The organism is Pseudomonas sp. S36, from assembly GCF_016647875.1.
Taxonomy (GTDB): Bacteria; Pseudomonadota; Gammaproteobacteria; order Pseudomonadales; family Pseudomonadaceae; genus Aquipseudomonas; species Aquipseudomonas parafulva.
The window spans coordinates 1-44,856 of record NZ_JACVVG010000039.1; the positions used below are offsets into that span (position 1 = coordinate 1).

The 44,856-nt window shown below is 62.4% G+C and carries 43 protein-coding genes, 1 tRNA gene and 1 pseudogene; 31 read left to right on the plus strand and 14 right to left on the minus strand.

What is annotated here, in order from left to right; all coding sequences use genetic code 11:
• Positions 1 to 146, plus strand: a pseudogene (locus IAE36_RS18660) (phosphonate ABC transporter, permease protein PhnE); the annotation flags it as partial.
• A 49-nt stretch (positions 147 to 195) separates the two neighbouring features.
• On the opposite strand, the gene IAE36_RS18665 reads toward IAE36_RS18660, so the two are convergent.
• Positions 196 to 1,089: a bestrophin family protein gene (locus IAE36_RS18665; RefSeq protein WP_060482259.1), complete on the minus strand. Its 894-nt coding sequence runs from the start codon at positions 1,087 to 1,089 to the stop codon at positions 196 to 198.
• 245 nt (positions 1,090 to 1,334) lie between these two features.
• Here IAE36_RS18665 and IAE36_RS18670 point away from each other — a divergent pair, with 245 nt between their 5' ends.
• On the plus strand, positions 1,335 to 2,390 hold the full coding sequence (locus IAE36_RS18670; RefSeq protein ID WP_201213973.1) for a diguanylate cyclase: 1,056 nt from the start codon (positions 1,335 to 1,337) through the stop codon (positions 2,388 to 2,390).
• On the opposite strand, the gene IAE36_RS18675 is transcribed toward IAE36_RS18670, so the two are convergent.
• On the minus strand, positions 2,391 to 3,038 hold the full coding sequence (locus IAE36_RS18675; protein ID WP_201213998.1) for a trypsin-like peptidase domain-containing protein: 648 nt from the start codon (positions 3,036 to 3,038) through the stop codon (positions 2,391 to 2,393).
• A 274-nt stretch (positions 3,039 to 3,312) separates the two neighbouring features.
• Positions 3,313 to 3,397: transfer RNA gene (locus IAE36_RS18680), tRNA-Leu, on the minus strand.
• A 105-nt stretch (positions 3,398 to 3,502) separates the two neighbouring features.
• Between IAE36_RS18680 and queA the strand changes: the two genes are divergently transcribed.
• From queA to IAE36_RS18710, 6 genes are all read left to right on the plus strand, one after another.
• Positions 3,503 to 4,552: a tRNA preQ1(34) S-adenosylmethionine ribosyltransferase-isomerase QueA gene (queA, locus tag IAE36_RS18685; protein ID WP_201213974.1), complete on the plus strand. Its 1,050-nt coding sequence runs from the start codon at positions 3,503 to 3,505 to the stop codon at positions 4,550 to 4,552.
• A gap of 14 nt (positions 4,553 to 4,566) precedes the next feature.
• Positions 4,567 to 5,682: a tRNA guanosine(34) transglycosylase Tgt gene (tgt, locus tag IAE36_RS18690; protein WP_161629574.1), complete on the plus strand. Its 1,116-nt coding sequence runs from the start codon at positions 4,567 to 4,569 to the stop codon at positions 5,680 to 5,682.
• A gap of 42 nt (positions 5,683 to 5,724) precedes the next feature.
• On the plus strand, positions 5,725 to 6,060 hold the full coding sequence (yajC, locus tag IAE36_RS18695) for a preprotein translocase subunit YajC (protein WP_016484964.1): 336 nt from the start codon (positions 5,725 to 5,727) through the stop codon (positions 6,058 to 6,060).
• A 64-nt stretch (positions 6,061 to 6,124) separates the two neighbouring features.
• Positions 6,125 to 7,987 (plus strand): protein translocase subunit SecD, encoded by a 1,863-nt coding sequence (gene secD, locus IAE36_RS18700; RefSeq protein WP_201213975.1) that lies wholly within the window; start codon positions 6,125 to 6,127, stop codon positions 7,985 to 7,987.
• A gap of 10 nt (positions 7,988 to 7,997) precedes the next feature.
• Positions 7,998 to 8,906 carry a protein translocase subunit SecF gene (gene secF, locus IAE36_RS18705; RefSeq protein ID WP_201213976.1) on the plus strand — a complete coding sequence of 303 codons (909 nt, stop codon included), beginning with the start codon at positions 7,998 to 8,000 and terminating at the stop codon, positions 8,904 to 8,906.
• Between the two features lie 119 nt (positions 8,907 to 9,025).
• Entirely contained in the window at positions 9,026 to 9,568 is a 543-nt protein-coding gene (locus tag IAE36_RS18710) for a glycine zipper 2TM domain-containing protein (RefSeq protein ID WP_028631598.1), read from the plus strand.
• A gap of 148 nt (positions 9,569 to 9,716) precedes the next feature.
• On the opposite strand, the gene suhB is transcribed toward IAE36_RS18710, so the two are convergent.
• Positions 9,717 to 10,535 carry a type III secretion system regulator SuhB gene (gene suhB / locus IAE36_RS18715; RefSeq protein ID WP_028631597.1) on the minus strand — a complete coding sequence of 273 codons (819 nt, stop codon included), beginning with the start codon at positions 10,533 to 10,535 and terminating at the stop codon, positions 9,717 to 9,719.
• A 151-nt stretch (positions 10,536 to 10,686) separates the two neighbouring features.
• On the opposite strand from suhB, the gene trmJ reads away from it, so the two are divergent.
• The 21 genes from trmJ (at position 10,687) to IAE36_RS18820 (ending at position 29,293) form a co-directional block, all read left to right on the plus strand.
• On the plus strand, positions 10,687 to 11,442 hold the full coding sequence (gene trmJ / locus IAE36_RS18720; RefSeq protein WP_201213978.1) for a tRNA (cytosine(32)/uridine(32)-2'-O)-methyltransferase TrmJ: 756 nt from the start codon (positions 10,687 to 10,689) through the stop codon (positions 11,440 to 11,442).
• Positions 11,443 to 11,445: 3 nt separating this feature from the next.
• Positions 11,446 to 12,231 (plus strand): serine O-acetyltransferase, encoded by a 786-nt coding sequence (cysE, locus tag IAE36_RS18725; RefSeq protein WP_201161909.1) that lies wholly within the window; start codon positions 11,446 to 11,448, stop codon positions 12,229 to 12,231.
• A 181-nt stretch (positions 12,232 to 12,412) separates the two neighbouring features.
• Positions 12,413 to 12,904, plus strand: a complete 492-nt coding sequence (gene iscR / locus IAE36_RS18730; RefSeq protein WP_028631594.1) for a Fe-S cluster assembly transcriptional regulator IscR — start codon at positions 12,413 to 12,415, stop codon at positions 12,902 to 12,904.
• Positions 12,905 to 12,950: 46 nt separating this feature from the next.
• A complete protein-coding gene (locus tag IAE36_RS18735) occupies positions 12,951 to 14,165 on the plus strand; it encodes an IscS subfamily cysteine desulfurase (RefSeq protein WP_201213979.1) in 1,215 nt (404 codons plus the stop codon).
• A gap of 46 nt (positions 14,166 to 14,211) precedes the next feature.
• On the plus strand, positions 14,212 to 14,598 hold the full coding sequence (gene iscU, locus IAE36_RS18740) for a Fe-S cluster assembly scaffold IscU (protein WP_003248539.1): 387 nt from the start codon (positions 14,212 to 14,214) through the stop codon (positions 14,596 to 14,598).
• Between the two features lie 28 nt (positions 14,599 to 14,626).
• Positions 14,627 to 14,950 (plus strand): iron-sulfur cluster assembly protein IscA, encoded by a 324-nt coding sequence (iscA, locus tag IAE36_RS18745; RefSeq protein ID WP_028631592.1) that lies wholly within the window; start codon positions 14,627 to 14,629, stop codon positions 14,948 to 14,950.
• An 8-nt stretch (positions 14,951 to 14,958) separates the two neighbouring features.
• Positions 14,959 to 15,480, plus strand: a complete 522-nt coding sequence (gene hscB / locus IAE36_RS18750; RefSeq protein ID WP_201213980.1) for a co-chaperone HscB — start codon at positions 14,959 to 14,961, stop codon at positions 15,478 to 15,480.
• Positions 15,481 to 15,522: 42 nt separating this feature from the next.
• Positions 15,523 to 17,385 carry a Fe-S protein assembly chaperone HscA gene (hscA, locus tag IAE36_RS18755; RefSeq protein ID WP_201213981.1) on the plus strand — a complete coding sequence of 621 codons (1,863 nt, stop codon included), beginning with the start codon at positions 15,523 to 15,525 and terminating at the stop codon, positions 17,383 to 17,385.
• A gap of 3 nt (positions 17,386 to 17,388) precedes the next feature.
• Positions 17,389 to 17,730, plus strand: coding sequence for an ISC system 2Fe-2S type ferredoxin (gene fdx / locus IAE36_RS18760; RefSeq protein ID WP_028631589.1), 342 nt, complete (start codon positions 17,389 to 17,391; stop codon positions 17,728 to 17,730).
• Between the two features lie 10 nt (positions 17,731 to 17,740).
• Positions 17,741 to 17,941: a Fe-S cluster assembly protein IscX gene (iscX, locus tag IAE36_RS18765; RefSeq protein WP_201213982.1), complete on the plus strand. Its 201-nt coding sequence runs from the start codon at positions 17,741 to 17,743 to the stop codon at positions 17,939 to 17,941.
• An 88-nt stretch (positions 17,942 to 18,029) separates the two neighbouring features.
• Positions 18,030 to 18,455: a nucleoside-diphosphate kinase gene (gene ndk / locus IAE36_RS18770; RefSeq protein WP_028631587.1), complete on the plus strand. Its 426-nt coding sequence runs from the start codon at positions 18,030 to 18,032 to the stop codon at positions 18,453 to 18,455.
• A gap of 28 nt (positions 18,456 to 18,483) precedes the next feature.
• The gene (gene rlmN / locus IAE36_RS18775) at positions 18,484 to 19,629 is read left to right on the plus strand and encodes a 23S rRNA (adenine(2503)-C(2))-methyltransferase RlmN (RefSeq protein ID WP_060482251.1); all 1,146 of its coding nucleotides are present in this window, start codon (positions 18,484 to 18,486) and stop codon (positions 19,627 to 19,629) included.
• Positions 19,630 to 19,643: 14 nt separating this feature from the next.
• Entirely contained in the window at positions 19,644 to 20,405 is a 762-nt protein-coding gene (gene pilW / locus IAE36_RS18780) for a type IV pilus biogenesis/stability protein PilW (RefSeq protein ID WP_201213983.1), read from the plus strand.
• Positions 20,402 to 21,403 (plus strand): RodZ domain-containing protein, encoded by a 1,002-nt coding sequence (locus IAE36_RS18785; RefSeq protein ID WP_028631584.1) that lies wholly within the window; start codon positions 20,402 to 20,404, stop codon positions 21,401 to 21,403. Before pilW ends, IAE36_RS18785 begins: the two co-directional genes overlap by 4 nt.
• Before the next feature lie 3 nt (positions 21,404 to 21,406).
• Complete coding sequence (gene ispG / locus IAE36_RS18790; protein WP_201213984.1) at positions 21,407 to 22,516, plus strand: flavodoxin-dependent (E)-4-hydroxy-3-methylbut-2-enyl-diphosphate synthase; 1,110 nt, start codon at positions 21,407 to 21,409, stop codon at positions 22,514 to 22,516.
• Between the two features lie 25 nt (positions 22,517 to 22,541).
• Entirely contained in the window at positions 22,542 to 23,831 is a 1,290-nt protein-coding gene (gene hisS, locus IAE36_RS18795; protein ID WP_201161913.1) for a histidine--tRNA ligase, read from the plus strand.
• A gap of 39 nt (positions 23,832 to 23,870) precedes the next feature.
• Positions 23,871 to 24,509 carry a tetratricopeptide repeat protein gene (locus IAE36_RS18800; RefSeq protein ID WP_060482248.1) on the plus strand — a complete coding sequence of 213 codons (639 nt, stop codon included), beginning with the start codon at positions 23,871 to 23,873 and terminating at the stop codon, positions 24,507 to 24,509.
• The gene (bamB, locus tag IAE36_RS18805) at positions 24,510 to 25,652 is read left to right on the plus strand and encodes an outer membrane protein assembly factor BamB (RefSeq protein ID WP_201213986.1); all 1,143 of its coding nucleotides are present in this window, start codon (positions 24,510 to 24,512) and stop codon (positions 25,650 to 25,652) included.
• 117 nt (positions 25,653 to 25,769) lie between these two features.
• Entirely contained in the window at positions 25,770 to 27,233 is a 1,464-nt protein-coding gene (gene der, locus IAE36_RS18810; RefSeq protein WP_060482246.1) for a ribosome biogenesis GTPase Der, read from the plus strand.
• A 132-nt stretch (positions 27,234 to 27,365) separates the two neighbouring features.
• Entirely contained in the window at positions 27,366 to 28,514 is a 1,149-nt protein-coding gene (locus IAE36_RS18815; protein ID WP_201213988.1) for a pyridoxal phosphate-dependent aminotransferase, read from the plus strand.
• Positions 28,502 to 29,293 (plus strand): amidohydrolase, encoded by a 792-nt coding sequence (locus IAE36_RS18820; RefSeq protein WP_201213990.1) that lies wholly within the window; start codon positions 28,502 to 28,504, stop codon positions 29,291 to 29,293. The genes IAE36_RS18815 and IAE36_RS18820 overlap by 13 nt, the downstream gene beginning before the upstream one ends.
• Before the next feature lie 33 nt (positions 29,294 to 29,326).
• On the opposite strand, the gene IAE36_RS18825 is transcribed toward IAE36_RS18820, so the two are convergent.
• From IAE36_RS18825 to IAE36_RS18850, 6 genes are all read right to left on the minus strand, one after another.
• Positions 29,327 to 31,882 (minus strand): PepSY domain-containing protein, encoded by a 2,556-nt coding sequence (locus tag IAE36_RS18825; RefSeq protein WP_201213999.1) that lies wholly within the window; start codon positions 31,880 to 31,882, stop codon positions 29,327 to 29,329.
• A gap of 198 nt (positions 31,883 to 32,080) precedes the next feature.
• A complete protein-coding gene (locus tag IAE36_RS18830; RefSeq protein ID WP_028631575.1) occupies positions 32,081 to 33,244 on the minus strand; it encodes a type III PLP-dependent enzyme in 1,164 nt (387 codons plus the stop codon).
• A 469-nt stretch (positions 33,245 to 33,713) separates the two neighbouring features.
• Positions 33,714 to 34,871, minus strand: a complete 1,158-nt coding sequence (locus IAE36_RS18835) for an osmoprotectant ABC transporter ATP-binding protein OsmV (protein WP_201213992.1) — start codon at positions 34,869 to 34,871, stop codon at positions 33,714 to 33,716.
• On the minus strand, positions 34,868 to 35,521 hold the full coding sequence (locus IAE36_RS18840; protein ID WP_028631573.1) for an ABC transporter permease: 654 nt from the start codon (positions 35,519 to 35,521) through the stop codon (positions 34,868 to 34,870). Before IAE36_RS18840 ends, IAE36_RS18835 begins: the two co-directional genes overlap by 4 nt.
• Positions 35,518 to 36,429 (minus strand): glycine betaine ABC transporter substrate-binding protein, encoded by a 912-nt coding sequence (locus IAE36_RS18845; protein WP_201213993.1) that lies wholly within the window; start codon positions 36,427 to 36,429, stop codon positions 35,518 to 35,520. Before IAE36_RS18845 ends, IAE36_RS18840 begins: the two co-directional genes overlap by 4 nt.
• 16 nt (positions 36,430 to 36,445) lie before the next feature.
• Positions 36,446 to 37,156: an ABC transporter permease gene (locus IAE36_RS18850; protein ID WP_028631571.1), complete on the minus strand. Its 711-nt coding sequence runs from the start codon at positions 37,154 to 37,156 to the stop codon at positions 36,446 to 36,448.
• A 509-nt stretch (positions 37,157 to 37,665) separates the two neighbouring features.
• On the opposite strand from IAE36_RS18850, the gene IAE36_RS18855 reads away from it, so the two are divergent.
• The gene (locus IAE36_RS18855; RefSeq protein WP_028631570.1) at positions 37,666 to 39,249 is read left to right on the plus strand and encodes a peptide chain release factor 3; all 1,584 of its coding nucleotides are present in this window, start codon (positions 37,666 to 37,668) and stop codon (positions 39,247 to 39,249) included.
• Between the two features lie 131 nt (positions 39,250 to 39,380).
• Here the strand turns inward: IAE36_RS18855 and IAE36_RS18860 are convergent, their stop codons facing one another.
• From IAE36_RS18860 to IAE36_RS18870, 3 genes are all read right to left on the minus strand, one after another.
• Complete coding sequence (locus IAE36_RS18860) at positions 39,381 to 40,460, minus strand: polyamine ABC transporter substrate-binding protein (protein WP_201213994.1); 1,080 nt, start codon at positions 40,458 to 40,460, stop codon at positions 39,381 to 39,383.
• Between the two features lie 364 nt (positions 40,461 to 40,824).
• Entirely contained in the window at positions 40,825 to 42,231 is a 1,407-nt protein-coding gene (locus IAE36_RS18865; protein WP_201213995.1) for an NAD(P)/FAD-dependent oxidoreductase, read from the minus strand.
• 63 nt (positions 42,232 to 42,294) lie between these two features.
• A complete protein-coding gene (locus IAE36_RS18870; protein ID WP_201213996.1) occupies positions 42,295 to 43,095 on the minus strand; it encodes an AraC family transcriptional regulator in 801 nt (266 codons plus the stop codon).
• Between the two features lie 212 nt (positions 43,096 to 43,307).
• Here IAE36_RS18870 and IAE36_RS18875 point away from each other — a divergent pair, with 212 nt between their 5' ends.
• Entirely contained in the window at positions 43,308 to 44,207 is a 900-nt protein-coding gene (locus tag IAE36_RS18875) for a hypothetical protein (protein WP_028631565.1), read from the plus strand.
• A gap of 162 nt (positions 44,208 to 44,369) precedes the next feature.
• Here the strand turns inward: IAE36_RS18875 and IAE36_RS18880 are convergent.
• A partial coding sequence (locus tag IAE36_RS18880; RefSeq protein ID WP_201213997.1) for an IS3 family transposase occupies positions 44,370 to 44,856 on the minus strand: 487 nt, incomplete at its 5' end.

Genomic DNA, 44,856 nt, shown 5'->3' on the forward strand with positions numbered 1-44,856 from the left:
GGTTGGGGCAGATGCTGTACACCACCCTCAGCCTGTTCCAGGAGGCGCAGGCCAGCACGGTGATCCTGGGCATGCTGGTGCTGGTGTTTCTGGTGGATGCCTTGAGCGATGTGTTGCGCCAGCGTTATGTGCGTGGCGACAGGTGAGCGGGGGTTGCCCGGCTCGCCCTGCGCCACCCCGGTTGTGCAAAAAGTATCAGGCAGTCACTGCCTCAGCGGACTGCGCGCCGCGCTGCATCGACTCCAGGTTCCGCTCGATGGTCTCGCAGATGGTGTCCATCTGGATCTGATGCTCGCTGAAGCGGAACGGGCTCTGCAGGTCGGTGCCGATGCGCTCGATGGCCAGCAGCATGAAGCCCACCACAGTAGACGCCAGCGGCGTGAACCATTCCAGCGACTCTACCAACCCCACCGGCACAATCAGGCAGAACAGGGTAATGAACAGCCGTGGAAAGTACACGTAGGGGTAGGGCAGGGGCGTATTGGCGATACGTTCCATGCCGCCCTGGGCATTGGACAAGTCCACCAGTGTCGACTCCAGGCGCGCCAGGCGGATGCTGTCCAGGCGCCCAGCCTGGTATTCACGTGCCAATAGGGCAGCGGAGCCACTGACGATGTCGTTGGCGAAGTTGTTGGAGCGCGTGCGCCGCTCGAACTCCGCCTCGGGGATGAATGCGCCCAGTTCGTCCGCGCATTTTTCGCCCCTCAGCTGGGCCGCCAGGCAGTTCACATAGGCAATGTGTCGGCGCAGCAGGGTAGCCTTGACCGGGTTGAGGCCGTCTTCGGGGTCGTCGATCAAGGTCAGCGTCTGCCGGGCGAAGCTGCGCGAGCTGTTCACCAGGGCGCCCCACAGTGTCCGGGCTTCCCACCAGCGGTTGTAGGCACTGCTGTTGCGAAAGCTCACCAGCACCACCAGGGCCGAGCCTAGCAGGGTCAGCGGGATCAGCGGCAAGGTGAACTTGCTGTTGAAGAACAGCATGAAATCAATGGTGACCAGCACGTCCCAGATCAGCAGCCAGAACAGTGACCAACCGATGTAGCCGATGGTCTTCACTGCCAGGCGATACTTGCGGATGATGACGTCTTTCAAATGGCGCACCTCAAACGTTTCAGTGTGCTGGATGGGACGTCGGGCAGTGGCGAAGGTTCGCACGCTGGGTGTTGCAAACCATGTTCGCGTCACACCCCCCCAATACCTGCGTCGCATTTCGTCCAACAGGTTTGCCCGTATCGGCTCGATAGTGGCACAATGCCTTGTATCGAATGGCTGCCCATGCACACGCCGCGTGGCCCGTCCGATGCTTCTCCAGGGCAGCATTCTTTCGGTACCCCGCCATGAACCAGCGCACAGGCAAAGGCCTTTCTTTCGCCAGACGCATGTATGCCCCCCGCGCCATCGGTACCGGTCTCGGTTTTTTTTGTGTGCTGATCGGCATCTTCCCCCTGCAGCCTGCCGGCTGGGTGTGGGCACTGCTGTTTGCCCACGGGTTTGTCTGGCCGCACCTGGCGTATCAGCTAGCCCGCCGCTCCGGCGAACCGTTCCGCACCGAGCAACGCAACCTGGTCTTCGATGGCTTTGCCGGCGGCTGCTGGGCGGGCGTGATGGGGCTCAACCCACTGCCCAGCGTCATCATCCTGTCGATGATCGCCATGGACAAGATCGCTGCAGGCGGCTGGCACATGCTGTTCAAAACCTTGGCAGCCCAGGCAGCCGGCATCGCGTTGGGGCTGTGGCTGTATGGGCCGCCACTGTTCCCAGCCACCACCCAGGCGCAGATGCTGGCGTGCCTGCCAATACTGCTGATCTACCCCATGGCCATTGGCCTGATCTGTTATCAGGTGACCGTTCAGCTTGGCAAGCACAAGCGCGCCCTGGCCCGCCTCAGCCAGACCGATGCGCTGACCGGCCTGAGCAACCACGGTGCGTGGAAGGCATTGCTGCTGAGCGAATTCGAGCGTTGCCAGGCCGGGGGCGGTGGCAATTGCCTGGCGCTGATCGACGTCGACCATTTCAAGCAGGTCAATGACCGGTATGGCCACCTGGTTGGCGACAAGATCCTGCGGGTCATCAGTGCCACCTTGTCGCTGCACCTGCGCAAGCGCGACCCGGCAGCGCGCTATGGCGGTGACGAGTTCTGCGTGATGCTGCCCGAAACTACCCCCGCCCAGGCGCGTGAAGTACTGGAGCGCCTGCGCCTGGCGGTGGAAGCCTTCCGCGACCCGGCGCTGCCAGAGCTGGCGTTGAGCCTGAGCATTGGCGTGGCACCATATGAGCCGCATATGGACAATGCCGAAGCCTGGCTGCATGCGGCGGACATGGCCCTTTACGGCGCCAAGCATGCCGGGCGCAATTGCATCATGTTGGCGCCCGCCACCCTGCAGCCGGCCTGATCAGGACTTGGCCGCGACGGCCACGTAGCCTTTCACCGACCCCGGTGCCCCGGGCTTGGCCTTGTGTGCCAGCAGGTACTGGTAGCGGCGCCATTCCTTGTCGATTTCGCTGAACGACATGAACACGCTGACCCGGTCCTTGCCGGCCAGGTCCGGCCGCTTGGCCGCGTCGATCTCGCGGGTGGGGATGATCGCGACGTTGATGCCAACCACATTGCCGTCATCGGCGAACACTGGCCCGCCAGACATACCCTTGGTGATCGGGCCATCGTGCACCGAATAAAACACGCTGCCGGGCGTGCCATCCAGGCGCACCAGCGACGAAAGCGCATGGCCCTTGCCTTGCACCGGCATCATCAGGCTGTTGAAACCCACTGCCGTAACGGCTTCGCCTGGCACGTACTGGCGCCAATGCGGCACTGCGCTGGCCTTGTGCTTGAAGAACACCACATCCCCTAGGCCCTCGTGCACCACGTTGCGCAGGAAGGGGGTGTGCTTGGCAGTGACGGCGTAATCGTCGTTCCACTGTATGGCGCTGGCCATCAGCAACATGGGCAGCGGCGCACCGGAGGTGACCACGAAGGCTTGGCTGTAGACAGGGTCTGAAACGTAGGACGTTGGCATTCCATTGCACCCACTGAGCAGCATCATTGCCGCCATGCAGGGCGCGATTGTCTTCATGGTTCACACGGAAGTGAGAGGGAAGGGTGCCGCAATATGGCTAAATGCCATTACCGAAGCAATACATTCGGCATATATCCGACGAATGTAAGCTTATGGACTGGTGTGGCCACTGGCCAATAGGCTTCCTGCATGGTTGTGCGGGGGGAAAATCAATAGCCTGGCGCCAGAGGCCGCGCAGGGGGCTGGCTGTGGAGCGGGCAAAAAAAAACCGACCACAAGGTCGGTTTTTTCCGGATTTTGGTGCCCCGAGGGAGACTCGAACTCCCACTCCTTTCGAAAACGGATTTTGAATCCGCCGCGTCTACCAATTCCGCCATCAGGGCGTGGCGCGCAGTATAGAGAGGTGCCGCTGGTCGGTCAATCGGCTTTCATGGTCAATTTTCACACATTGGGCTAAACTTCCCGGCCCTGCCGAACCGAACATCATCATGCGCGTCGCCGATTTCTCCTTCGAACTCCCTGATTCCCTGATCGCCCGCCACCCGCTGGCCGAGCGCCATGGCAGCCGTCTGCTGGTGCTCGATGGGCCAACCGGTGTGCTTGCGCACCGGCAATTTCCCGACCTGCTCGAATACCTGCGCCCCGGCGACCTGATGGTGTTCAACAACACCCGGGTCATTCCGGCACGGCTGTTCGGCCAGAAGGCGTCGGGCGGCAAGCTCGAAATGCTGGTGGAGCGGGTGCTGGACAGCCACCGTGTGCTGGCCCATGTGCGCGCCAGCAAAGCGCCCAAAGTGGGTACGGTCATTTTGCTGGAAGGCGGCGGTGAAGCCGAGATGGTCGCCCGCCACGACACGTTGTTCGAGCTGCGCTTCACTGAAGAAGTGCTGCCGCTGCTCGACCGGGTCGGCCACATGCCCCTGCCGCCCTACATCGACCGCCCCGACGAAGGCGCGGACCGTGAGCGCTACCAGACCGTCTATGCCGAGCGCGCCGGCGCCGTTGCCGCGCCCACTGCAGGCTTGCACTTCGATGAGGCCCTGTTGGCGCAAATTGCCGCCATGGGCGTAGAGCGTGCCTTCGTCACCCTGCACGTAGGGGCCGGCACCTTCCAGCCGGTACGGGTGGACAACATCGAAGACCACCACATGCATAAAGAGTGGCTCGAAGTGAGCCAGGATGTGGTCGATGCCATCGAGGCGTGCCGCGCCCGTGGCGGGCGGGTAATCGCAGTCGGTACCACCAGCGTGCGCTCGCTGGAAAGCGCAGCCCGTGATGGCGTGCTCAAGCCGTTCAGCGGCGACACCGACATCTTTATCTACCCGGGCCGCCCATTCCATGTGGTAGACGCCCTGGTCACCAATTTCCACTTGCCCGAGTCCACGCTGCTGATGCTGGTCTCGGCCTTTGCCGGCTACCCCCAGACCATGGCTGCCTACGCGGCGGCGGTCGAGCAGGGGTACCGCTTCTTCAGTTACGGTGATGCCATGTTCATCACCCGCAATCCGGCGCCACGCGGGCCCGAGGATCAAGCATGAGTCGCACCTGTCGAATGTCCTTCGAACTGCTGGCCACCGACGGCAAGGCCCGTCGGGGCCGCATCACCTTCCCCCGTGGCACCGTCGAAACCCCGGCGTTCATGCCGGTGGGCACCTATGGCACGGTCAAGGGCATGCTGCCCCGCGACATCGAGGCGATCGGCGCCGAGATGATCCTGGGCAACACCTTCCACCTGTGGCTGCGCCCGGGCACCGAGGTGATCAAGAAGCACAACGGCCTGCACGACTTCATGCAGTGGAAAGGCCCGATTCTCACCGATTCCGGTGGTTTCCAGGTGTTCAGCCTGGGCGCCATGCGCAAGATCAAGGAAGAGGGCGTGACCTTCGCTTCGCCGGTGGACGGCTCCAAGGTGTTCATGGGCCCTGAAGAATCCATGCAGGTGCAGCGTGACCTGGGCTCGGACGTGGTGATGATCTTCGACGAGTGCACCCCGTACCCGGCCGAGCACGACATTGCCCGTACCTCCATGGAGCTGTCGCTGCGCTGGGCCCAGCGTTCGAAGAATGCCCACGCCGACAATACGGCGGCGCTGTTCGGCATCGTCCAGGGCGGCATGTACCAGGACCTGCGCATGCGCTCGCTGGAGGGCCTGGAGAACATTGGTTTCGACGGCCTGGCCATTGGTGGCCTGTCGGTGGGCGAACCCAAGCACGAGATGATCAAGGTGCTGGATTACCTGCCAGGCCAGATGCCTGCTGACAAACCTCGTTACCTTATGGGGGTAGGCAAACCGGAAGATCTCGTTGAGGGTGTGCGCCGCGGCGTCGACATGTTCGACTGCGTGATGCCAACACGTAACGCACGTAACGGCCATCTGTTTGTCGATACAGGGGTGATCAAGATCCGCAACGCGTTCCATCGTCATGATGAATCGCCGCTGGACCCGACCTGTGATTGCTACACCTGCAGCAACTTCTCCCGCGCGTATCTGCACCACTTGGACAAGTGCGGCGAAATGCTGAGCAGCATGCTGAATACCATCCACAACTTGCGCCATTACCAGCGCTTGATGGCCGGTTTACGCGAGGCTATTCAACAGGGTAAATTGGCCGCCTTTGTCGACGCCTTCTACGCCAAGCGCGGGCTGCCTGTGCCGCCCTTGGACTGACTGTTTGCATCCATTATTAGAACATTGCATTAGGAGTGCCCAATGAGCTTCTTCATCCCCGCCGCGTACGCGGACGCTGCTGCACCTGCCGCTGGCCCTGCCGGCACCGGTTTCGAGTGGATCTTCCTGGTCGGCTTCCTGGTCATCTTCTACCTGATGATCTGGCGCCCGCAGGCCAAGCGTGCCAAAGAGCAGAAGAACCTGCTGGGCAACTTGCAAAAAGGTGACGAAGTTGTCACCAACGGCGGTATCGCCGGCAAGATCGTCAAGGTGTCCGATGATTTCGTGGTGCTGGAAGTGTCCGACACTGTCGAACTGAAGTTCCAGAAGGGTGCCATTGCGGCCACCCTGCCAAAAGGTACGCTCAAGGCTATCTGAGTTACCGGTTTCATTTTTCCAGTCGGGGCGCGCAACGCGCCCCGCGTCTTGAACGGGCGGCGTGATGCTGAACAAATACCCTCTGTGGAAATACGCACTGATCCTGGTGGTACTGGCGATCGGTTTTATTTATTCCGCTCCCAACCTCTACCCGGATGATCCGGCTGTACAGATCAGTGGTGCCAGCTCGGCGCTGCAGGTCAGCCAGGCCGACCTCGATCGCGTCAGCAAAGCGCTGGTCGATGCCAAGATCACCGTAAAAGGCACCAGCCTGGGTGAGAAGGGCAGTGGCCTGATCCGCCTGACCAACCAGGAAGACCAGCTGCCAGCCAAGGATGTAGTGCGCAAGGCGCTGGGCGATGACTACGTCGTGGCCCTGAACCTGGCCCAGACCACGCCGACGTGGCTGCGCAACCTGGGTGCCAGCCCGATGAAGCTGGGCCTGGACCTGTCCGGTGGTGTGCACTTCCTGCTGGAAGTGGACATGGACAAGGCCATGAGCGCCCGCATGAAAGTCTACGAAGGCGAGGTCAAGACCTTGCTGCGTAAGGAGCGCATACGCTACCGCAGCCTGCCGCAGCAGGATGGCGGCATCATGCTGGGCTTCTCCGACGACGCGACCCGCGAACAGGCACGTGCCCTGGTACGCAAGAATTTCAGCGATTTCGACCTGACCACCACCGAGCGTAACGACCTCGCTGTGCTGCGCCTGGCGCTTACCCAGGCCAAGGTCGCCGAAATCCGCGAATACTCCATCAAGCAGAACCTCACCACTGTGCGTAACCGGGTCAACGAACTGGGTGTCGCCGAGCCGCTGGTACAGCGCCAGGGCGCCAACCGTATCGTGGTCGAGTTGCCGGGTGTGCAGGACACTGCCGAAGCCAAGCGTATCCTAGGTAAAACCGCCAACCTGGAGTTCCGTTTCGGTGCCGAGCCAGGCGCTTCCAAGGCCACCACCGAGGTGTTCGAGTTCCGTGAAGGTGGCCGTTCTGCTCCTGTCGAGCGTGGCTTGATCATCACCGGCGACCAAGTGACCGATGCCCAGGCCAGCTTCGACGAGCACGGCCGCCCACAGGTGAACATTCGCCTGGATGGCCACGGTGGCGAGCTGATGAGCCGCGCCACGCGTAGCAACGTGGGCCGCAGCATGGCGGTGATCTTCATCGAGCAGAAACCGATCACCCGCTACGTCAAGCAAACTGTCGATGGCGTCGAGAAAGACGTCGCGGTGCAGAGCTTCCAGGAAGAGAAAAAGATCATCAGCCTGGCGACCATCCAGTCGCCGCTGGGCAGCCAGTTCCGCATCACCGGCCTCAACGGCCAGGGTGAGTCGTCGGAACTGGCACTGCTGCTGCGTGCCGGTGGTCTGGCGGCGCCGATGTACTTCGCTGAAGAACGTACCATTGGCCCAAGCCTGGGTGCCGACAACATCACCAAGGGTATCGATGCGTCGCTGTGGGGCATGCTGTTCGTCTCGCTGTTCATCATCGCCATTTACCGCGGCTTCGGCGTGATCGCCACCATCGCCCTGGCGGGCAACATGGTGCTGCTGCTGGCGTTGATGTCGCTGCTGGGCGCCACACTGACCCTGCCGGGTATTGCCGGTATCGTGTTGACCATGGGTATGGCGGTGGACGCCAACGTGCTGATCTTCTCGCGTATCCGCGAAGAGCTCAAAGCCGGCATGTCGGTGCAGCGCGCCATTCACGAAGGTTTCAACCGCGCCTATACCGCGATCATCGACGCCAACCTGACCAGCCTGCTGGTGGGCGGCATCCTGTTCGCCATGGGTACCGGCCCGGTCAAGGGCTTTGCGGTCACCATGTCCCTCGGGATTTTCACCTCGATGTTCACCGCCGTCATGGTGACCCGTGCAATGGTCAACCTGACCTGCGGCGGGCGTGACATCAAGAAGCTGTGGGTTTGAGGGAGCTGCGATGAAAACCATCAATTTCATGGGCGTGCGCAATGTCGCGTTCGCCATTACCGTACTCCTCACCGTGCTGGCACTGTTCAGCTGGTGGCACAAGGGTCTGAACTTCGGCCTGGACTTCACCGGCGGTACGCTGATCGAGCTGACCTACGAGCGCCCGGCTGACCTGAAGGCGGTGCGCGCCGAGCTGAACGATTCTGGCTTCCATGAAGCCATCGTGCAGAGCTTTGGTGCCACCACCGACCTGCTGGTGCGCATGCCGGGTGATGACCCACAACTGGGCAACAAGGTGGCTGCCGCGCTGCAGAAGGCGGGTGGGGACAACCCGGCCACGCTCAAGCGCGTCGAGTTCGTGGGGCCGCAAGTGGGTGAAGAGCTGCGCGACCAGGGTGGCATGGGCATGCTGCTGGCGTTGGGTGGCATCCTCATCTACCTGGCGTTCCGCTTCCAGTGGAAGTTCGCCGTGGGTGCGATCATTTCGCTGATCCATGACGTGGTGGTCACCCTGGGTATTCTGTCGTTCTTCCAGATCACCTTCGACCTGACCGTGCTGGCGGCCGTGCTGGCGATCATCGGTTACTCGCTGAACGACACCATCGTGGTATTCGACCGGGTACGTGAAAACTTCCGGGTGATGCGCAAGGCGTCGTTGATCGAGAACATCAACGTGTCCACCACCCAGACCCTGCTGCGTACCATCGCCACGTCGGTATCTACCTTGCTGGCGATCGCTGCGTTGCTGTTCTTCGGCGGCGACAACCTGTTCGGCTTCTCGTTGGCGCTGTTCATTGGTGTGATGGCGGGTACCTACTCGTCGATCTACATCGCCAACGTGGTGTTGATCTGGCTGAACCTGAGCAGCGAAGACCTGATCCCGCCGGCCAAGGCCGAGGGCGTGGACGACCGCCCGTAACGGAATCTTCCTTCCGTTGGGCAGGCAAAAGGGCGCGAGTATTGAACTCGCGCCCTTTTTTTTGCTCCAAGGCAGGGAGAAGGCGGGCACAGCCCCGTATGTACGATCAGGAGGTTCACGTGAATAAATCAATGCTGGTGGGTGCGGTTCTGGGTGCTGTCGGTGTTACCGCCGGAGGTGCTGTGGCGACCTACAGCTTGGTGAACAAAGGGCCTGAATATGCCCAGGTCACTGACGTGCAGCCGATCAAGCAGCAGGTCAAGACGCCGCGCGAAGTGTGCAAGGACGTTACCGTAACCCGTCAGGCCCCGGTGAAAGACCAGCACCAGATTGCAGGTACTGTGGTGGGTGCGCTGGCCGGTGGCCTGTTGGGTAACCAGATCGGTGGCGGCACCGGCAAGAAGATCGCGACGGTGGCCGGTGCGGTAGGTGGCGGTTACGCCGGTAACAAGGTGCAGGAAGGCATGCAGCAGCGTGACACTTACACTACTACGCAAACCCGCTGCAACACGGTCAATGACATCAGTGACAAGGTGGTGGGGTATAACGTGAAGTACACCATCGGCGACCAGGTCGGCCATGTGAAGATGGACCGCGAGCCCGGCTCGACCATTCCGCTGGATAAGAACGGCAAGTTGATTTTGAGTGATGCTGGCCAGTGATTGATGTGGCGTGAGCTGGCCTCTTCGTGGGTAAACCCGCTCCTGCTAGAGGGTGTTTATTAGCGAATAGGCAGATTCAGGCTCCACAAAGCCATCAGGCACAAAAAAGCACCCCGAGGGGTGCTTTTTGCATTTCGGCGATCTGCGCTTAGCGCTTCATGCTCTCTGGCAAGTGCGGCTGGATAGCCGTCAGTACCGCCTTGAAGCACTTGATGTTGCCGGCAACGATGTGGCCTTTTTCGAGGAAGTCGTGGCCACCGTTGAAGTCGCTCACCAGGCCGCCAGCTTCCTGCACCAGCAGCACGCCTGCTGCCATGTCCCATTCCGACAGGCCCGATTCCCAGAAGGCATCGAAGCGGCCGGCGGCCACGTAGGCCAGGTCCAGGCTGGCGGAGCCTGCGCGGCGGATGCCGGCAGTCTGGCCGGTGAGGGCGCGGAACATACCCAGGTAGTTGTCCAGGTCGGCCATTTGGCTGTCACGGAACGGGAAGCCGGTACCCAGCAGGGCGCCATCAAGGCTGGTGCGCGAGCTGACCCGCAGGCGACGGCCATTGAGCTGGGCGCCACGTCCGCGGCTGGCGGTGAATTCTTCCTGGCGAACCGGGTCGACGATGACGGCGTGCTCCAGGCGGCCGCGGTACTTGCAGGCGATGCTGACGGCAAAGTGCGGGATGCCGCGCAGGAAGTTGGTGGTGCCGTCCAGCGGGTCGATGACCCACAGGTAATCCTTGCCTTCCTCGCCGGAGCCGGCGTGCAGGCCGGTTTCCTCGCCCTGGATGGAGTGGTTCGGGTAGGCCTTGCGCAGGGCATTGACGATGCTTTGCTCGGCAGCGCGATCGACTTCGGAAACGTAGTCCTTGGCCTCTTTCTCATCGACCTTGATGCTATCCAGGCGTTCGATGGAGCGGAAAATCAGTTCACTGGCGCTGCGAGCGGCGCGCAGGGCGATATTCAGCATAGGCTGCATGGGCGGGTCACCTGGAGATGTTAAAGAAGAAAGCCGATCATTCTAGCAGAAAACTTTGACGGCAAAAGGGCCACATGCGCTTCCTTGGCGTTACGCCCGTCGGTTCTGTAAGATCGATGGCCCTGATTTCTGCATCTGTGAGCACAACACCTTGCTGCAAAATATTCGTGTTGTTCTGGTCAATACCAGCCACCCCGGCAACATCGGCGGCGCTGCGCGTGCCATGAAAAACATGGGCCTGACGCGCCTGGTGCTGGTGCAGCCCAAGGAATTCCCGGCAGCGGACGCCAGTGCCCGCGCGTCCGGTGCCGACGATGTGCTGGGCGCCGCCGTAGTGGTCGACAGCCTCGAACAGGCATTGGTTGGCTGCAACCTGGTCATGGGCACCAGTGCCCGTGAGCGCAGTATCCCCTGGCCGCTGATCGGCCCCCGTGACTGCGGCGCCAAGGCCGTGGAGCATGCTGGCACCGGTGAGGAGATCGCCCTGGTATTCGGGCGTGAACATGCCGGGCTGACCAACGAAGAGCTGCAGCGATGTCACTTCCACGTGCACATTCCCTCCAACCCCGGCTTCAGTTCGCTGAACCTGGCCGCCGCCGTGCAGGTGCTTGCCTATGAGGTGCGCATGGCATGGCTGGCGGCCGAGCCCGCGCCGGGCAAGGTCGAAAAGGTTGATGCCAACGAGTTGGCAACCATGGACGAAATGGAGCTGTTCTACGACCACCTGGAAAAAACCCTGGTAGGTATCGGCTTCCTCGATCCGGAGAAACCCAAACACCTCATGCCGCGCCTGCGCAGGCTGTATGGTCGGGTAGCGGTCGAGCGTTCGGAAATGAGCATTTTGCGCGGCATCCTCACCGAGACCCAGAAAGTGGTCCGTGGCGAGCCGCATAAACGGAAGGACTGACAGATGTTCGAACGCCTGCGTGAAGATATTCAAAGCGTTTTCCACCGCGACCCGGCTGCCCGCAACGCCTTCGAAGTGCTGACCTGCTACCCGGGCATGCATGCCATCTGGCTGCACCGCCTGGGCAATGCCCTGTGGAAACGCGACTTCAAGTGGCTGGCGCGGCTGGTGTCCAACTTCGGGCGCTGGCTGACCGGCATCGAGATCCACCCCGGCGCCACCATTGGCCGGCGTTTCTTCATCGACCATGGCATGGGCATCGTCATCGGTGAAACCGCCGAGATCGGCGACGATGTCACCCTCTACCAAGGCGTCACCCTGGGCGGTACCAGCTGGAACAAGGGCAAGCGCCACCCCACCCTGGAAAACGGCGTGGTGGTAGGGGCGGGGGCCAAAGTGTTGGGGCCCTTCACGGTAGGCGCCGGGGCCAAGATCGGTTCCAATGCGGTGGTGACCAAGGCGGTGCCGGCTGGCGCCACTGCGGTTGGCATCCCGGGGCGCATCATCGTCAAGAGCGAAGACACCGAGCTGGAAGCCCGGCGCAAGGCCATGGCGGAAAAGATCGGCTTCGACGCCTATGGCGTCAGCGGCGACATGCCGGACCCGGTCGCCCGCGCCATCGGTCAGATGCTCGACCACCTCCAGGCCGTGGACGAACGCCTGGAGGGCATGTGTGGTGCGCTGACCCGCATGGGCAGCGATTACTGTGCCAAGGAGCTGCCGGCGCTGCCGGACGATGAGTTCACCGAGGCCGCCCAGTTGGCCCAGCGCGACGCTCGATCGCATTGATTGCGCCACACCCGAAGCACGCCCCGGACAGGGGGCGTGTGCTAAACGCCCCCTGTCTGCTACAATCGCGCCGCCCTCCCGTGTGCAAACCCGACTAAAGCAGTAGGTCTAATAGTTGACTTAAATGCTCGGGAATCGCATACTTGCACACATCCCGAAACTCCCGTGGTACCCAATAGCCATGCGACTGACTACCAAAGGCCGATACGCCGTCACTGCCATGCTCGACCTGGCGTTGCACGCGCAGCATGGGCCGGTGTCTTTGGCGGACATTTCCGAGCGCCAGGGCATATCCCTCTCTTATCTGGAGCAGCTGTTCGCCAAGCTGCGCCGCAGCAGCCTGGTATCCAGCGTGCGCGGCCCGGGCGGCGGCTACCAGCTCTCGCGGGGCATGGAAACCATCCAGGTTGCCCAGGTCATCGACGCGGTCAACGAATCGGTCGATGCCACCCGTTGCCAGGGGCTCGGGGACTGCCACGCCGGTGATACCTGCCTGACCCACCACCTGTGGTGCGACCTCAGCCAGCAGATTCACGAATTCCTCAGCGGCATCAGCCTGGCCGACCTCGTCAAGCGCCGTGAGGTGCAGGAAGTCGCCCAGCGCCAGGACCTGCGCCGTGTCGCCGGCCTGTCTGCCCAGCTGGACAAGATTGAGACGTCCGCCGTCGATTGATCCCCCAGGGACGATGAGCGACGCCACCGCCTGATAGGAGAGAAAAATGAAGTTGCCGATCTACCTCGATTACTCCGCGACCACGCCGGTTGACCCACGCGTGGCCCAAAAGATGGCCGACTGCCTGACGGCGGACGGCAACTTCGGTAACCCTGCCTCGCGCTCCCACGTTTTCGGCTGGAAGGCCGAGGAAGCGGTCGAGCACGGCCGTCGCCAGGTTGCCGAACTGATCAATGCCGACCCGCGCGAGATCGTCTGGACCAGCGGTGCCACCGAGTCCGACAACCTCGCCCTCAAAGGTGTCGCGCACTTCTATCACACCAAGGGCAAGCACATCATCACCTCCAAGATCGAGCACAAGGCGGTCCTGGACACGGCTCGCCAGCTGGAGCGTGAAGGCTTTGAAGTGACCTACCTCGAGCCAGGCACAGACGGCATCGTCACCCCGGCCATGGTCGAGGCGGTGCTGCGCGATGACACCATCATGGTGTCGCTGATGCACGTGAACAACGAAGTCGGCTCGATCAACGACATCGCCGCCATCGGCGAACTCACCCGCTCTCGCGGTGTGCTGTTCCACGTCGACGCTGCGCAGTCCGCCGGCAAGGTCGAAATCGACCTGCAAAAGCTCAAGGTCGACCTGATGTCGTTCTCGGCGCACAAGGTCTACGGCCCCAAAGGGATCGGCGCGCTGTACGTCAGCCGCAAACCACGGGTACGCCTTGAAGCCACCATTCATGGCGGTGGCCACGAGCGCGGCATGCGTTCGGGCACCCTGCCAACCCACCAGATCGTTGGCATGGGCGAAGCCTTCGCCATCGCCAAGCAGGAAATGGCCGCCGAGAACGTGCGCATCAAGGCCCTGAGCGACCGCTTCTTCAAGCAGGTTTCCAGCCTGGAAGAGCTGTACGTCAACGGCAGCCAGACTGCCCGCGTGCCGCACAACCTGAACCTGAGCTTCAACTATGTCGAAGGCGAGTCGCTGCTGATGTCGCTGAAGGACATTGCCGTATCGTCCGGTTCGGCCTGCACCTCCGCTTCGCTCGAGCCTTCGTACGTACTGCGTGCGCTGGGCCGCAACGACGAGCTGGCGCACAGCTCGATCCGTTTCTCCTTCGGCCGCTTCACCACCGAGGCAGAAGTGGACTACGCCGCGCAGAAAGTCTGCGAGGCGGTGAACAAACTGCGTGAACTGTCGCCGCTGTGGGATATGTACAAAGACGGCGTTGACATCTCCAAGATCGAGTGGGCCGCCCACTAAGCAGTCGCCGGCAAGAGCGGCTCCCTGATGAGGAAGGAATTGCACCATGGCATACAGTGAAAAGGTCATCGACCACTACGAAAACCCGCGCAACGTCGGCAAGATGAATGCCGAGGACCCCGATGTCGGTACCGGCATGGTCGGCGCCCCTGCGTGTGGCGACGTGATGCGTCTGCAAATCAAGGTCAACGAGCAGGGCGTCATCGAAGACGCCAAGTTCAAGACCTACGGCTGCGGTTCGGCCATCGCTTCCAGCTCCCTGGCCACTGAGTGGATGAAGGGCAAGACCCTGGACGAAGCCGAAACCATCAAGAACACCCAGCTGGCCGAGGAACTGGCGTTGCCGCCGGTCAAGATCCACTGCTCGGTACTCGCCGAAGATGCCATCAAGGCAGCCGTACGCGATTACAAGCAGAAAAAAGGCTTGATCTAAGTCGCCTGTTGCGAGGTAAGGAGCTCTGATGGCTATCAGCATGACAGAAGCCGCCGCCAACCACGTGCGGCGTTCCCTGGAAGGGCGCGGCAAGGGTGAAGGCATTCGCCTGGGCGTGCGCACCACCGGCTGCTCGGGCCTGGCCTACGTGCTGGAGTTCGTCGACGAGCTGGCTGCGGAAGACGAGGTGTTCGAGAACCACGGTGTCAAGGTGATCATCGATCCCAAGAGCCTGGTCTACCTTGACGGTACCGAGCTGGACTTCGTCAAGGAAGGGTTGAACGAAGGCTTCAAGTTCAACAACCCCAACGTGCGCGGTGAGTGTGGCTGCGGCGAAAGCTTCAACGTCTGAGGCTGGCCGTGGGTACTCCTTGTCACTTCGCATTATTCGACCTGCAGCCAAGCTTCCGCCTGGATCTCGACAAGCTGGCCACTCGCTACCGCGCGTTGGCCCGCGATGTTCATCCTGATCGCTTTGCCGACGCTTCCGAGCGTGAGCAGCGCGTGGCGCTGGAAAAGTCCGCAGCCCTCAACGATGCGTACCAGACCTTGCGCAGCGCCCCGCGCCGCGCACGCTATCTGCTGGCCATCGGTGGCCACGAAGTGCCCCAGGAAGTCACGGTCCACGACCCGGACTTCCTGTTGCAGCAGATGCAGTGGCGTGAAGAGCTCGAAGAGCTGCAGGATGAAGCGGATCTCGATGGCGTTGCCGTGTTCAAGAAGCGCCTGAAGGTTGCCCAGGACACGCTGAACGACGATTTCGCCGCCTGCTGGGATGTTGCTGCAGAGCGCGAGCAGGCCGAACGCCTGATGCGCCGCATGCAGTTCCTCGACAAGCTCGCCCAAGAAGTGCGCCAACTCGAAGAGCGCCTCGACGATTAACCCGGTGCCGCCCGTGATGGCACCTAAGGTACTCAGATAAGCATGGCCCTACTGCAGATTGCCGAACCCGGTCAAACCCCTCAGCCGCACCAGCGCCGCCTGGCGGTGGGGATCGACCTGGGTACTACCAATTCTCTGGTCGCTGCACTGCGCAGCGGTGTCAGCGAGCCCCTGCCCGATGCGCAGGGTAATGTCATTCTGCCGTCAGCGGTGCGCTACCTCGAAGGGCGCAGCGAAGTCGGCCAGGCTGCACGTGATGCCGCCTCCAGCGACCCGTTCAATACCGTGCTGTCGGTCAAGCGCCTGATGGGGCGTGGCCTGGCCGACGTCAAGCAGTTGGGTGAGCAACTGCCCTACCGCTTTGTTGGCGGCGAGTCGCACATGCCGTTCATCGATACCGTCCAGGGGCCAAAGAGCCCGGTACAAGTGTCGGCAGACATCCTCAAGGTACTGCGCGAGCGTGCCGAGGCTACCCTTGGCGGCGAACTGGTGGGGGCGGTGATTACCGTGCCTGCCTACTTCGACGATGCCCAGCGCCAGGCCACCAAGGACGCTGCGCGCCTGGCTGGCCTGAACGTACTGCGGCTGCTCAACGAGCCTACTGCCGCAGCCGTGGCATACGGCCTGGACCAGAACGCCGAAGGCGTGGTGGCCATCTACGACCTGGGCGGTGGTACTTTCGATATCTCCATCCTGCGCCTGACCGCAGGTGTGTTCGAAGTGCTGGCCACTGGCGGTGATACTGCCTTGGGCGGTGACGATTTCGACCATGCCATTGCTGGCTGGATCATCGAGCAGGCAGGCTTGTCGTCCGACCTCGACCCGTCTACCCAGCGTGCCCTGCTGCAAGCTGCCTGCGCGGCCAAGGAAGCCCTCACCGACGCCGACGTGGTCGCGGTCAGCCATGGCGCCTGGCAGGGCGAGCTCAGCCGAGCGGCCTTCGACGCCATGATCGAACCCATGGTCGCCCGCAGCCTAAAGGCCTGCCGCCGCGCCGTGCGTGACAGCGGTGTGGAACTCGAAGACGTCAGCGCCGTGGTCATGGTGGGCGGCTCTACCCGCGTGCCGCGCGTGCGCGAAGCGGTGGGTACGCTGTTTGGCCGTGTCCCGCTGACCTCGATCGACCCCGACCAGGTGGTGGCCATTGGCGCTGCCATCCAGGCCGATACCCTGGCCGGCAACCGCCGCGAAGGCGGTGAGCTGTTGCTGCTGGATGTGATCCCGCTGTCCCTGGGGCTTGAGACCATGGGCGGGCTGATGGAGAAGGTGATCCCGCGCAATACCACCATCCCGGTGGCCCGCGCCCAGGAATTCACCACCTACAAGGATGGCCAGACGGCCATGATGATCCACGTGCTGCAGGGTGAGCGCGAGCTCATCAGCGACTGCCGCTCGCTGGCCCGCTTTGAGCTGCGCGGCATTCCGGCCATGGTTGCCGGTGCCGCGAAAATTCGCGTGACCTTCCAGGTGGACGCCGATGGCCTGCTCAGCGTCGCTGCCCGCGAACTGGCCTCGGGCGTGGAAGCGAGCATTCAGGTGAAGCCGTCTTACGGCCTGACCGACGGTGAAATCGCCCGCATGCTCAAAGACTCCTTCCAGCATGCCGGCACCGACAAGCAGGCACGTCAGCTGCGCGAGCACCAGGTGGACGGCGAGCGCCTGCTGGAGGCGGTACAAGGCGCCCTGGACGCCGATGGCGAGCGCCTGCTCAGCGGCGAAGAGCGCCAGGCTATCGAATTCCAGATGCAAGAACTACGTGATTTGCTGGCCGGCACTGATGGCGCTGCCATCGAGCAACAGACCAAGCGTCTGTCGCAGGTGACCGATGCATTTGCCGCCCGTCGCCTTGATTCGACGGTCAAAGCCGCACTGGCCGGGCGCAACCTGAATGAGATCGAGGAGTAATCGATGCCGCTGGTGACATTCCTGCCGCATGAGAAATTCTGCCCTGAGGGGCTGACCGTGGAGGTGCCGGCCGGGACCAATATCCTGGAGCTGGCCCACGATCATCACATCGAGATGGAAAGTGCCTGTGGTGGGGTCAAGGCCTGCACCACCTGCCACTGCATCGTGCGCAAGGGCTTCGACTCCCTCGAAGAAGCCGACGAGCTGGAAGAGGACATGCTGGACAAGGCCTGGGGCCTGGAAGCCCAGTCGCGTCTGGGTTGCCAGGTGGTGGTAAAGGACCAGGACCTCACCATCGAGATCCCCAAGTATTCGCTCAACCACGCTGCCGAAGCACCGCACTGAGGGCCTGTACATGAGTCTGAAATGGGTTGATGTACTTGATATCGCCATCGAGCTTGCAGAAAGCAAGCCTCACGTCGATCCTCGTTATGTGAATTTCGTCGACCTGCACTGCTGGGTGCTGGCATTGCCAGGCTTCAGCGACGATCCGTCACGCGGCGGTGAGAAGGTGCTCGAAGCTATCCAGGCCGCCTGGATCGACGAAGCCGATTAAGCGTTATCTGCAGGTTAGGCAATCCCCCGGAACCCGCGTATAATTCGCGGGTTTAATTTTTCGCAACACTCATATTCTGGAGTTATCCATGGCTGTTCAACGTACCTTCTCCATCATCAAACCTGACGCCGTTGCCAAGAACGTCATCGGCAAGATCACCAGCCGCTTCGAAGAAGCCGGTCTGAAAATCGTTGCCTCGAAAATCAAGCAACTGTCCAAGGCCGAAGCTGAAGGCTTCTACGCCGAGCACAGCGAGCGCGGCTTCTTCGGTGACCTGGTTGCCTTCATGACTTCCGGCCCGGTAGTTGTTCAGGTTCTGGAAGGCGAGAACGCCATCGCCAAGAACCGTGAGCTGATGGGTGCCACCAACCCTAAAGAAGCTGCTGCCGGCACCATCCGTGCCGACTTCGCCGAGTCCATCGATGCCAACGCCGTTCACGGTTCGGACTCCGAAGCTGCTGCTGCTCGCGAAATCGCTTACTTCTTCGCTGCTACCGAGGTAACCACTCGCTAAGCGAAAGCTTACGGGTGAGGGTGAATCCATGACGACATCTACTGGCAAAATCAACCTGTTGGGTCTGACCCAGCCGGAAATGGAACAATTCTTCGACTCGATCGGGGAGAAACGCTTCCGTGCCGGCCAGGTGATGAAATGGATTCACCATTTTGGCGTCGATGATTTCGCCGCCATGACGAACGTCGGCAAGGTCTTGCGCGAAAAGCTCGAGGCCGTTGCCGAAATTCGTCCACCGGAAGTGGTCAGTGAAGACATTTCCGCTGACGGTACCCGCAAATGGGTCATCCGCGTTGCCTCCGGCAGCTGCGTCGAAACCGTCTACATCCCTACCGACGATCGCGGCACCCTGTGCGTTTCGTCGCAAGCCGGCTGTGCCCTGGACTGCAGCTTCTGCTCCACCGGCAAGCAAGGCTTCAACAGCAACCTCACCGCCGCCGAAGTGATCGGCCAGGTGTGGCTTGCCAACAAATCCTTCGGGACCGTCCCCGCCAAGATCGACCGCGCGATTACCAACGTGGTCATGATGGGCATGGGCGAGCCCTTGCTTAACTTCGACAACGTCATCGCCGCCATGAAAATCATGATGGATGACCTTGGCTACGGCATCTCCAAGCGTCGCGTCACCCTGTCCACCTCGGGCGTGGTGCCGATGATCGATGAGCTGGCCAAGCACATTGATGTGTCGCTGGCCCTGTCGCTGCACGCGCCCAACGACGAGTTGCGCAACAAGCTGGTACCGATCAACAAGAAGTACCCGCTGAAGATGCTGCTGCAATCGTGCATGGGCTACATGGACACCCTGGGTGGCAAACGCGTGCTCACCATCGAGTACACGCTGCTCAAGGATGTCAACGATCAGCCCGAGCACGCCGCACAGATGATCGAACTGTTGCGCGATGTGCCGTGCAAGATCAACCTGATCCCGTTCAACCCGTTCCCGCACTCGGGCTACGAGCGGCCGAGCAACAATGCCATTCGTCGCTTCCAGGACATGCTGCACCACGGTGGTTTCAACGTTACCACCCGTACCACCCGTGGCGAAGACATCGACGCGGCCTGTGGTCAGTTGGTCGGCCAGGTCAACGACCGCACCCGCCGCAGCGAGCGTTACATTGCCGTGCGTCAGCTTTCGGCTGATGTGGAGCGCCAAGACAGCCCCGCCAGCCACTGACCGGTACTTTGCCCATGACCCTGCGCGCCGCGCTGTCGATCCTTGCGCTCCTGCTGCTGGCCGGTTGCGTGTCGGGCGGCACCGGCGACCCGCTGGCCAGCCGCGAGGGCAGGGCGCAGGCGGGGCGCGCCTACGTGCAGTTGGGCCTGGGTTATTTGCAACAGGGCTTTACCGGCCAGGCCAAGGTGCCACTGGGCCAGGCGCTGGCACTGGACAACCACGACAGCGATGCCCACGCGGCCTTGGCGCTGGTTTACCAGGCTGAAGGTGAGCCCGCCCTGGCCGAGCGGCATTTTCGACAGGCCCTGCAGGCCAGTACCGGCACCACACGAATTCGCAACAATTACGGCAGTTTCCTTTATGCTCAGGGGCGATTTGCCGAGGCCGAGCAGATGTTTCGCCTGGCCAGTGCCGATACCCTGTATCCTGAGCGCTCGCGTGTGTTCGAGAACCTCGGCCTGACTGCCCTGCGGCTCGATCGCCGCGACCAGGCGCACGCCTATTTGCACAAAGCACTGCAGTTGGACCAACGGCAGCCGAAAGCCTTGCTGGAAATGGCTGAGTTGTCCTACGAAAACAGGCATTATGTGCCGGCCCGGGACTACTACGATCGTTTCAGCCAGCTGAGCGACCACGACGCCCGTAGCTTGTTGCTGGGTAGCCGCCTTGCCAGGGTCTTCGACCAACAAGGCACATTGGCCGAGCTGGGCCAGCAATTACAACGACTTTATCCCGGTACGCCGGAATATCAGCAATACCTGTCGGAGCAACGATGAACGCCGCGCATCCCGAAGTAGCCGTAGCGCCTGGCCAGAACCCCGGTGAGCTTTTGCGCCTGGCCCGTGAAAAACGGGACTGGTCCCAAGCCGAGGTGGCCCGCAAGCTCAACCTCACCCTCAGTTCGTTGAACCATGTGGAAACCGGCGCCTTCGACAAGCTGCCGGGGCACACCTTCGCCCGTGGCTATATCCGTGCCTACGCCAAGCTGATGGACCTGGACCAGGCCGCGCTGGTCGAGGCCTTCGACCGCTACACCGGCACCCACGCCAAGGGCAGCGACGTGCACTCGCTGGGCCGCATCGAGGAGCCCATGCGCCTGTCCCATAACATTCTGCGCGGCGTCAGCCTGCTGCTGCTGTTGGCGGTGGTAGGGGGCGGCTTCGCCTGGTGGCAGGACCAGGGCAGCCAGCGTGGCAAGGACCTGTCGAAGATCGCCCTTGAACACGTCGAGGTCGAAAGCGCAGACGGCACCACCCAGATCCACCCGCTCGATGAGCCTGAAGACCAGGCGGTTTCGGCAGGGCAGCAGCCCGAGAGCGCGCCGTTGCCTCTGGAGCAGAACACGGCCGGCCAGCAAGCCGCCACTGCCGAACAGGCGCCTGCGGCCGCCACGGCCCCGGCCAGCAGCCCGGCCACGGTGCAACAGGCACCTGCCCCCAGCACCGTCAGCCCAACCGTGGCGGCACCCAGTGCACCGGCTACCCCTGCGCCATCGGCCGAGGCCGCTGCTCAACCAGCCGCCGTGCCAGCGGGCAGTGCCAAGGTCGCCATCCAGTTCGTGGCCGATTGCTGGACCCAGGTTTCCGATGGCAACGGCAAGGTGCTGTTCAGCGCCATCAAGCGCAAGGGGGACAACCTCGAACTGACCGGCAAGCCGCCCTTCGCGGTACGTCTGGGCTTTGCCCGTGGCGCCCAGGTCAGCTACAACGGCCAGCCCGTCGACGTTGCCCCGTTCACCAGTGGCGAAACCGCTCGCCTGAAGTTGGGACAGTAACTCATGCACGGCGAATCCCCGATCAAACGTCGCGAATCCCGCAAAATCTGGGTCGGCAATGTGCCGGTGGGTGGTGATGCCCCCATTGCAGTACAGAGCATGACCAATACCGACACCAACGATGTGGCGGCTACCGTCGGGCAGATCCGGCGTCTGGTCGATGCCGGCGTCGACATCGTTCGCGTCTCGGTACCGGACATGGACGCCGCCGAGGCCTTCGGCCGCATCAAGCAGCAGGTCAGCGTCCCGTTGGTGGCCGACATTCACTTCGACTACAAGATTGCCCTGCGCGTGGCCGAACTGGGTGTGGACTGCCTGCGTATCAACCCGGGCAACATCGGCCGTGAGGACCGTGTGCGGGCTGTAGTGGATGCCGCCCGCGACCGGGGTATCCCGATCCGTATCGGCGTCAACGCAGGCTCCCTGGAGAAGGACCTGCAGAAAAAGTACGGCGAACCGACCCCGGCTGCGCTGGTAGAGTCGGCGTTGCGCCATGTCGAGCACCTCGATCGCCTGAACTTCCAGGACTTCAAGGTCAGCGTCAAGGCCTCCGATGTATTCATGGCCGTCGAAGCCTATCGCTTGCTGGCCAAGCAGATCGTGCAGCCGTTGCACCTGGGCATCACTGAAGCCGGCGGCCTGCGTTCGGGCACGGTGAAATCTGCTGTGGGCCTCGGTATGCTGCTTGCCGAAGGCATTGGCGATACCATCCGTATTTCGCTTGCGGCCGACCCGGTCGAGGAAGTGAAGGTCGGTTACGACATTCTCAAGTCGCTGCACCTGCGTTCGCGTGGCATCAACTTCATCGCCTGCCCGAGCTGCTCGCGGCAGAACTTCGATGTGGTCAAGACCATGAACGAGCTGGAGGGGCGGCTGGAAGACCTGCTGGTACCGCTGGACGTCGCAGTGATCGGCTGCGTGGTCAACGGCCCCGGTGAAGCCAAGGAATCCCATGTGGGCCTGACGGGTGGTACGCCGAACCTGGTGTACATCGACGGCAAGCCGGCACAGAAGCTCACCAATGACAACCTGGTAGATGAGCTGGAAAAGCTCATTCGCCAGAAAGCGGCCGAAAAGGCCGAAGCCGACGCGGCACTGATTGCCCGTGGCTGATACACAGAATTCGTAAGGACTATTCGTGAGCAAATCGCTGCAAGCCATCCGTGGCATGAACGACATCCTGCCAGAACAGTCGCCGCTGTGGCGCTACTTCGAAGGTACCGTTGCCGGCCTGCTGGACACCTACGGGTACAGCCAGATCCGCACGCCCATCGTGGAGTTCACCGAGCTGTTCAAACGCTCGATCGGCGAAGTGACCGACATCGTCGAAAAGGAGATGTACACCTTCGAGGACCGCAACGGCGATTCGCTGACCCTGCGCCCCGAGGGTACGGCAGCGTGCGTACGTGCGGTGCTGGAGCATGGCATCACCGGCAACGGCCAGGTGCAGAAACTGTGGTACATCGGCCAGATGTTCCGCCACGAGCGCCCACAGAAAGGCCGCTACCGCCAGTTTCACCAGATCGGTGTGGAAGTGTTCAACCTGGACGGCCCGGACATCGATGCCGAACTGATCATGCTCACCTGGCGCCTGTGGGGCCTGCTGGGCATCCAGGACGCGGTCAAGCTGGAACTCAACAGCCTGGGCACCAGCGAAGCACGGGCCCGCTACCGTGATGCGCTGGTCGAGTTCCTCTCGGCGCGCCTGGAGCAGCTCGACGAAGACAGCCAGCGTCGCCTGAAGAGCAACCCGCTGCGCATCCTCGACAGCAAGGACCCGAACACCCAGGCGGTGCTGGTGGGCGCACCGAAGCTCGAAGACTACCTGGACGAAGAATCGCGGGTGCACTTCGAAGGCCTCAAGGCGCGCCTGGACGCTGCCGGTATCCCGTTCCAGCTCAATACCAAGCTGGTGCGTGGCCTGGACTACTACAGCAAGACCGTCTTCGAGTGGGTCACCGACAAACTTGGCGCCCAAGGCACGGTGTGTGCGGGTGGGCGTTACGATGGCCTGGTCGAGCAGATGGGCGGCAAGCCGACCCCCGGCGTTGGTTTCGCAATGGGTATCGAACGCCTGATCCTGCTGCTGGAAACGCTCGGCAAGGTGCCTGAATCCATCAGCCGTCAGGTTGACGTCTACCTGTGCGCCTTCGGCGAGCAGGCCGAACTGGCCGGGTTGCGCCTGTCGGAACAGTTGCGCGATCGCCTGCCGGGCCTGCGCCTGGCGGTCAACGCCGGTGCTGGCAGCTTCAAGAGCCAGTTCAAGAAGGCCGACAAGAGTGGCGCGCTGTTCGCCCTGATTCTCGGCGACGACGAACTGGCCAGCCAGGAGATCGGCTTCAAGCCCCTGCGCGGTCAGGGCGAACAACAGAACATTGCCTGGGATGCTCTTGCAGAGCACCTGGAAACCGCAATCGCCCAGGCGTAACGCGGTTCAACAAGCGAATAGGCGAAAAGGAGTATTGGGGTGTCGAGTACCGATGATGAACTGGTAGGGGTCAAGGACTGGTGGAACCGCAACGGCAAGCCGCTGCTGACCGGCGCCCTGTTGGCGGGTGTGGTGGTGCTGGGCTGGAATACCTGGCACAAGTACCAGAACAACCAGTCGCAAGGTGCTTCGCAGCTGTACCAGGCCTTGCTGGAAACCAGCCTGACGCCCAGCGGCCAGCCTGACGCGACCAAGGTTGCGGAACTGGCCGGCAAGCTCAAGAGCGAGTTCGGCGGTACCGCCTATGCCCAGTACGGTAGCCTGTTCGTGGCCAAGGTGGCGGTAGAAACCGGCAAGCTTGACGACGCCGCTGCCGAGCTCAAGTCTGTGGTGGACAAGCCCGCCGATACTACCCTGGGCGAGATTTCCCGCCAGCGCCTGGCACGGGTGATGGCCGCTCAGAACAAGGCCGAGGATGCCCTCAAGCTGCTGGACGGCGACGCTGACAAGGCGTTTCTGGCCAGCCGTGAAGAGTTGAAGGGTGACCTGCTGGTGCAGCTGGGGCGCGCTGACGACGCCCACAGCGCTTACGAAAAAGCCAAGGCTGCGCTGTCCGACGAGGCGGCGGTCGGTGGCTTGCAATTGAAGCTGGATGACCTGGCCAAAGGGGACGCGTAAGTGATCGGTTGGAAACAAGCAGCAGTGCTGACCTTGGCCGTACTGGCCGCAGGTTGCAGCAGTAACAGCAAGAAGGAACTGCCCCCGGCCGAGCTGACCAAGTTCACCGAGGAAGTGGTGCTGAAAAAGCAGTGGAGCCGTTCGATTGGTGACGGCCAGGGCGAAACCTACAACACCCTGGTGCCGGCCATTGAAAACGACCGCATCTACGCGTCCGACGTGAAGGGCGACGTTTATGCCCTTGATCGCATCACCGGTAACGTGGTGTGGAACAAGGACCTTGACCTGCCAGTTTCCGGCGCTGTCGGCGTGGGCTACGGCCTGGTGATGCTCGGCACCCTCAAGGGTGAAGTGATCGCCCTGGACTCGAGCACCGGTGAAGAGCGCTGGCGTTCGCGGGTGACCAGCGAAGTACTGGCGCCGCCTGCCAACAACGGTGATGTGGTCGTTGTACAAACCCAGGACGATCGCCTGATCGGCCTGGATGCGGCTACCGGTGATCGTCGCTGGATCTACGAAAGCAGCCCCGCCGTGCTGACACTGCGTGGCACCGGCGCGCCAATCGCCACCAACCGCCTGGCCGTGGCCGGCCTGTCCACCGGCAAGGTGGTTGCGGTGGATATCAGCAACGGCGTACCCGTGTGGGAAAGCCGCGTGGCCATTCCCAAGGGCCGCTCCGAGCTGGACCGTGTTGTGGATATCGACGGCGGGTTGCTGCTCTCCGGTGGTACCCTGTACGTCAGTACCTATCAGGGCCGCGTTGCGGGCCTGGACCTGGAAAGCGGCCGTGTGATCTGGCAGCGCGACGCCTCCAGCTGTGTGGGTGTGGCCCAGGGCTTCGGCAACGTCTACGTCAGCGAAGCGTCCGGTACCGTCGAAGGGGTGGACGAGCGTTCTTCCAGCGCGATCTGGTCCAACGATGCCATGGCTCGCCGGCAGCTGACCGCCCCGGAGGTGTACAGCAGCTACGTGGCAGTGGGTGACTTCGAAGGCTACCTGCACCTGCTGAGCCAGGTCGATGGCCGCTTTGTTGGCCGTGAGCGTATCGACAGCGATGGCCTGCGCGCGCGACCACTGGTGGTCGGCGACACCATCTATGTATTTGGCAACAGCGGCAAGCTCGAGGCACTGACCATCCGCTGAAGCTATGCTTGAAGCCTTGGTAGGGCTTCAGGCCGCGGCGTAGGAAACGCCGCCCGAACTCCGGCCGCTGCCTTGCAGCGGCCTTTGCATTTTCAAGAATTCAAGAGTGGAGAGCCAATGGTTCCCGTAATTGCCCTGGTGGGCCGCCCGAACGTTGGCAAATCCACCATGTTCAACCGCCTGACCAAAACCCGCGATGCCATCGTCGGTGACCTGTCGGGCCTGACCCGTGACCGCCAGTATGGTGATGCCAGCTGGCAGGGTCGCTCCTTCATCCTGATCGATACCGGTGGTATTACCGGTGACGAAGTGGGCATGGACGAAAAGATGGCCGAGCAGTCGCTGATGGCCATCGAAGAAGCCGACTATGTGCTGTTCCTGGTGGATGCCCGTGCCGGCATGACTGCCGCCGACCAGATGATTGCCGAGCACCTGCGCAAGCGCAACAAAGAAGCGATTCTGGTTGCCAACAAGATCGACAACATCGACGCCGATGTTGCCCGCGCCGAATTCTCGCCGCTGGGCATGGGCAATGCCATTCCGGTAGCGGGCTCCCAGGGGCGCGGCATCAACGCCTTGATGGAAGCCGTGCTAGGCCACATCCCGCGCGACCAGGTCGAAGAGGCGCTTGACGCCGACGTGGCCGAAGGCGAAGAGGCCGTGCGCATTCCGGGCCCGAGCGAGAAGGATGGCATCAAGATCGCCATTATCGGCCGCCCGAACGTGGGCAAGTCGACGCTGGTAAACCGCATGCTCGGCGAAGAGCGTGTGGTGGTGTACGACCAGCCAGGCACTACCCGTGACAGTATCTATATTCCGTTCGAGCGTGATGGTGACAAGTACACCTTCATCGACACGGCGGGTGTGCGCAAGCGCGGCAAGATCCACGAGGAAGTCGAGAAGTTCTCGGTGGTGAAGACGCTGCAGGCGATCAAGGACGCCAACGTGGTCATCTTCGTCATGGATGCCCGCGAAGGGGTGGTTGACCACGACCTCAACCTGCTGGGCTTTGCCCTGGAAGCGGGCCGTGCCATTGTCATCGCCCTGAACAAGTGGGACGGCATGGAGCCGGGTGAGCGCGACTACGTGAAGACCGAGCTGGAGCGCCGGCTGTTCTTCGTCGATTTTGCCGACATCCACTTCATCTCGGCGCTTCACGGCACTGGGGTAGGCCACCTGTACAAGTCGGTGCAGGCTGCATTCCTGTCTGCGGTCACCCGCTGGCCGACCAGCCGCCTGACCCAGATCCTCGAGGATGCGGTCAGCGAACACCAGCCGCCGCTGGTCAACGGCCGCCGCATCAAGCTGCGTTATGCCCACCTGGGTGGCGCCAACCCGCCGCTGATCGTGATCCACGGCAACCAGACCGACAAGATTCCGAAGTCGTACTCCCGTTACCTGGAAAACACCTACCGCCGGGTACTGAAGCTGGTCGGTACGCCGATCCGCATTGAGTACAAGGGTGGTGACAACCCGTACGAAGGCAAGAAAAACACCCTGACCGACCGCCAGGTCAACAAGAAACGCCGCTTGATGTCCCACCACAAAAAAGCCGAGAAAAAACGCCGCGACAAACGGTAAAGCAGCTGCGAGCGGCAAGCTGCAAGCTGCAAGTAAAGGCAGACCGCGTTATCTTTGCTTTTTTCTTGCAGCTTCAAGCTCGCGGCTTGCAGCTTGCAGCTTGCAGCTTGCCGCTAGGAAAGGGGGGGAGACATGATCAGCAGTAAACTGCCGGATGTCGGCACTACCATTTTCACGACCATGTCTCAGCTTGCCGCGCAGACGGGTGCGCTGAACCTGTCGCAAGGTTTCCCTGACTTCAATGGGCCACAGGCGCTGCTCGACGCGGTAGGGCGCCATGTGGCTGCCGGGCACAACCAGTATTCGCCGATGACCGGTTTGCCTGCGCTGCGTCAGCAGGTGGCGGGCAAGGTGCAGCGGTTGTATGGCGCCCAGGTCGATGCCGACCAGGAAGTGACCATCACACCCGGTGCCACCGAGGCGATTTTCTGCGCCATCCAGGCGGTGGTTCACCCTGGTGACGAGGTGATCGTTTTTGACCCTTGCTACGACAGCTACGAACCCTCCGTGCAACTGGCGGGGGGGCGCTGTGTGCACGTGCAGCTTGGCGACGGTGACTTTGGTATCGACTGGCAGCGGTTCGCGGATGCCCTGAGCCCGCGTACCCGCATGGTCATTCTCAACTCGCCGCACAACCCCAGCGGCGCGCTGGTCACCCACGAAGACCTGAACCAGCTGGCCGCACTGATCGGCGAGCGCGACGTGTTCGTGGTCAGCGATGAAGTCTACGAACACCTGGTGTACGACGGTGCCCGCCATGCCAGCGTGCTGGCCCATGAGCAGTTGTACCGGCGCGCGTTCGTGGTCAGTTCGTTCGGCAAGACCTACCACGTCACTGGCTGGAAGACTGGCTACGTGATCGCACCGCCAGCGCTCAGCGCAGAACTGCGCAAGGTGCACCAGTACGTGAACTTCTGCGGCGTCACCCCGCTGCAGTGTGCCCTGGCTGACTTCATGGCCGCGCACCCTGAACATGTCGAGCAGTTGCCCGCGTTCTACCAGGCCAAGCGCGACCTCTTCTGCGGTTTACTGGCGGGTTCGCGGTTTACGTTCACACCCACCGCAGGCACTTATTTCCAGCTGGTGGACTACGCGCGCATACGCCCCGACCTGGACGATGTGCAGATGTCGCTGTGGCTCACCCGCGAGCACGGGGTGGCGACCATCCCCGTGTCGGTGTTCTACCAGCAGGCCATCACCGGGCAGCGCCTGGTGCGCCTGTGCTTTGCCAAACGAGAGGAGACGCTGCGCCAGGCAGCGGAGAAACTATGCGCGATTTGAGTACGCTGCCGAATCTGAACATTGCCTTGGTGCAAACCACACTCGCCTGGCACGACCGCGAGGCCAACTACGCGCATTTCGAAGTGCTGCTGGAGCAAGTGGGCGAGGTGGACCTGGTGATCCTGCCAGAAATGTTCACCACAGGGTTTTCGATGCAGTCCGAAAGCCTGGCCGAGCAGGAAAACGGGCCAACCTACAAGTGGTTGAAGGCCCAGGCCAGGAAGCACGGCGCGGTGATCACCGGTAGCGTCATCATTCAGGCAGCCGACGGTAGCCATCGCAATCGCTTGCTGTGGGCGCGGCCGGATGGTGAGATCCTGCATTACGACAAGCGTCACCTGTTCCGCATGGCCGGTGAGCACAAGCATTACACCCCAGGGGAGCGTCAGGTGCAGTTCGAGCTCAAGGGCTGGCGCATCCGCCCGCTGATTTGCTACGACCTTCGCTTCCCGGTGTGGAGCCGCGATGCCCAGGACACCGACCTGCTGCTGTACACCGCCAACTGGCCCGCTGCCCGTCGCCAGCACTGGAACCGCCTGTTGCCGGCGCGGGGCATCGAGAACCTGTGCTATGTGGCTGCGGTAAACCGTGTGGGGACCGACGGCAAAGGGTTTGCGTACTCCGGCGACAGCCAGGTGCTGGATTTCCAGGGCGAAAGCCTGTTGAGCGCCGGCGAGGCGGATGGCGTGTTCACGGTGGTGCTCAGCGCGGCGGAGTTGGCCGCTTACCGCACCAAATTCCCGGCCAACCTGGACGCCGACACCTTCGACCTGCATTGACTGGCGGCTGCTGTCGGCAGGTACGGGGCTACCCTAGTACACATCCCGCCGATAGCGCCCGTCCTCGATCAGCTGCTGCACAGCTGCCTCACCCAGCATGCCGTTGAGCGCCGCATCCACACCCGCGGCCATGCCTTGCAGGCTGCCGCAGACATAGATGCAGGCACCCTCGGCCACCCAGCGCCGCAGTTCATCGGCCTGCTGCAGCAATACATCCTGCACGTACACCTTTTCTGCCTGGTCACGGGAAAAGGCCAGGTCCAGGCGCGTGAGGTCGCCACTGGCCAGCCAGCTTTGCAGCTCACTGCCACACAGCAGGTCATGTGCCCGATTACGCTCGCCGAATAGCAGCCAGTTGCGCTGCTCGCCCGCGCTGATCCGTGCGCGAACCAGGCTGCGTAACCCGGCAAGGCCAGTGCCGTTGCCAATCAGCACCATTGGCGCGGCAGTTTCCGGCAGGTGGAAGCCGCTGTTGCGGCGCAGGCGCAGGCTGAGTGAGCCATTCAGGGGCAGGTATTCGGTCAGCCAGCCCGAGCCCAGGCCCAGTTGCCCATCAGTGTGTCGCTCCTGGCGCACGATCAGCTCCAGCACGCCGTCGCTGGCGATCGAGGCAATCGAGTACTCGCGGGTGCCGATGGGCACCAGTGCCTCCACCAGTGCTTGCGGGTGCAGGCCCACCAGATGATCCCGGCGCATCGGCAATTGCCGGCCCGCCAGCGCCTGGGCCAAGGTTTCGGTCAGGCCGCCCAGTTGCACCGGGGCCATGGCATCCAGCGCCAGGCCCTTGAGAAATGCCTCGACCCGGCAAGGGCCGTTGAGCGGCAGGATCTCCACCAAGTCGCCGGCTTCCCAAGTGGCAGGCCCCTGCGGCTGCAAGCCCAGCAGGTAGACCGGCTGCCCCAGGCTGCCCGGGTTCAACAGTGTGCGGCTGACCAGGGACCAGCTACCGAAGCTCGGCGGTTGCCACGCTGTCACCGGCTCCGCCCCGGTCAGACGTGTCAGTGCCTGCTGCCATTGCTGCAAGGCCGCAGGGTCGGCGCAGTCCACTTCGACTGGGCTGAATGTGCAGCTGGCCCCACGCTCACCCAGCCAGCCCTGCAGGCGGCGGGCGAAGCCGCAGAAGTGTGGATACTGACGGTCGCCGAGGGCGAGCAGGGCATAGTTGAGGTGGTTCAGTGCCAAGGCCTTGCCCAGTACATTGCGCTCGAAGCCCCGGGCGCTGTCCGGCGCCTCACCGTCACCGAAGGTGCTGACCACGAACACCGCACGCCTGGCCTGGCGCAAATCCTCCTCTTTCAGTGTACCCAGCGCCCGCACCTGCACAGCCAGGCCTGCCGCCTGAAGCTGGGCGGCGGTCTGCCAGGCCAACTGCTCGGCAAAGCCGCTTTGGCTGGCGAAACCGACGAGCCAGCCGTCGCCCGCCATGCTCGCCGTGGCTACATTACCCCGGGCTGCGCGTACCTGGCGCTGCTTGCGGCGCCGGTCCAGGTACAACAGCCAGCCGGTGACGAAAAACACTGGCATGGTCAGGCTGGCGATGGTCAGGGTGATACGCCCCACCAGGCCGAAGTACTCGCCCACGTGCAGGGCATAGACACTCTGCAGCAGCTGGGCCTTGAACGACTTGTCGGTGTAGCGTTCATGGCGCTGCACCTGGCCGTTGGCCGGGTCCAGCACCAGTGTATTGAAGGCCCGGGGGTGCTCGGCATCGGCCTGCAGGTAGAACAGGTTGGCGGGTTGCCCACCCACGGGCGGCAGGCGCAGGTTGTAGCTGGCCAGCCCAGGGCCGGCAGCGTTGCTGAGGGTGGCCCAGATGGCGTCGTAATCGACCACCAGCGGCGGGGCGTTCTTGTCGATGTGCTGGGGGCCGTGGCGGCCACGGCCTTCGCCGCGTTTTTGCTGCTGGCCTGCGGCCGGGGCATCGGCCAGCAACCTGTTGAGGCCCTCCCGGTACCACTCGTAGGACCAGAACAAACCGGTAAGCGCGAACAGCAGATAGAACAGCAGGCACCAGGTACCGGCCACGGCGTGCAGGTCCCAATTGAATGCGCGGCCTTTCTTGGCCCAGTCGAAGGTAAGCCAGGTGCGCCAGTCCAGGGCCTTGCGTGGCCAGCGCAGGTACAGCCCGGACAAACAGAAGAACACCAGCATCAGGGTGCAGGCGCCGGTGATCTGGCGGCCGGTGTCACCCATGGCTAGAAACCGGTGCAGGTTGAGCATCAAGCTGAAGAAGCCCTGGCCCGCCACGTCCCCCTTCAGTTCACCGGTGTAAGGGTCGGCATAGCGCAGTTCGCCGCGGCGCTCGCCTGGCGCGGGGGTGAAGAATACGCGGGCCGCATCACCCTCACGCACATCCACCCATAGCATTGCCACCTTGTCCTGCTGCTGGGCCTCTACGCGTTTGACCAGTTCGGCAGGCGGCAATACACCTTCGGGCCGCACCTCGACCCGCAGCACCTCGCCATTGAACGCGCGTAGCAGTTCTTCCTGGAACGAATACAGGGCGCCGGTGATGCCCATCAACGCCAGCACCAAACCCGCGGTGATGCCAAACAACCAGTGCAGTTGGAACAGCGTCTTCTTCACCACCATCGATCACCCTGTGTACGGCCGCATAGGCGCGACGCCCGGGGATGTTAATGGAAGTGATAGTGGCCAGCAATTGAGATTGGTTAACATTCGTGAGGCTTTACAATCTTTACAGCCCCAGGGGTTAAAACCCGTCTGCTACACCGCCTGCGAAGGCAAGGCCCCAACGAAAACGGGGCCTTGCGGCCCCGTTCGGTGTTACAGGTAGTAGGACTTCAGCGGCGGGAAGCCGTTGAATTCCACAGCGCTGTAACTGGTGGTGTAGGCACCGGTGGACAGCCAGTACAGGCGGTCGCCAATGGCCAGGTTCAGCGGCAGGCCGTACTTGTAGTGCTCGTACATGATGTCGGCACTGTCGCAGGTGGGGCCGGCGATGACCACTTCTTCCATCTCGCCCTTTTTCTCGGTCCAGATCGGGAACTTGATGGACTCGTCCATGGTTTCGATCAGGCCAGAGAACTTGCCCACGTCGGTGTACACCCAACGCTCCACGGCGGTACGCGACTTGCGCGCCACCAGTACCACTTCACTGACCAGGATACCGGCGTTGGCGATCAGCGAGCGGCCTGGCTCCAGAATGATTTCTGGCAGGTCATCACCAAAGTCTTCCTTCAGGAAGCGGATGATTTCTTCGGCATAGGTTTCCAGGCTGTTGGTACGGGTGATGTAGTTGGCCGGGAAGCCACCCCCCATGTTGATCAGCTTCAGTTCGATGCCGTCTTCTTCCTTCAGGCGCTCGAAGATCACCTTGACCTTGGCGATCGCGGCGTCCCACACACTGATGTCACGCTGTTGGGAACCCACGTGGAAGGAAATGCCGTAAGGCACCAGGCCCAGGTCGCGGGCCAGGATCAGCAGGTCCATGGCCATGTCGGTCTGGCAGCCAAACTTGCGCGACAGCGGCCAGTCAGCGGTGGTGGAGCCTTCAGTGAGGATGCGCACGTACACTTTCGAGCCTGGTGCAGCCTTGGCGATGTTGCGCAGGTCGGCTTCCGAGTCGGTGGCGTACAGGCGCACGCCCTTCTCGAAGAAGTAGCGGATGTCCTTGGACTTCTTGATGGTGTTGCCGTAGCTGATACGGTCGGCGCTGACGCCGCGGTCCATCACCTTGTCGAGTTCGTAGATGGAAGCGATGTCGAAGTTCGAGCCTTTGTCCTTGAGCAGGTCGATGATCTCGACCGCCGGGTTGGCCTTGACCGCGTAGTAGACCTTGGCGAATTCGAAGCCGGCGCGCAGGTCGTCGTAGGCCTTGCTGATCATCTGGGTGTCGATGAGTACGAACGGCGTTTCCTGCTTGTCGGCAAAAGCCTTCATTTTCTGGAAGGTGTCGCGTGCGAAATAATCTTCGACCTGGATCGACATGCTCAGGGACTCCATGGGCAAACTGAAAATTTAAGTGGCTGCAAACTGAACGCCCTCCGTATCCCCACTTTGGTTCGCCTACTCAGTACTTGAGCCGGATGGATCGTTTCCAGCATGGACGTTCGGCGCGCACTTTAGGGCGTGAAGAATGCAGAATCAACAGGCAATCCCGGCGTGATCGCCGTGGATACACCCGCCACCCTTCGAATAACCGACTCGTATGACCGGCCGATGTTCCCCGGGCTGTTTCAAGCGTAAAGAATTGTGGAATAGCCCTGTTTCCAGGTGGTGTACACAGGCCCGCCCCCACAAGGACTTGCACGTTCTGGTGGGGGCAGCGCCGGTGGTGAGGGGCGCGGGGGTGTTCATATTTATGGCCACATTTATCGGGTACGGGCGTACCGGTATTTGTGCATAAATTTTTTGTTACTGACCGGCGATTCCTCGTTTGCGGCTGGCAGGTGGCACGTTACGAGGCGGCCACCTCGGCCGGCGAGACGATACTGGTCTTCATCCCGCGGGAGCGCCCCGAGCTCAGGTAGGCGGCGATCGACTCCTGGGTCACCTCGCCCAAGAACACCTGTTCGGCATCCAGTACCGGCAACCAGGCGCGGTTGAACTCGTACATGCGCGACAGCAGGATGCGCAAGTGCTCGTCGTGGGAGGCGGTGGCGTTGAAGGGGCGCAGGAAGTCGGCACAGGTACCTTGCTGGCGGTGCATGTCGCGGCGGCGCACGTAGCCCAGCGCTTTGTTCTGGCCATCGGTCACCACCACGTAGCGGCGGTCGTGTTCGTCCAGCAGGTCCAGGGCTTCGCCTACCGGCGTCTGCGGGCTTACCGAGGGCGCGTTGTCTGCCGCGTCTTCGGCACGCACCAGCAACAGGCGCTTCAACGTGCTGTCCTGGCCGACGAAGTTGCTGACGAAATCGTCTGCCGGGTGCGCCAGCAAGGTATCCGGGTGGTCCAGTTGCAGCAGTTTGCCGGCGCGGAAGATGGCGATCTTGTCGCCCAGCTTGATCGCTTCGTCGATGTCGTGGCTCACCATGATCACCGTCTTGTTCAGCGCGCGCTGCATTTCGAAGAACTCGTTCTGGATCATTTCGCGGTTGATCGGGTCCACCGCGCCGAACGGTTCGTCCATCAACAGCACCGGTGCATCTGCCGCCAGGGCACGGATCACGCCGATACGCTGCTGCTGGCCACCGGACAGCTCGCGGGGGTAGCGCTGCAGGTATTGCTTGGGTTCAAGCTTGATCATGTGCATCAGCTCGCGGGCGCGGTCGTGGCAGCGCTGCTTGTCCCAACCGAGCAGCCGTGGCACCACGGTGATGTTCTCTTCGATGGTCATGTTGGGGAACAGGCCGATCTGCTGGATCACGTAGCCGATGTGGCGACGCAGGGTCACCTCGTCCAGGCCGCTGGTGTCCTCGCCATTGATGAACACCTGCCCGGACGTAGGGGTAATCAGGCGGTTGATCATCTTCAGCGTGGTGCTCTTGCCGCAGCCCGAGGGGCCAAGGAACACGCAGATCTCGCCTTCGTTGACGGTAAGGCTGACCGCGTCCACGGCTTTGACATCCTTGCCGTTGGCGTTGAAGGTTTTGCTGAGGTTTTTCAGTTCGATCATGAGCGCATTCCTTCTGGAGTCAGGGCACGTTGCAGGGTTTGCAGCAGCAGGTCGGCAATGATTGCCAGCAGGCTGACCAGTACGGCGCCAACCAGCAGCATCGACATGTCGCTGCGGCTGATGGAGGTGAGGATGAGCACGCCAAGGCCGCCCGCGCCGATGGTGGCGGCGATGGTCATCACGCCGATGTTCATCACCACGGCGGTACGCACGCCGGCCAGGATCACCGGTACGGCGATGGGCAATTCGACCATGCGCAGGCGCTGGCCAAAGGTCATGCCGATACCGCGCGCGGCTTCACGGATGCCTGGCTCGACGTTGGTCAGCGCCAGGTAGGTGTTGCGCAGAATGGGCAGCAGTGAATAAAGGAACACTGCCGTGATCGCCGGCAACGGGCCCAGGCCCTGGCCGAACTTGGAGTAGAACGGCAACAGCAACCCGAACAGGGCGATGGAGGGGATGGTCAGCAGCACCGTGGCGCTGGCCTGCAGCGGGCCAGCCAGGAACGGGAAGCGGGTCATCAGGATGCCCAGCGGCACGCCGATGAGGATGGCCAGGCCCACGGCGATGCCCACCAGCATGATGTGCTGCCAGGTCAGTTGCAGGACCAATGCCCAGTCCAGGTGGGCGAACGTGTCGAACAGGCTCATGGGGTCACCTCGTGCAAGGGATGCTCACGCAGGAAGGCGGCGGCCACCGAAGACGGGCTCTGGTGCTGGACGTCGACCTTGGCGTTGAGCTGGCGCATGGTCTCGTCATCCAGTTGGTCGGCCAGGGGCGCCAGCAGCTCGGCGAGCTGGGGGTGGGCGTCCAGTACGGCTTTGCGGATCACCGGCCCTGCGGTGTAGTCAGGGAAGTAGTGCTTGTCGTCTTCCAGCAGCTTGAGCTTGAACGCGTTGAGCCTGCCGTCAGTGGTGTACACCAGCCCTGTAAACACCTGGTTGTTGCGCAGGGCGGTATAGACCAGCCCGGCATCCATCTGCCGGATGTTGGCCCGGCCCAGGTGCATGCCGTAGCGCGTCTGCAAGCCATCAAGGCCGTCCGGGCGGTTGGCGAACTCGGTGTCCAGCGCCACCAGGTGCTTGCGCGATTGCTCGGCCTCAAGCACTTCGTTCAGCTGGCTGATGGTGTTCACCTGCGGGTATTCACGGGCGACTTCACTGGGCAGGGCCAGGGCATAGGTGTTGCTGAACTTCGATGGCTTGAGCCATACCAGGCCCTTGCGTGCGTCCAGTTCCTTGACCTTGGCGTACGTGGCCTCGGGGCTGGGCATGCGCTCGTCGATGTGGTTGTACGACACCAGCGATACGCCGGTGTATTCCCACATCAGGTCGAGCTGGCCGGTTTCCTGGGCCTGGCGTGCCAGGCTGCTGCCCAGGCCGCCGGTGACGCGAACGTCAAAGCCGTTGGCGCGCAGGTATTGGGCGGTGATTTCGGCCAGCACGGTCTGTTCGGTGAACACCCGGGCGCCGATACGGATCAGCGGTTTTTCCGCTGCCTGGGCAAAACCTGACAACAGCAGGCCCGCGCCCAGGAGCAAGGCGATAACTTTTTTCATGGGTTCCCTCAAGTGGTCAGGCCAGGCCGCGTTCCAGCCAGCGTCTGCTGGAAAAACTCACCAACGCATCCAGCAGTAGCGCCAGCAGTGCGGTGCAGGCTGCGCCAAGCAGCAACTGCGGTTGGTTGTTCAGGGCGATGCCAGGGAAGATCAGGCTGCCCAGGCTGTTGGCACCGATCAGAAACGCCAGCGGCGCAGTGCCCACATTCAGTGCCAGGGCCACCCGCACGCCGCCGACGATGATGGGCACGGCGTTGGGCAGTTCCACCTGCCACAGTTGCTGGCGCGGCGTCATGCCGATGCCGGTGGCGGCTTCCTTGAGCGAGGCGGGTACGTTCTTGAGGCCTTCGTAGGTGTTGCGCACGATGGGCAGGAGGGAGGCGAGGAACAGGGCGAAGATCGCAGGCCCTGCGCCGATGCCCAGAACGCTGAGGGCGATGGCCAGTACGGCCAGGGGGGGGATGGTGTTGCCAACGTTGAAGAACTGCATGAAGCGCTCGGCTTTGTCGACCCTGTGCGGTCGACTCAAGGCAATGCCGGCGGGGATGCCCACGGCCAGTGCCGCCGCCATCGAAGCCAGCACCAGCACCAGGTGCGCTTGCAGGTAGAACGTCAGATCGTCGCGATAGCGCGCGATTGTGTCGAGGCCGATCCAGTGGACCAGCAGGGCCAGGATGACGAGCACGGTGGCCCATCCCAACAGCCCTTTTCCGTAGCGTTTCGCCACAGGTGGACTCCTTTTTGTCGTCGGCGAGCACACTTCTTCTTGGCCGGCCCGATCGGGCGGCGGGTGGTGTGTTCGCGAGTAGCAGCGTGATGCCTGCAGGGCAGGTCGGTCATGCCATGAGTCGAGCCCCGTCAGGCTCGTGGATGCTGGTGAAACCAGCCCTGAACCGAGGTGGGTTACAGGGGAGTGGACGTCTCCGGGGGGCATAAGGTTCCCATCTGAGGCGGCATTTGGCCAGTGTTAATCACTGGTCAAGGTGAATTATGGCGAGAAAAAGCAGCGGTTAAATACGCTGTAGGCGTTGAAATAACTGCCCTGCGGGCATTCGTCAGGATCAGGCATTTATCGTATGGGTTGGCACTGGCTGGCAAGCCACAAGTGCCGCCTGTGGGCGCGGGCTCACCCGCGAAGCGGCCGGCGCAGGCACAGCTGATTCCTCCGGTTTTAGTCCAGGGCCAATTTCAGGTATGATACCGCCCCTTTTTCATCCCCCAGTCAGGCGATTTCCCATGACCAACCAGGCCGCCGAAGTCGCGAAGCGCCGCACTTTCGCAATCATTTCCCACCCCGACGCCGGTAAGACCACCATCACCGAGAAGCTGCTGCTGATGGGCAAGGCCATCTCCGTCGCCGGTACCGTGAAGTCGCGCAAGTCCGACCGCCACGCCACCTCCGACTGGATGGAAATGGAGAAGCAGCGTGGTATCTCCATCACCACCTCGGTGATGCAGTTCCCGTACCGCGAGCACATGATCAACCTGCTCGACACCCCCGGCCACGAAGACTTCTCGGAAGACACCTACCGTACCCTCACCGCGGTGGACTCGGCGCTGATGGTGCTTGACGGCGGTAAAGGCGTCGAGCCGCGCACCATCGCCCTGATGGATGTGTGCCGGCTGCGTGACACCCCCATCGTCAGCTTCATCAACAAACTCGACCGCGACATCCGCGACCCGATCGAACTGCTGGACGAGATCGAGGCGGTGTTGAAGATCAAGGCCGCGCCGATTACCTGGCCGATCGGTTGCTACCGCGACTTCAAGGGTGTGTACCACCTCACCGGCGATTACATCGTGGTATACACGCCGGGCCACGGCCACGAACGCACCGAAGCCAAGATCATCCAGCACCTGGACTCCGACGAGGCCCGTGCCCACCTGGGCGACCAGTACGATGGGTTCGTCGAGCAGCTTGAGCTGGTGCAGGGCGCCTGCCATGAGTTCAACCAGCAGGAGTTCATCGACGGCCAGCTCACGCCGGTGTTCTTCGGTACTGCGCTGGGCAACTTCGGTGTGGACCATGTGCTGGACGCCGTGGTCGACTGGGCGCCGCGCCCGTTGGGCCGGGTGGCACATGAGCGCACCGTGGAGCCGGTGGAAGAGAAGTTCACCGGTTTTGTGTTCAAGATCCAGGCGAACATGGACCCGAAACACCGGGACCGCATTGCCTTCATGCGCATCTGCTCGGGCAAGTACGAAAAAGGCATGAAGATGCGCCATGTGCGCACCAACAAGGACCTGCGTATCGGTGATGCGCTGACGTTCTTCTCCTCCGAGCGTGAACAGCTGGAAGAGGCCTTTGCCGGCGACATCATCGGCCTGCACAACCACGGCACCATCCAGATCGGCGACACCTTCACCGAAGGCGAGGCGCTGGGCTTCACCGGCATCCCGCACTTCGCCCCGGAGCTGTTCCGCCGCGTGCGCCTGAAAGACCCGCTGAAGTCCAAGCAGTTGCGCCAGGGCCTGCAGCAGCTGGCGGAAGAAGGCGCCACCCAGGTGTTCTTCCCCGAGCGCAGCAACGACATCATCCTGGGCGCCGTGGGTGTGCTGCAGTTTGATGTGGTGGCCAGCCGTTTGAAGGAAGAATACAAGGTCGAGTGCGCCTACGAGCCCATCACCGTCTGGTCGGCGCGCTGGATCACTTGCGACGACAAGAAGAAGCTCGAGGACTTCCAGAACAAGGCCATGGAGAACCTGGCCATCGACGGTGGTGGTCACCTGACCTACCTGGCACCGACGCGGGTCAACCTGGCACTGATGGAAGAGCGCTGGCCTGACATCAAGTTCCGCGCTACCCGCGAGCACCACTGACAGCTGCTGAAAGCAGCTGTCAGCAGCTTCAAGCCTCAAGCTGCAAGCTACAAGAAGAAGCGGACCTGTGTCGGGCCGCACTGCTTGCAGCTTGCAGCTTGCAGCTTAAAGCTTGTGGCTAGCAGCCGCTGTCAATTGCCGGCCTTGATGCTGGTCCATATCCGGGTGCGGATGCGGTCGATCTTGGCGGGCATGGCTTCCAGGGCGTAGAGCTTGCCCATCACCGCTTCGCTCGGGTAGATCATGCTGTTGCCCTTCAGGGCCGGGTCCACCAGGCTGTCAGCGTTCAGGTTGCCATTGGCGTACTGCACATGGTTGCTGATGTTGGCCATCACCTGCGGCTCCAGCAGGTAGTTCATGTAGGCATACCCTGCCTTTTCATCCGGTGCATCGGCCGGCATTGCCACCATGTCGAACCACAGCGGGGCACCCTCCTTCGGGATCGAGTAGCCGACCTTGACCCCGTTATGCGCTTCCTCTGCGCGGTTCTTGGCCTGCAACACATCCCCCGAGAAGCCCACCACGACGCAGATATCACCATTGGCCAGGTCGCCGGTGTACTTCGATGAATGGAAGTAGCTGATGTAGGGCCGTACTTGCATCAGCAGCGCCTTGGCCTTGTCGTAGTCCGCCGGGTTCTGGCTGTGGTGGGGCAGGCCGAGGTAGTGCAGGGCGATTGGCAGCAGCTCCGGGCCGTTGTCCAACACCGCTACGCCGCACTGCTTCAACTTGCTCATGTACTCAGGCTTGAAAATCAAGTCCCAGGAGTCGACCGGTGCATTGTCACCAAGCACGGCCTTGACCTTGTCGATGTTGTAGCCGATGCCGGTACTGCCCCACAGGTACGGGAAGCCATACTGGTTGCCTGGGTCATTGACCTCCAGTGCCTTGAGCAGCACCGGGTTGAGGTTTTTCCAGTTGGGCAACTGCGACTTGTCCAGGCGCTTGAGTGCCTTGCCCTGGATTTGCCGGGCCATGAAGTGGTTGGAAGGGAACACCACGTCGTACCCGGAATTGCCCGTCATCAACTTGCCGTCCAGGGTCTCGTTGCTGTCGTACACGTCATAGGTGGGCACGATGCCGGTGGCTTGCTGGAAGTTCTTCAGGGTGTCGGGCGCGACGTAGCTGGACCAGTTGTAGATCTTTACCGTTTCGGCGGCACCGGCCACGCTGGCGGCCAGCATCAGGGGGGCGATCAGGAGTGTGCGCATGTCGGGTTTACCTTGCTTTGTCTGTTGTTATCGAAGGCAGGCGATCAGCGGATCAGAATTGTGCGTTACCTCAATGGGTGTCTTGGGGATTCGGTTAGGGCTGCTAGGCGCCTGTCTTAATATCGCCAGCGCCTGTCGAATCGAGCGCCGCCCGCGCGGCGCATCGCGAGCTGGCGCTCGCTCCTACGTTTGTTTCTGGCCAGTCATGCCGCGCGACCGCCTTGTTTGTACAACATGCGCATATTTCATAGCATTAATTGGCCCGAACTAAATGTAGGAGCGAGCGCCAGCTCGCGATGCGCCGCGCGGGCGGCGCTCGATTCCACAGGCGCTCCCTCTCGGGAGGCAGGCACCCAACGTCCTATCAATGCATAAAGCCTTCCATGAAGTCCGCAAGGTGGCTGGCCAGGCGCCGGCGCCAAGGCGGGGTAGCCGGGTTGGCGAGGGTACGGTCCTCGTGGACGAAACTCTGGATGATGGCGTTGTAGCCCAGCCAGCGGCAGGGTTCGGGCGGCCAGCTGGCCAGGCTGGCGAGCGGGCGGTTGTCGTGCACCCAGGGCTGGCCGGTGAGGGCGTTGTGCTGGTTCAGAATCAGCGCCGCCAGTGTGCGCCCGCCCAGGTTGGTGGCCCCCACGCCCTCACCGCCATACCCGCCCGCCAGGGCAATGCCACGCTGGCGGTCGCACAGCATGTGCGGGCGGAAACGCCGGGCCATGCCCAGGTTGCCGCCCCAGGTGTGGGTAATGCGCGCGTGCTGCAGCTGCGGGAACAGGTCGCTGAACAGGTAGCGGCGCAGTTCCACTTCATGGGCTTGGAGGTTGAAGTCGTCCCGCAGCCTGCCGCCAAAGCGGTAGCCGCCCCGTGCGCCGAAAACCAGGCGGTTGTCGGTGGTGCGCTGGCCATAGGTGACCTGGCGGCTGCCTTCGCTGAATGCCTGCCCCCGATCCAGCCCGATTTCATCCCACGTGGTGTCGGGCAGCGGCTCGGTGGCGACCAGCAGGCTCTGTACCGGCAGTTGATGCTTGCCCAGCGGTGGCAGGCTGGCAGCATAGCCTTCCACTGCCGGCACGATCCACTGGCAGCGGATGCGTGCCAGGGGCGTGCTGACCTCGCCCGACCGCCAGTCAAGCGCGGGCGTGTTCTCATAAATCGGCACCCCCAGGGCTTCTACGGCACGGGCAAGGCCGCGGGCCAGCTTCGCCGGTTGGATGGTGGCGGTGTGCGGGCTGTAGATGGCGCCATAGGCATTGCTGATACGCACTTGGGCGTCCAGCTGCTCGGGGCGCAGCCACCGGTAGTCGTCCTCGGTCATGCCTTGGCGATACAGGTCGTCGAGGTAGGCGCGCAGGCTGCGCTCCTGCTCGGGGTAGCGGGCGGCGCAGTACAGCACGCCCCCCTTGCGGTAGTCGCAATCGATGCCCTCACGCTGCAGCACGTTCCCAACCTCGTCGGGAATGGCGTGCAGCAGGTCGATGCTGGCCCGGCGTTGTTGCGGCGAGAGGCTCGCCAGCAGGCGGTCCTCACCCAGCAGGTTGCCCATCAGCCAGCCGCCATTGCGCCCTGACGCGCCGAAGCCGGCGATGTTGGCCTCGATCACCACGATGTTCAGCTGCGGCGCCTGGCGCTTGAGGTAATAGGCGGTCCACAGGCCGGTGTAGCCGGCGCCGATGATGCACACGTCTGCCTCGAGGCTCTCGCGCAGGGCCGGGCGAGCGCACAGCGGCTCGTCAAGCTGGTCCATCCACAAGCTCAGGCTGCGCAGGGGTTGCATTGGGGCGGGCTCCACATCCGGCGGGGTATGTGGCGATCCTAGTGGCGAACCCTGGCGGTTGTCTTACGTGCGTGCACGCAGGGAAATCTGCTTCAGGTACGCCTTGGGCGTAAGGCCGGTGTGTTCGCGGAAGCATTTATAGAATGCCGACAGCGAGTTGAAACCGGCGCTGAACGCCAGGTCGTCGATGGGCGTGGTGGCGCTGTCCTCGTCCAGGGTCGCCATCAGGTGGTGCAGGCGCGCCTGGTTCACGTAGCGGTAAAAGCTTTGCCCCAGCACCTGGTTCAGCAGGTAGGAGATCTGGTTGCGGCTGTAGCCGCTGGCGTTGGCCACCTGCTGCAGGTCCAGTTCCGGGTCCAGATAAGGGCGATGCCCCTGGAAGTAATGCTCCAGGTCCTGGGCCATGGTCGACAGCTGGCGGGGTGAAAGGCCCAGGCGGCTGGTGGCCGGGCGTAAACCACCCCCGCTGTGGGGGCTGCCGTCCTGGCGCACCAGGGTAGCGTATTCATTCACCCGCCAGATCAGCCCGTCCCGGACCGTGATCGCCTCGCTGGACTGGAACGCCACCAGCCCATCTCCCCCTTGCACAGTGACCTGGTACTGGATGAATGCGGTACAGCCGTCAACGCGTATCCGGTCGCTGTGCACGATGTCTTCCCCGGCCGCGTGGGGCAGGCAGGCGCGCACGTAGTCGCGCAAGTCCTGGTACCCCAGCACGCGGTTCTGGAAGAAGTCGTGGTACTGGATATCGGGGTGGTACAGGGCCAGCACGCCATCGAGGTCACGGTACTTCCAGCACAGGTGGTAGCGCAGGACGGTATCGGCAGTGAGCGGCGTCTGGGCCGCGCCATCGGGTAGGGTCATGGGCAAATGATGCCTCGTCGCCCGGCTTGCCACAAGAATGCAGAACACCTGACCCCAGCAGCCCATTCGCGCATTTTGCACGATGAAAATATGACGTTTTTTTCTAAGTGCTTGATTTGTATAGACGTCATTTTTTGTGACAGCTGGCACAGCCGCTGCAACGTTTACTGCGCGAATGGACTTCTCGCTAACAACATACAGGCGAACACATCATGATCCCCTCTGCCGACTACTCCGTTGTCGATACACAAAGCCGCTCAGGTGTTTCCTGGGCGGCGATCTTCGCTGGCGCCGCTGCTGCAGCCGCCGTATCTCTCATACTGGTAGTGCTGGGTGCGGGGCTTGGCTTTGCGGCCACCTCGCCCTGGGCCAATGAGGGGGCAAGCGCGAAAGCCTTGGGCATTTCCACCATTGTCTGGTTGTTGGTGACGCAGATCATCGCTTCCGGCCTGGGTGGCTACCTGGCCGGTCGCCTGCGCGTCAAATGGGCGAACCTGCATGGCGATGAAGTGTATTTCCGTGACACTGCGCATGGCTTCCTGTCCTGGGCTGTCGCCACGCTGGTGGCGGCCATGCTGATACTGGGCACCGCAGGCAACCTGGTAGGTGCCGGCGCAAGTGCTGCGTCGCAGGCAGCGGGTGTAACGGTAGCGGCAGGCGGTGCAGCGGCTTCGCAAGCCTCGGACGACTCCTTGGGCTACTTCGTTGATGGCCTGTTCCGTGGCGAAGGCCCGGCGCCGGTCAGCGATGATGCTGCCAATGGCGTAGCGGCCCGCATTTTGGCCAAGGGTGCTGCCGGTGACGGTGCACTGGCCCCGGAAGACCGCGCCTACCTGGCACAGCTGGTGGCTCAACGTACCCGCATGACCCAGGCTGAAGCTGAAGCCCGTGTGGACCAGGTAATGGCTCAGATCCAGCAGCTCAAGACCGACGCCAAGCAGGCGGCCGACACCGCTGCCAAAGTGGCCGCATGGACTGCCCTGTGGACCTTCGTCGCCCTGCTGTGCGGCGCCTTCTTCGCCAGCGTCGCCGCCCTGTACGGTGGCCGTCGCCGCGATCACGTGCAGTGGGTTGAAGGCGACTACGTCGCTCACCGCACCATTCAACGATAAGCAAGGAGAATAACTATGCGCTCGATTCTACTGTGGATGCTGGGTATCCCAATTCCAATCATCATTCTTATCGCATTGTTCGTGCACTGATCGCTGCACTGACAACATGCACTTGTCTAGTCCTGAAATAGGTTTACACCTGCTCAGGTAGGCCGATAGGCCTCAAAACGCCCGATGCACCGCATCGGGCGTTTTGTTTTTCAGGGCCATATGAGGCCGCTCCGTGTTGTAGATCTGCACCGCCTCATCAACCATCTTTCTTGCTTGCTCCAAATTATCTGGATTGCTCAGCAGCAGCTCTGTTTTGAGGATTCCGTTGATCCGTTCGGCCAGCGCGTTCTGGTAGCAGTCGTATCCGTCAGTCATCGAGCATTGGACCCCGTTCCGCGCATGCAGTGACTGGTATAGCGCTGAGCAGTATTGAATACCTCGGTCCGAGTGATGGACTAACGGCTGGAGACGCCGCCGCTTGCGCAGGGCCTGTCTAAAGGCTTGCGCAACCGACTCGGCATGCAGGCTCTCGTGCACATGATGGCCAACAATCTTTCTGGAGTAAGCATCTGTTACCAGGCTCAGGTACAGCGGGCCGCTTCTGGTTGGCAGGTAAGTGATGTCCGCTACCCAAACGTGCTCTGGCCCTGATGGGACA

Coding starts and splice junctions, on each gene's coding strand:
- IAE36_RS18670 (WP_201213973.1), top strand. CDS start 1,335: ATGAACCAGCGCACAGGCAAAGGCCTTTCTTTCGCCAGACGCATGTAT.
- IAE36_RS18675 (WP_201213998.1), bottom strand. CDS start 3,038: ATGCTGCTCAGTGGGTGCAATGGAATGCCAACGTCCTACGTTTCAGAC.
- queA (WP_201213974.1), top strand. CDS start 3,503: ATGCGCGTCGCCGATTTCTCCTTCGAACTCCCTGATTCCCTGATCGCC.
- tgt (WP_161629574.1), top strand. CDS start 4,567: ATGTCCTTCGAACTGCTGGCCACCGACGGCAAGGCCCGTCGGGGCCGC.
- yajC (WP_016484964.1), top strand. CDS start 5,725: ATGAGCTTCTTCATCCCCGCCGCGTACGCGGACGCTGCTGCACCTGCC.
- secD (WP_201213975.1), top strand. CDS start 6,125: ATGCTGAACAAATACCCTCTGTGGAAATACGCACTGATCCTGGTGGTA.
- secF (WP_201213976.1), top strand. CDS start 7,998: ATGAAAACCATCAATTTCATGGGCGTGCGCAATGTCGCGTTCGCCATT.
- suhB (WP_028631597.1), bottom strand. CDS start 10,535: ATGCAGCCTATGCTGAATATCGCCCTGCGCGCCGCTCGCAGCGCCAGT.
- cysE (WP_201161909.1), top strand. CDS start 11,446: ATGTTCGAACGCCTGCGTGAAGATATTCAAAGCGTTTTCCACCGCGAC.
- iscR (WP_028631594.1), top strand. CDS start 12,413: ATGCGACTGACTACCAAAGGCCGATACGCCGTCACTGCCATGCTCGAC.
- IAE36_RS18735 (WP_201213979.1), top strand. CDS start 12,951: ATGAAGTTGCCGATCTACCTCGATTACTCCGCGACCACGCCGGTTGAC.
- iscU (WP_003248539.1), top strand. CDS start 14,212: ATGGCATACAGTGAAAAGGTCATCGACCACTACGAAAACCCGCGCAAC.
- iscA (WP_028631592.1), top strand. CDS start 14,627: ATGGCTATCAGCATGACAGAAGCCGCCGCCAACCACGTGCGGCGTTCC.
- hscA (WP_201213981.1), top strand. CDS start 15,523: ATGGCCCTACTGCAGATTGCCGAACCCGGTCAAACCCCTCAGCCGCAC.
- fdx (WP_028631589.1), top strand. CDS start 17,389: ATGCCGCTGGTGACATTCCTGCCGCATGAGAAATTCTGCCCTGAGGGG.
- iscX (WP_201213982.1), top strand. CDS start 17,741: ATGAGTCTGAAATGGGTTGATGTACTTGATATCGCCATCGAGCTTGCA.
- ndk (WP_028631587.1), top strand. CDS start 18,030: ATGGCTGTTCAACGTACCTTCTCCATCATCAAACCTGACGCCGTTGCC.
- rlmN (WP_060482251.1), top strand. CDS start 18,484: ATGACGACATCTACTGGCAAAATCAACCTGTTGGGTCTGACCCAGCCG.
- pilW (WP_201213983.1), top strand. CDS start 19,644: ATGACCCTGCGCGCCGCGCTGTCGATCCTTGCGCTCCTGCTGCTGGCC.
- IAE36_RS18785 (WP_028631584.1), top strand. CDS start 20,402: ATGAACGCCGCGCATCCCGAAGTAGCCGTAGCGCCTGGCCAGAACCCC.
- ispG (WP_201213984.1), top strand. CDS start 21,407: ATGCACGGCGAATCCCCGATCAAACGTCGCGAATCCCGCAAAATCTGG.
- der (WP_060482246.1), top strand. CDS start 25,770: ATGGTTCCCGTAATTGCCCTGGTGGGCCGCCCGAACGTTGGCAAATCC.
- IAE36_RS18815 (WP_201213988.1), top strand. CDS start 27,366: ATGATCAGCAGTAAACTGCCGGATGTCGGCACTACCATTTTCACGACC.
- IAE36_RS18820 (WP_201213990.1), top strand. CDS start 28,502: ATGCGCGATTTGAGTACGCTGCCGAATCTGAACATTGCCTTGGTGCAA.
- IAE36_RS18830 (WP_028631575.1), bottom strand. CDS start 33,244: ATGTCGATCCAGGTCGAAGATTATTTCGCACGCGACACCTTCCAGAAA.
- IAE36_RS18835 (WP_201213992.1), bottom strand. CDS start 34,871: ATGATCGAACTGAAAAACCTCAGCAAAACCTTCAACGCCAACGGCAAG.
- IAE36_RS18840 (WP_028631573.1), bottom strand. CDS start 35,521: ATGAGCCTGTTCGACACGTTCGCCCACCTGGACTGGGCATTGGTCCTG.
- IAE36_RS18845 (WP_201213993.1), bottom strand. CDS start 36,429: ATGAAAAAAGTTATCGCCTTGCTCCTGGGCGCGGGCCTGCTGTTGTCA.
- IAE36_RS18855 (WP_028631570.1), top strand. CDS start 37,666: ATGACCAACCAGGCCGCCGAAGTCGCGAAGCGCCGCACTTTCGCAATC.
- IAE36_RS18860 (WP_201213994.1), bottom strand. CDS start 40,460: ATGCGCACACTCCTGATCGCCCCCCTGATGCTGGCCGCCAGCGTGGCC.
- IAE36_RS18865 (WP_201213995.1), bottom strand. CDS start 42,231: ATGCAACCCCTGCGCAGCCTGAGCTTGTGGATGGACCAGCTTGACGAG.
- IAE36_RS18870 (WP_201213996.1), bottom strand. CDS start 43,095: ATGACCCTACCCGATGGCGCGGCCCAGACGCCGCTCACTGCCGATACC.
- IAE36_RS18875 (WP_028631565.1), top strand. CDS start 43,308: ATGATCCCCTCTGCCGACTACTCCGTTGTCGATACACAAAGCCGCTCA.